This window comes from Enterobacter cloacae complex sp. I1M (assembly GCF_014982425.1).
In the GTDB taxonomy this organism is placed as follows: Bacteria; Pseudomonadota; Gammaproteobacteria; order Enterobacterales; family Enterobacteriaceae; genus Enterobacter; species Enterobacter intestinihominis.
On sequence record NZ_JADCLG010000029.1, the window covers coordinates 28,413 to 84,309 of the forward strand.

The 55,897-nt window shown below is 55.3% G+C and carries 58 protein-coding genes, 3 tRNA genes and 1 other annotated feature (1 of these 62 running past the window's edge); of the genes, 34 read left to right on the plus strand and 27 right to left on the minus strand.

Annotated elements, in window-relative coordinates; all coding sequences use genetic code 11:
- Positions 1-85 precede the first annotated feature (85 nt).
- From INF86_RS17180 to INF86_RS17220, 9 genes are all read right to left on the minus strand, one after another.
- Positions 86-595, minus strand: coding sequence for a GNAT family N-acetyltransferase (locus INF86_RS17180; protein WP_126490035.1), 510 nt, complete (start codon positions 593-595; stop codon positions 86-88).
- Positions 595-2,886 (minus strand): phosphatidylglycerol--membrane-oligosaccharide glycerophosphotransferase, encoded by a 2,292-nt coding sequence (opgB, locus tag INF86_RS17185; RefSeq protein WP_193543751.1) that lies wholly within the window; start codon positions 2,884-2,886, stop codon positions 595-597. Before opgB ends, INF86_RS17180 begins: the two co-directional genes overlap by 1 nt.
- Positions 2,887-3,157: 271 nt before the next feature.
- A complete protein-coding gene (locus INF86_RS17190) occupies positions 3,158-3,640 on the minus strand; it encodes a DUF2501 domain-containing protein (RefSeq protein ID WP_022646964.1) in 483 nt (160 codons plus the stop codon).
- An 84-nt stretch (positions 3,641-3,724) separates the two neighbouring features.
- The gene (gene dnaC, locus INF86_RS17195) at positions 3,725-4,462 is read right to left on the minus strand and encodes a DNA replication protein DnaC (RefSeq protein ID WP_003856580.1); all 738 of its coding nucleotides are present in this window, start codon (positions 4,460-4,462) and stop codon (positions 3,725-3,727) included.
- On the minus strand, positions 4,459-5,004 hold the full coding sequence (gene dnaT / locus INF86_RS17200; protein WP_023299265.1) for a primosomal protein DnaT: 546 nt from the start codon (positions 5,002-5,004) through the stop codon (positions 4,459-4,461). Before dnaT ends, dnaC begins: the two co-directional genes overlap by 4 nt.
- Positions 5,005-5,128: 124 nt before the next feature.
- Positions 5,129-5,557, minus strand: coding sequence for an organic hydroperoxide resistance protein (locus INF86_RS17205; protein WP_003856578.1), 429 nt, complete (start codon positions 5,555-5,557; stop codon positions 5,129-5,131).
- A gap of 84 nt (positions 5,558-5,641) precedes the next feature.
- Positions 5,642-6,094 carry a MarR family winged helix-turn-helix transcriptional regulator gene (locus INF86_RS17210; RefSeq protein ID WP_022646966.1) on the minus strand — a complete coding sequence of 151 codons (453 nt, stop codon included), beginning with the start codon at positions 6,092-6,094 and terminating at the stop codon, positions 5,642-5,644.
- A 44-nt stretch (positions 6,095-6,138) separates the two neighbouring features.
- Positions 6,139-6,612, minus strand: a complete 474-nt coding sequence (locus tag INF86_RS17215) for a threonine/serine exporter (protein ID WP_032621429.1) — start codon at positions 6,610-6,612, stop codon at positions 6,139-6,141.
- A complete protein-coding gene (locus INF86_RS17220) occupies positions 6,603-7,379 on the minus strand; it encodes a threonine/serine exporter ThrE family protein (protein ID WP_193543752.1) in 777 nt (258 codons plus the stop codon). The genes INF86_RS17215 and INF86_RS17220 overlap by 10 nt, the downstream gene beginning before the upstream one ends.
- 389 nt (positions 7,380-7,768) lie before the next feature.
- On the opposite strand from INF86_RS17220, the gene INF86_RS17225 reads away from it, so the two are divergent.
- Together INF86_RS17225 and bglJ are read left to right on the plus strand one after the other, a co-directional pair.
- On the plus strand, positions 7,769-8,506 hold the full coding sequence (locus INF86_RS17225) for a response regulator transcription factor (RefSeq protein WP_022646969.1): 738 nt from the start codon (positions 7,769-7,771) through the stop codon (positions 8,504-8,506).
- Positions 8,503-9,138, plus strand: coding sequence for a DNA-binding transcriptional activator BglJ (gene bglJ / locus INF86_RS17230; protein ID WP_063849736.1), 636 nt, complete (start codon positions 8,503-8,505; stop codon positions 9,136-9,138). The genes INF86_RS17225 and bglJ overlap by 4 nt, the downstream gene beginning before the upstream one ends.
- A 37-nt stretch (positions 9,139-9,175) precedes the next feature.
- On the opposite strand, the gene INF86_RS17235 is transcribed toward bglJ, so the two are convergent.
- Complete coding sequence (locus tag INF86_RS17235; protein WP_193543753.1) at positions 9,176-9,634, minus strand: YbaK/EbsC family protein; 459 nt, start codon at positions 9,632-9,634, stop codon at positions 9,176-9,178.
- Positions 9,635-9,962: 328 nt separating this feature from the next.
- Between INF86_RS17235 and INF86_RS17240 the strand changes: the two genes are divergently transcribed.
- Positions 9,963-11,309: a PTS cellobiose transporter subunit IIC gene (locus INF86_RS17240; protein WP_006810218.1), complete on the plus strand. Its 1,347-nt coding sequence runs from the start codon at positions 9,963-9,965 to the stop codon at positions 11,307-11,309.
- A gap of 77 nt (positions 11,310-11,386) precedes the next feature.
- Here the strand turns inward: INF86_RS17240 and fhuF are convergent, their stop codons facing one another.
- Together fhuF and INF86_RS17250 are read right to left on the minus strand one after the other, a co-directional pair.
- Positions 11,387-12,175: a siderophore-iron reductase FhuF gene (gene fhuF, locus INF86_RS17245; protein ID WP_022646974.1), complete on the minus strand. Its 789-nt coding sequence runs from the start codon at positions 12,173-12,175 to the stop codon at positions 11,387-11,389.
- Positions 12,176-12,270: 95 nt separating this feature from the next.
- Positions 12,271-13,335: a GGDEF domain-containing protein gene (locus INF86_RS17250; protein WP_063853311.1), complete on the minus strand. Its 1,065-nt coding sequence runs from the start codon at positions 13,333-13,335 to the stop codon at positions 12,271-12,273.
- Positions 13,336-13,551: 216 nt separating this feature from the next.
- Here INF86_RS17250 and INF86_RS17255 point away from each other — a divergent pair, with 216 nt between their 5' ends.
- Entirely contained in the window at positions 13,552-13,821 is a 270-nt protein-coding gene (locus INF86_RS17255; RefSeq protein WP_026080652.1) for a DUF1435 domain-containing protein, read from the plus strand.
- A 42-nt stretch (positions 13,822-13,863) separates the two neighbouring features.
- On the opposite strand, the gene INF86_RS17260 is transcribed toward INF86_RS17255, so the two are convergent.
- The 4 genes from INF86_RS17260 to rsmC form a co-directional block, all read right to left on the minus strand.
- A tRNA-Leu gene (locus INF86_RS17260) sits at positions 13,864-13,950 on the minus strand.
- Positions 13,951-13,982: 32 nt separating this feature from the next.
- Positions 13,983-14,068 (minus strand) — tRNA-Leu (locus tag INF86_RS17265).
- A gap of 28 nt (positions 14,069-14,096) precedes the next feature.
- Positions 14,097-14,183, minus strand: a tRNA-Leu gene (locus INF86_RS17270).
- Positions 14,184-14,327: 144 nt separating this feature from the next.
- Positions 14,328-15,356, minus strand: coding sequence for a 16S rRNA (guanine(1207)-N(2))-methyltransferase RsmC (gene rsmC / locus INF86_RS17275; RefSeq protein ID WP_032625390.1), 1,029 nt, complete (start codon positions 15,354-15,356; stop codon positions 14,328-14,330).
- A 102-nt stretch (positions 15,357-15,458) separates the two neighbouring features.
- On the opposite strand from rsmC, the gene INF86_RS17280 reads away from it, so the two are divergent.
- The 8 genes from INF86_RS17280 to INF86_RS17315 all read left to right on the plus strand — a co-directional run bounded on the left by INF86_RS17280 (position 15,459) and on the right by INF86_RS17315 (position 21,826).
- Positions 15,459-15,872 (plus strand): DNA polymerase III subunit psi, encoded by a 414-nt coding sequence (locus INF86_RS17280; protein ID WP_048965864.1) that lies wholly within the window; start codon positions 15,459-15,461, stop codon positions 15,870-15,872.
- Entirely contained in the window at positions 15,841-16,284 is a 444-nt protein-coding gene (gene rimI / locus INF86_RS17285; RefSeq protein WP_022646979.1) for a ribosomal protein S18-alanine N-acetyltransferase, read from the plus strand. Before INF86_RS17280 ends, rimI begins: the two co-directional genes overlap by 32 nt.
- A gap of 19 nt (positions 16,285-16,303) precedes the next feature.
- Positions 16,304-16,981 carry a pyrimidine 5'-nucleotidase gene (gene yjjG, locus INF86_RS17290; protein ID WP_022646980.1) on the plus strand — a complete coding sequence of 226 codons (678 nt, stop codon included), beginning with the start codon at positions 16,304-16,306 and terminating at the stop codon, positions 16,979-16,981.
- 92 nt (positions 16,982-17,073) lie between these two features.
- Complete coding sequence (gene prfC / locus INF86_RS17295; protein ID WP_022646981.1) at positions 17,074-18,663, plus strand: peptide chain release factor 3; 1,590 nt, start codon at positions 17,074-17,076, stop codon at positions 18,661-18,663.
- Positions 18,664-18,967: 304 nt separating this feature from the next.
- The gene (osmY, locus tag INF86_RS17300) at positions 18,968-19,585 is read left to right on the plus strand and encodes a molecular chaperone OsmY (protein ID WP_022646982.1); all 618 of its coding nucleotides are present in this window, start codon (positions 18,968-18,970) and stop codon (positions 19,583-19,585) included.
- A gap of 125 nt (positions 19,586-19,710) precedes the next feature.
- A complete protein-coding gene (locus INF86_RS17305; protein WP_003856556.1) occupies positions 19,711-19,872 on the plus strand; it encodes a DUF1328 domain-containing protein in 162 nt (53 codons plus the stop codon).
- Positions 19,873-19,994: 122 nt separating this feature from the next.
- Complete coding sequence (locus tag INF86_RS17310; RefSeq protein ID WP_023299272.1) at positions 19,995-21,047, plus strand: patatin family protein; 1,053 nt, start codon at positions 19,995-19,997, stop codon at positions 21,045-21,047.
- Complete coding sequence (locus INF86_RS17315) at positions 21,044-21,826, plus strand: TatD family hydrolase (protein WP_022646984.1); 783 nt, start codon at positions 21,044-21,046, stop codon at positions 21,824-21,826. The genes INF86_RS17310 and INF86_RS17315 overlap by 4 nt, the downstream gene beginning before the upstream one ends.
- Here INF86_RS17315 and INF86_RS17320 read toward each other — a convergent pair.
- Together INF86_RS17320 and INF86_RS17325 are read right to left on the minus strand one after the other, a co-directional pair.
- Entirely contained in the window at positions 21,821-22,681 is an 861-nt protein-coding gene (locus tag INF86_RS17320) for a YjjW family glycine radical enzyme activase (RefSeq protein ID WP_023299274.1), read from the minus strand. The two genes, INF86_RS17315 and INF86_RS17320, sit on opposite strands and share 6 nt — an antisense overlap.
- The gene (locus tag INF86_RS17325) at positions 22,656-24,191 is read right to left on the minus strand and encodes a YjjI family glycine radical enzyme (RefSeq protein WP_032625398.1); all 1,536 of its coding nucleotides are present in this window, start codon (positions 24,189-24,191) and stop codon (positions 22,656-22,658) included. The genes INF86_RS17320 and INF86_RS17325 overlap by 26 nt, the downstream gene beginning before the upstream one ends.
- A 263-nt stretch (positions 24,192-24,454) precedes the next feature.
- Between INF86_RS17325 and deoC the strand changes: the two genes are divergently transcribed.
- The 4 genes from deoC to deoD all read left to right on the plus strand — a co-directional run bounded on the left by deoC (position 24,455) and on the right by deoD (position 28,779).
- Entirely contained in the window at positions 24,455-25,234 is a 780-nt protein-coding gene (deoC, locus tag INF86_RS17330) for a deoxyribose-phosphate aldolase (protein ID WP_022646987.1), read from the plus strand.
- A gap of 100 nt (positions 25,235-25,334) precedes the next feature.
- Positions 25,335-26,657: a thymidine phosphorylase gene (deoA, locus tag INF86_RS17335; protein WP_023299277.1), complete on the plus strand. Its 1,323-nt coding sequence runs from the start codon at positions 25,335-25,337 to the stop codon at positions 26,655-26,657.
- A gap of 53 nt (positions 26,658-26,710) precedes the next feature.
- Complete coding sequence (deoB, locus tag INF86_RS17340; protein WP_022646989.1) at positions 26,711-27,934, plus strand: phosphopentomutase; 1,224 nt, start codon at positions 26,711-26,713, stop codon at positions 27,932-27,934.
- Positions 27,935-28,059: 125 nt separating this feature from the next.
- Positions 28,060-28,779, plus strand: coding sequence for a purine-nucleoside phosphorylase (deoD, locus tag INF86_RS17345; RefSeq protein WP_003856538.1), 720 nt, complete (start codon positions 28,060-28,062; stop codon positions 28,777-28,779).
- An 85-nt stretch (positions 28,780-28,864) separates the two neighbouring features.
- On the opposite strand, the gene lplA is transcribed toward deoD, so the two are convergent.
- Together lplA and INF86_RS17355 are read right to left on the minus strand one after the other, a co-directional pair.
- Entirely contained in the window at positions 28,865-29,881 is a 1,017-nt protein-coding gene (gene lplA / locus INF86_RS17350; RefSeq protein WP_046619846.1) for a lipoate--protein ligase LplA, read from the minus strand.
- Positions 29,882-29,920: 39 nt separating this feature from the next.
- On the minus strand, positions 29,921-30,565 hold the full coding sequence (locus INF86_RS17355) for a YtjB family periplasmic protein (RefSeq protein WP_015572615.1): 645 nt from the start codon (positions 30,563-30,565) through the stop codon (positions 29,921-29,923).
- A gap of 117 nt (positions 30,566-30,682) precedes the next feature.
- On the opposite strand from INF86_RS17355, the gene serB reads away from it, so the two are divergent.
- The 3 genes from serB to nadR all read left to right on the plus strand — a co-directional run bounded on the left by serB (position 30,683) and on the right by nadR (position 34,380).
- The gene (gene serB / locus INF86_RS17360) at positions 30,683-31,651 is read left to right on the plus strand and encodes a phosphoserine phosphatase (RefSeq protein ID WP_003856524.1); all 969 of its coding nucleotides are present in this window, start codon (positions 30,683-30,685) and stop codon (positions 31,649-31,651) included.
- A gap of 75 nt (positions 31,652-31,726) precedes the next feature.
- Positions 31,727-33,112, plus strand: a complete 1,386-nt coding sequence (radA, locus tag INF86_RS17365) for a DNA repair protein RadA (protein WP_003856523.1) — start codon at positions 31,727-31,729, stop codon at positions 33,110-33,112.
- A 35-nt stretch (positions 33,113-33,147) separates the two neighbouring features.
- On the plus strand, positions 33,148-34,380 hold the full coding sequence (gene nadR, locus INF86_RS17370) for a multifunctional transcriptional regulator/nicotinamide-nucleotide adenylyltransferase/ribosylnicotinamide kinase NadR (RefSeq protein WP_003856522.1): 1,233 nt from the start codon (positions 33,148-33,150) through the stop codon (positions 34,378-34,380).
- Positions 34,381-34,491: 111 nt separating this feature from the next.
- On the opposite strand, the gene INF86_RS17375 is transcribed toward nadR, so the two are convergent.
- Positions 34,492-35,493 carry a zinc-binding alcohol dehydrogenase family protein gene (locus tag INF86_RS17375; RefSeq protein ID WP_193543754.1) on the minus strand — a complete coding sequence of 334 codons (1,002 nt, stop codon included), beginning with the start codon at positions 35,491-35,493 and terminating at the stop codon, positions 34,492-34,494.
- A gap of 107 nt (positions 35,494-35,600) precedes the next feature.
- On the opposite strand from INF86_RS17375, the gene INF86_RS17380 reads away from it, so the two are divergent.
- A complete protein-coding gene (locus tag INF86_RS17380; RefSeq protein WP_022646992.1) occupies positions 35,601-36,500 on the plus strand; it encodes a LysR family transcriptional regulator in 900 nt (299 codons plus the stop codon).
- A 128-nt stretch (positions 36,501-36,628) separates the two neighbouring features.
- Here INF86_RS17380 and ettA read toward each other — a convergent pair whose 3' ends face one another.
- The gene (gene ettA / locus INF86_RS17385) at positions 36,629-38,296 is read right to left on the minus strand and encodes an energy-dependent translational throttle protein EttA (RefSeq protein ID WP_014882470.1); all 1,668 of its coding nucleotides are present in this window, start codon (positions 38,294-38,296) and stop codon (positions 36,629-36,631) included.
- Positions 38,297-38,522: 226 nt separating this feature from the next.
- Here ettA and sltY point away from each other — a divergent pair, with 226 nt between their 5' ends.
- Positions 38,523-40,460: a murein transglycosylase gene (gene sltY / locus INF86_RS17390; protein ID WP_193543755.1), complete on the plus strand. Its 1,938-nt coding sequence runs from the start codon at positions 38,523-38,525 to the stop codon at positions 40,458-40,460.
- Between the two features lie 55 nt (positions 40,461-40,515).
- The gene (gene trpR / locus INF86_RS17395; protein WP_003856511.1) at positions 40,516-40,845 is read left to right on the plus strand and encodes a trp operon repressor; all 330 of its coding nucleotides are present in this window, start codon (positions 40,516-40,518) and stop codon (positions 40,843-40,845) included.
- A 27-nt stretch (positions 40,846-40,872) separates the two neighbouring features.
- Here the strand turns inward: trpR and yjjX are convergent, their stop codons facing one another.
- The gene (gene yjjX / locus INF86_RS17400; protein WP_022646994.1) at positions 40,873-41,388 is read right to left on the minus strand and encodes an inosine/xanthosine triphosphatase; all 516 of its coding nucleotides are present in this window, start codon (positions 41,386-41,388) and stop codon (positions 40,873-40,875) included.
- Between the two features lie 48 nt (positions 41,389-41,436).
- Here yjjX and gpmB point away from each other — a divergent pair, with 48 nt between their 5' ends.
- Positions 41,437-42,084 (plus strand): 2,3-diphosphoglycerate-dependent phosphoglycerate mutase GpmB, encoded by a 648-nt coding sequence (gene gpmB, locus INF86_RS17405; protein ID WP_193543756.1) that lies wholly within the window; start codon positions 41,437-41,439, stop codon positions 42,082-42,084.
- On the opposite strand, the gene robA is transcribed toward gpmB, so the two are convergent.
- Positions 42,081-42,950 (minus strand): MDR efflux pump AcrAB transcriptional activator RobA, encoded by an 870-nt coding sequence (gene robA, locus INF86_RS17410; RefSeq protein WP_022646995.1) that lies wholly within the window; start codon positions 42,948-42,950, stop codon positions 42,081-42,083. The genes gpmB and robA overlap by 4 nt on opposite strands.
- 214 nt (positions 42,951-43,164) lie before the next feature.
- Between robA and creA the strand changes: the two genes are divergently transcribed.
- Entirely contained in the window at positions 43,165-43,635 is a 471-nt protein-coding gene (gene creA / locus INF86_RS17415) for a protein CreA (protein WP_003856503.1), read from the plus strand.
- 48 nt (positions 43,636-43,683) lie between these two features.
- Here creA and arcA read toward each other — a convergent pair whose 3' ends face one another.
- Entirely contained in the window at positions 43,684-44,400 is a 717-nt protein-coding gene (arcA, locus tag INF86_RS17420) for a two-component system response regulator ArcA (protein WP_003856501.1), read from the minus strand.
- A 95-nt stretch (positions 44,401-44,495) separates the two neighbouring features.
- Here arcA and yjjY point away from each other — a divergent pair, with 95 nt between their 5' ends.
- The 7 genes from yjjY (at position 44,496) to INF86_RS17455 (ending at position 51,302) form a co-directional block, all read left to right on the plus strand.
- A complete protein-coding gene (yjjY, locus tag INF86_RS17425; RefSeq protein ID WP_001541509.1) occupies positions 44,496-44,636 on the plus strand; it encodes a protein YjjY in 141 nt (46 codons plus the stop codon).
- 399 nt (positions 44,637-45,035) lie between these two features.
- The gene (locus INF86_RS17430; RefSeq protein ID WP_038415292.1) at positions 45,036-45,722 is read left to right on the plus strand and encodes a tRNA/rRNA methyltransferase; all 687 of its coding nucleotides are present in this window, start codon (positions 45,036-45,038) and stop codon (positions 45,720-45,722) included.
- 211 nt (positions 45,723-45,933) lie between these two features.
- Entirely contained in the window at positions 45,934-46,002 is a 69-nt protein-coding gene (thrL, locus tag INF86_RS17435; protein WP_015572623.1) for a thr operon leader peptide, read from the plus strand.
- Positions 45,941-46,058 (plus strand) — a sequence feature (Thr leader region). (Overlaps the previous gene by 62 nt.)
- 24 nt (positions 46,059-46,082) lie before the next feature.
- The gene (gene thrA, locus INF86_RS17440) at positions 46,083-48,545 is read left to right on the plus strand and encodes a bifunctional aspartate kinase/homoserine dehydrogenase I (protein WP_193543757.1); all 2,463 of its coding nucleotides are present in this window, start codon (positions 46,083-46,085) and stop codon (positions 48,543-48,545) included.
- 1 nt (position 48,546) lies between these two features.
- Positions 48,547-49,476: a homoserine kinase gene (gene thrB / locus INF86_RS17445; RefSeq protein ID WP_023299286.1), complete on the plus strand. Its 930-nt coding sequence runs from the start codon at positions 48,547-48,549 to the stop codon at positions 49,474-49,476.
- A 3-nt stretch (positions 49,477-49,479) separates the two neighbouring features.
- The gene (gene thrC / locus INF86_RS17450; RefSeq protein WP_048966497.1) at positions 49,480-50,766 is read left to right on the plus strand and encodes a threonine synthase; all 1,287 of its coding nucleotides are present in this window, start codon (positions 49,480-49,482) and stop codon (positions 50,764-50,766) included.
- Between the two features lie 248 nt (positions 50,767-51,014).
- Positions 51,015-51,302 (plus strand): DUF2502 domain-containing protein, encoded by a 288-nt coding sequence (locus tag INF86_RS17455; protein WP_022646999.1) that lies wholly within the window; start codon positions 51,015-51,017, stop codon positions 51,300-51,302.
- A gap of 31 nt (positions 51,303-51,333) precedes the next feature.
- On the opposite strand, the gene yaaA is transcribed toward INF86_RS17455, so the two are convergent.
- Together yaaA and INF86_RS17465 are read right to left on the minus strand one after the other, a co-directional pair.
- Positions 51,334-52,107 carry a peroxide stress protein YaaA gene (gene yaaA, locus INF86_RS17460; RefSeq protein WP_180256652.1) on the minus strand — a complete coding sequence of 258 codons (774 nt, stop codon included), beginning with the start codon at positions 52,105-52,107 and terminating at the stop codon, positions 51,334-51,336.
- Positions 52,108-52,173: 66 nt separating this feature from the next.
- Positions 52,174-53,607, minus strand: a complete 1,434-nt coding sequence (locus INF86_RS17465; RefSeq protein WP_193543758.1) for a sodium:alanine symporter family protein — start codon at positions 53,605-53,607, stop codon at positions 52,174-52,176.
- 262 nt (positions 53,608-53,869) lie between these two features.
- Between INF86_RS17465 and tal the strand changes: the two genes are divergently transcribed.
- From tal to INF86_RS17480, 3 genes are all read left to right on the plus strand, one after another.
- Entirely contained in the window at positions 53,870-54,823 is a 954-nt protein-coding gene (gene tal, locus INF86_RS17470; RefSeq protein WP_003856481.1) for a transaldolase, read from the plus strand.
- Positions 54,824-54,933: 110 nt separating this feature from the next.
- Positions 54,934-55,521, plus strand: coding sequence for a molybdopterin adenylyltransferase (mog, locus tag INF86_RS17475; protein WP_003856479.1), 588 nt, complete (start codon positions 54,934-54,936; stop codon positions 55,519-55,521).
- Between the two features lie 122 nt (positions 55,522-55,643).
- Positions 55,644-55,897: the start of an MFS transporter gene (locus INF86_RS17480; RefSeq protein WP_193543759.1), read on the plus strand. The gene runs 1,069 nt beyond the window's last position; only the first 254 of its 1,323 coding nucleotides appear in the window; the start codon lies at positions 55,644-55,646; the stop codon falls past the right edge of the window.

Consider the following 55,897-nt stretch of genomic DNA (forward strand, 5'->3'; position numbering starts at 1 on the left):
CGTTTCGCCGGGTGGCGGCTACGCCTTACCCGGCCTGCGGAATTGGGTTTTGTAGGCCCGGTAAGCGCAGCGCCACCGGGCGATTTTACAGAGGCAGGCGCATGGCGCAGCGGGAAGCATACGCTAAACCGTGCGCCGTCTCTTCTTCACGTTTCTGGCGCATTTCCGGCGTCAGCGTCGTCATCATTTCAAACCCTAATCGCCTGTAGTAGGGCGCGTTCCACGGGACATCACGAAACGTCGTTAACGTCAGCGAGGTTAGCCCCAGCGTGCGGGCATGCTCTGCGACACGGTTAATCAACCGGCGTCCGAGACCTCGTCCCTGCCAGTCCAGATGAACCGAAAGTTCCACAATAAACAGCGAAGATGGCTGGGCTTCGGCGAGAATAAAGCCCACGGGCCTGTCGTCAGCCAGCGCCAGCCAGCTTAATCCGCGTCCGGCGTAACCGAGGTGATCTTCAACGGAAATAACCTCGCTGTCTGCCAGCCAGGCCAGCTCAGGAACGTCGCGAAATCGCTGCCCCGCCGCGCGTTCAATGGCGGGCAGGGCAGCGACGTCGTCGATGCGCGTCGGGCGAAGGGTGAACGCCGTCATCAGCCAGCGCTGCTCACAATTTTAATCTCCACCATGCCGATTCCCAGCTTGCGCGGAGCGTGACCGAGAATATTCCCTTCGTTAGTGGACTGCGGCTCGGGCGGCACAATGACCAGCGTATTGCTGCGCGTGGGGTTATCGAAATGCAGCGTGCTGGTGGTGACATCATTGCTCAGCGTCAGCATCTGTTCTTTATCGCCGACGCGCACCGGCACAGGACGGTTTGCGTTGGGACCAAATGCCCTGGCGGTGATCACCAGATCGAATTTCTCCGGCAGCGGATGGGTATACTCAATTTTCACCTCATCACCTAACTGCGCGTTAGACCAGCGCCCCCACGATTCGGGACGTGAAATACCGCTGAACTGCTTCACCTCTTCAGGCGCGCCGGCAACGTTAAAGATAAAGCTGTCAGCTTTATAACGAATGTCGTTGTCGACGATTTTCAGCAGGTCTACGTTGCGCTGATAGCGTGCGGTATCAATAACCGTATCTTTAAACGCGGTTTTCCCCTGCCACTGTGGTTTATCAACGTGTTGCACGGTCTGCTCGCCACCGAGTTGCCCCTGTGAGACGCACCAGTCGGTGGACAGTGACAGCTCTTGTGACCAGAGCTGGCCCATTTTGTAGCATTTATCGACCCAGACGAAATTATCGCGCGGGGCGAATTCCGCCAGCTGGAAGCGCAGTGGCGCGGAGTATTCGCTTTCCGGTAGCGGCTCGACGCGGTTATCCGACACGCGCAGCAGCAGAGGCAGGCGGAAATGGCTGCCGGAGAACGCGATCATTTTTTTATCCTGATCGATGGTGAAGTCGTTTATCTCTTTCGGGAAGTTCCACAGGCGAATGATATCCGGCTTCCAGGCGAGGATTTTTTCCTTCATGTTGAGGAAGATTTCCGACAGGGACTGGCCCGACAACGTACTGCGGCCCAGGCCAATGAAGTTATCGCCACCCAGAATATCCAGCACGGTAGCGCCGTTATCCATCGAGTTACGTTTAGCGGCAATGATCTCCTGCTGCGGTTTATCGCCGCGCAGCACAAAGAACAGGTTGCTGCGATCCAGCTTATTCAGCTCATCCCAGGCGCTGTTTTTCATCGCCAGATGGTCAGATGAAACGACGATGACCGTATTTTTGAAATACGGCGACGCTTTGATTTTCTCGATTAACGCCGCGATATGTTCCTGGCTACAGGTCACAGCGCTGAACGACTTGTTGTTTTTACCGTCAATGTCGTAGCCCTGACGTTTACAGGTGCGTGAGACGAAACCATCCGGATGATGCGTGTCGACGGTCAACGCAAACAGCGAGAAGCGTTTACCGGCGCGGGAAAGCTCCTCGAATTTCTTCCAGGTTTCATCCAGAACGGTATCGTCGTAAAAGCCCCAGTCGTTGCGGTAGGCCGGATCGGCGACCGTGGTTTTCAGCTCTTCGGAACCATATAAGTGATCGAAACCGTGGGAGCTCAGGAACACATCTTTCCCGGCAAAGCGCAGGTTAGCGCCCTGCATAAAGTAGTTTTCATAGCCCGAGTTTTTCAGGATATCGCCGAGGCAAATGTTCTGCGGGAAGAAGCTCGACATCGAGGCGGAGGCGTTACCTTCAAACGGGGCGAACAGGGGAATGCCGCACTGGGATGCCACCATCCCGGCGATGGTGTAATCCGTGCCAGGCAGTTGCATGGTGTGGCTGAAGTCGAGGCCCTGGTTTTTCAGCGCGCCGAGCTCTGGCGTCAGGTTCGGGAAAGCATCGTTGTCAAACCAGGTGCGTTCCAGACTTTCGCCGTAGATATAGACCAGGTTGAGTTTAGGGTTATCGATTTTCTTCGAGGGTTCTTTGTAATAGGCCGCAAAGTCCGGATCGCCATCGCGCGACTGGGATTTTACCAGCTCGGTAATTTGATGGAATGCCGGGCTGGCATCCACGGAGGCCAGCGCCAGGCACAGCGCCAGCAGGCTGTAGCCATGATGATGCGGACGGTGACGGCGACGGCGCAGAACCCAGGCCAGCGCGGCGAAGATGCCCACCAGGGCGACCACCAGCCCCAGACCCGGAAGGATGTACTTACCCACACCTGCGCCGGTCAGACTGTTGGTCAATGTGTAGAGCACCGCGTCGTTAATACCGTCGCCGGTAAAGTAATCGCTGGCATATAACGTAATGTTTAAAACAATAAAAATACCGAGCACCACCAGGGTGGCTACAAACCACCAGGTGTGACGACCGGCTTTCCAGGCATAAACGCCGATGGAAGCCAGGAAAAGGACAAGGGACATTAACTCTGACAACAGCAGATCCTCATCATGCCGGACGCTTAGCCGGCTAATTGCTTATTTTTTGGGTAATACAATGTAATTGCGATGTCGCTTAGCTGCAATTTTAGTGTCACGAAAGTGTGCTGTTGTTAGGATTTGGTTTATAAAATCGGATTTTTGAATACAGTCGCATCGTGGCATACGGAGGCTGAGGTGGTGGCAGGGGGTAAAAAAACGCACTTCACGCCGCGGTATAAGACTAATGTAATAAACGCGGCGTGTTGTGGCAGAAAAAGGGGGACGATCAGGAGAGGAAATTAACGCCTTGTTTCAGCACCAGATCGCAGGCTTTCGTTTTCACCTGTTTCGCCAGAGATGAATTTCCAAGGGTGCTGAGGTTCAACTGCTGACCATTTTGCGCGTTCAGCAGGCCCTGAATACCGTCCATATAGTTGGTGTCCGCTTTCTGCTCCTGGGTGTCCAGACCCAGTTTACCCAACACCTGGTTTTTGATGTTTTCGGTATCGGTGACGGAAGCCAGTTTCTGCTTCGCGCAGTATTCCAGAATACCCGCGGCGTTGTTCATCGTTCCGGCACTCAGGCTTTGGGAGCTGTTGCCCAGCAGGCCGGTGAGGGACGAGGCTGACAGCCCGCCCTGGGACGTGCCGCTCTCTTTGGTTAACTCACTTGCTGCGCTGGAGAGCGACTCCTGCCATGATGCGGCCTGCGCTGCGCCAGTCACCAGCAGGGCGCCAGTAAGGATGCTGATAAGAAATTGTTTTTTCATAATGATTTACTCAACAAGGTCCGTTTTGGGCCAGAAGTGGGTTCAGTATATACCTCTGCTCTTCCGGCGCTCCCTGGAAATATCTTAATACTCTTTGCCGGTGACGCGGCTGCGGTAGCTGTCCCAGTCGAAGATGACGTACAGGCTGTTACCCAGCTTCATGCGATCCATCACCCGCTCGCCAAGAAGTCGGGTCATCTCGTCGATATTGTGGTTCGTCAACATACCGGTTGGGCGTTTTGACGACGAACGGCGATCGACAATCTGGTTGATGATCACTTTTTCGTAGCGGGACTCCGTCTGGACACCGATCTCGTCGATGACCAGCAAATCCACGTTACTTAAATCATTCAGCAACTGTTCTTCGCTGGTTTCGCGATTACTGAAGGTGTCTTTCATGGCGGACATAATATCGGCCACGGTGATAATCAGCACTGACTTCCCGCGCAGCAGCAGCTCGTTGCAGATAGCGGCGGCGAGGTGATTTTTCCCGGTGCCGGGTTTTCCGCTAAAGATGAAGCTGGCGATGTTGCCGTCAAATTCATCCACGTACTGGCGCGCCTGGTTAAGGGCATTCATCTGCCCCTGAGACTCGACCTTATAATTCTCGAAGGAGCAGTTCTGGTGCAGAGGGCGAATGCCCGAGCGGTTAAAGGTGCGCTGCATTTTCATCGCGCGGTTTTCGCGGGCGAGGGCAGCCGCGCGAATTTTACCCTGCTCTTTTTGCCATGCCAGCAGCTCTTCACCGGTGGTGAAGGCGGGCTTCACGTTGGCAGGCATCATCTTCTGCAAACGTTTCATCAGGTCGCCGACGTTTTTCATTTCGCACCTCGGAATCCATCAGGGATTTTTTTGTCCGGTTCTGAAAAAGCATTGATATCACGTTTTGGCTGGCCGTTGTTGCTGGCGCGGTTGATTTGCAGACTGCGCGCGAATTTTTGCTGCCACTGAACATGGTGGAAGACTTTTCCTTCAGCTTGCCAGTATGCGGTAAAGGCTGCCAGCTCTTCCGGTGTCGCGGGCTGCGAGAGGGCTATTCCCCATAAGGCCGCCTGCCGCTGAAAATCGGCGTCCGGCTGCCAACCGGCGTACATGGGAAATTTCCCCATTGGAACGGCCACCGGGGCGCTGGCGGGTTCGTCAAAAAACTGATTATCCAGCATGACATCGCTCGCCGGGCGCGACAGCTTCTCTTCAATTTCCAGAAGCTGCGCCAGACGCTCCGGCGTGACCGCATAAAACGCCGGGGCGTTGTCGGCAAATACCGCGAGCGTGCCGCCTTCGGCGTGCGTCAACACACCGCGAGGATCGCGCATAAAGGCATCAATGCCAGCAATGCTGGTGGTCAGAATTCTGGAGGACATAACACTTTCTCAACTGATTACTACGGGCGTGATTGAGGGTTATGGTAGCACAGAGAGAGGGGAGGAAAGGAGAGGATTTCCCCGGTGGCGTTACGCTTACCGGGGCTAAAATCACAGGGGCTGGTTACGCGATGATGTTCAGCGTCACGTCGATATTGCCGCGCGTCGCGTTAGAGTACGGACAGACGATGTGCGCCGCATCCACCAGTTTTTTGGCTTCCGCTGCGTCCATCCCTTCAACGTGGATGTTCAGCTTCGCTTCGATACCAAAACCGGTTGGCAGCGGGCCGATCCCTACTTCGCCTTCAATAAAGGCGTCTTTTGGCAGAGCGAATTTATCGCGTGCCGCAACGAACTTCATTGCGCCCAGGAAGCAGGCGGAATAGCCCGCAGCGAACAGCTGTTCAGGGTTGGTTACTTCACCCCCCATGCCGCCCATCTCTTTTGGCACACCCAGTTTGACATCCAGAACGCCATCGGAAGACGTGGCGCGGCCATCACGGCCTCCGGTTGCTTTGGCTTTGGCAGTGTAGACAACTTTTTCTAAAGACATGGCAGGTTCCTCATCTTACGTTTATATGCGCTATTAAATAGCGCACGATGTTTTAAGTTAAAATTAGACGCGTAAAGTACAGCCTTACGCGCGATGCAGCTGTTGGCGCAAACTTTCGAGCTGTTGCTTGAGCGCCAGCATGGTGTCGGTATCACACTGCGCTGCACAGCCCACGGCGTGGGGTATCGTTACAGCCTGCTGTTGCAGCGCCCGACCCGCGTCGCTCAGGGTGACGGCGACCTGACGCTCATCCTGACGGGAACGCTGGCGGAGGATCAATCCTGCGCTTTCCAGGCGTTTCAGCAGGGGAGTCAGCGTGGCGGAATCCAGGAACAGCCGCTCGCCAATGTCTGACACCGTAATATCATCCTGTTCCCACAGCACCAGCATCACCAGGTATTGCGGGTAGGTCAGGTTAAGCGGCGCCAGCAGTTGCCGGTACAGCTTGTTAAGCGCCAGATTTGCCGAATAGAGGGCAAAACAGAGCTGGTTATCCAGCAGAAGCGCGTTGGTGGTGTCGTTCGTTTTTGCGTCCATGAAATGAATATAGATAGTGCGCGATACAATTGCAAGCGATTTTATTATACGCGTGGACGTTTGCGGTAAAGCCATAAGCCGGGGATCGACAGGCCGATGGAGAGCGCACCCACGATCGACGAGGCTTTAAGGAAGTTGCTCAGGAGCAGGATCATCTGGGGTTCGCTGTAGCCAAAATGGCTGATTTTGACGGCGGAGATCATCGCCGTATAGGCTGAAATGCCCGGGAACATAGGAATCACTGCCGCCACGGTGAATACCTTCGGGTGCGCCAGATACCAGCGGGACCACTGAATACCGATGCTGCCAACCAGCATGGAGGCGATAAACGTCGACCATTCAATATTAAAGCCCGCTGTCATCATGATCATACGAGAGCCGTGGCCAATGGCACCCAGCAGCGCACACCAGGGTAATGCACGCTGTGGGACGTTAAACACCATCGCAAAACCAACGGCGGGAAGGGCAGACAAGAGCATGTCCTGTGCCAGTGCGAGCATAAAATCCATCACGCCCATCCGCGTAACCCCCAGAGTGTCATGGCCATTACCACCCCGATACAGGTCGCCAGCGTCAGCAGGCTGGCTATCGCCCAGCGCGCCAGACCGGTGTTGATATGGCCTTTGAACATATCAGCGACGGCATTAATTAAGGGAAAACCTGGCACCAGCAGCAATACGCTGGCGGCCATCGCAACAGTAGGCGTGCTGGCGAAGTAGGGCTGGCGCAAAAGCAGGCCGGATACGGTTGTCGCCACAAATGCCGTGATGCAGAAGTTAATTTGCGGATGTAGCTGTCTGTGCGTCAACAGCTGGCGGACATACATTGCGATGCTGCTGGCAAAGAAGGTCACGACAGCGCCGTCCCAGCCGCCCGCGTTGAGCTTGCAGAAGCAGGCGCAGGACACTCCCACCATCAGCACAACCAGCCAGCGCGGATACCGGAGGGGTTTGATTTGATTGAAACGTTTTTCTATCTCCCGGAGATCGAGCAGCTTGTGTTCAGCAAGGATCACGATGTGCTGCACTTCCGTCACGACGTGCATGTTAATGCCGCGGTCATGATTTTTACGGGTGGAGGTCAGGCACTGTCCGTCTTTAATGGTGGTCAGCACAATGGCATTTGACGAGATGGAACTCTCAACGCTGTCCATCCCCAGCGCCAGCCCAAGGCGTGTGGAGAGCTCTTCGACGAGGGCGCTTTCTGCGCCGTGCTGTAAGAGAAAAAGCCCGCACTGAATACATAGCCGCGTGGTGGCACGTTGCGTAGACCGATCTGCCTGCATGAAACGCCCTGAAGAGAAGAGAGATTGCTTACTTTTAACACAAAGTGCAGGGCCCTTTGCGCTGGGCCAGATCAACATTTGTGCGATCAGTGGCGCGATGGGGGCGGAGGAAAGACAACATTGTTATTTATTTAATGAATGTGAAATTAGGATTTATAAAAACAATATATTAAGTATTTCTAATTTCATATTTTCGATCTTTTCACGCAATTTGAATTAAATTTAAATGGTCTTTATGCGATATTAGGCCTGTATTGGGCGTTTCTTAACCCATGTGATATTTGTTCTTTTTTGCGAGTATTAACCCGTTTGTACTTCGGAATGCAAACGTGTTTAACCTTGCAGGGTTAGTTCGTTCTTAAATAAAGAATTCATGACAGGGAGGGTCTATGTTGCCATTGAATGGTAAACACGGAGTGGTGATCAGCAGAGTACCGGTTATGCAAAATGGGTTAGGTGGCGTCATGTCGCGTCATTTTCCCGATTTTGAGATAACGTACTGCCGTTCGATGCAGGAGTTGACGTTATTACAATTGCGTCGCGCTGGGGTCGTTATTGCCGATATTTCGGGTGAGTATCGTAATCCACGCGGCACGCTTGAGCAATATTATGGGTTAATGAATCAGTACCGGGATATTCACTGGATATTCCTCGTTTCGCGCCCCCTTTATCCACTTGCAGTAGAGCTTCTTATGCGTCCGGAAAGCACGCTGCTTTCGGATATGGAACCCATTGAAGGCGTAATTAACGCTATTCGCGCGGGGAGTGAACGTGCCGAGCGAATAAGCCAGACGTTATTGATACCGGAAAATCCTGATATTGAAGAGGAGAGTGAGCAAATGATTGCGCTTACCCACTCTGAACGCAAGGTGTTGCGTTTGTTAGGTAAAGGTTGGGGAATCAACCAAATAGCCACGCTACTTAATAAAAGTAATAAAACGATCAGTGCACAGAAAAACAGTGCAATGCGTCGCTTATCACTTCGCAGTAATGCCGATATGTACGCGTGGATAAGCAGTACCCAGGGAATGCGAGAACTCAGTTTAATGTCGGCTTATGGAGAGTTTGAGGAATGGAAAAGACCACTGCAACAAAACATATCGCCGTCATCGAAAGCTGCTCAATGAGCGCTATGGGGCTGAAGCATCTTTTTGCGATGCCCGCCCTAAGCCATTACCAGGTGCACCTGTTTGCCAGATTTGACAGCTTCAAAGCGGCGCTCTCGGAAATCTCATTCTTTGCCGTAATTTATTCATTGTCCGATGAGCGTGAGGAGCGGCGAAACTGTCTGGCCTGTTTGCGGGATCTCACCTTCACCCACAGCGACGTCAAGCGTATCGTGCTGGCCTCTGATGAAATGGAGGCGAGACTGGTCAGCCATCTTTCGCCTTCTCGCTTACATGGAATTATCAGTAAATCGGTTCCGCTGAAGCAGTTAATGGAGGGGCTGGAGACATTACTCAGCGAAACGCATCACGTGAACGACAACGTGTACAATCACTGGTGTGTGAGCCAGCATCGTATGCTAAGCCCAACTGAAAGGGCGATTCTGCGATATATGTCATCGGGTTTTTCGATCCCTGAAATTGCGGCACAGCTTGAACGCAATATCAAAACCATCCGGGCGCATAAGTTTAACGCAATGGTAAAATTGGGCGTCAATTCTGATGTGGGATTACTGGATGCGGCAGATATCCTGGCGCATCTCCCGGTCAGGGAAATACGCCGTTCCGCTCTCACCGTTCCTTCTTTCTCGTAGTGTTAAGTGATGCGCCAGAATTTTTCTGGCGCAACGTTCAAATACAGACATCAACCCATTTTGCTGCGGTCAGTTCCGCCATTCTGTCGGGCGATATACGCACCGCACTGTGGATGGCGCCCGCTGCGGGTAACACTTCGGTGTACTGTTTTAAAGTGATGTCACAGTAAACAGAGAGCGGATTTTCCAGTCCAAAAGGGCAGACGCCGCCAACAGGATGACCCGTCAGGGTTACTACCTCATCGCAGCTGAGCATTCGGGCTTTTGCGCCGAATGTCTCTTTGAGCTTTTTGTTATCCAGACGCGCATCGCCTTTTGCAACCACCAGAATCACATCATTTTTAATTTTCAGTGACAGCGTTTTGGCAATTTGGCCGGGTTCAACGTTGTGCGCGGCAGCAGCAAGGGCAACAGTCGCTGTGCTTTGGTTAAGCTCGATGATTTCTATATCCGGAGCGTGTTCGGCGAAAAACTGCTGTACAGACTGCAAACTCATTGATTCCTCCTGACAAATATCTTCCGTAATCTGTCATAAGAATTTAGTCGCTGTAAATATCCCTTAAGTAACAAATATCCGTCAGGGGCGATTTCTGGATCGCCTTCACATTCACAGAAACCGGTTACAGTAACCGGTTGCAGAGCGTGATGCAGAGATTAATACTGAGTTTGTAACTTCCCCTGTATCGAATAATAAGAGCTAATTATGAAACCATTCCGTTTGAGCAGTACCGCAGGTACACGATCCGGCAAGGTTGTGACGCTGATGTATGGAACAACGTGTGACGTGAGAACGTCCGAAACGAACGTCTGACAGGAGATCTGCTATGTCTGCCAACCATGCTGCATTTAATCTGATTTTCCGCTTCGTTGAAAATTATGTCAGCCCTATTGCCGGGCGCATCTCTTCCCAGCGTCACGTTATGGCGATTCGTGACGGGTTCATCTCGGCAATGCCGTTTATGATTGTCGGGTCGTTTTTATTAGTGTTCGCTTACCCACCTTTTTCGCCAGATACCACCTGGGGCTTTGCCCGCGCCTGGCTGGATATGGCGAAGCAGTTTGAAGGTCAAATTCTGACGCCGTTTGATATGACGATGGGGGTGATGTCCCTCTATATCTGTGCGGCTATCGCCTACAACCTGGGCAAACATTACGTTAAAACCCATCAGCTGGATCCGTTCATGTGCGCGATGCTGTCGCTGATGGCGTTCCTGCTGGTCGCCGCCCCTAAAACCAAAGGCGCCTTACCGGTTGATAGCCTTGGAGGCACCGGGATTTTCACCGCTATCCTGGTGGCGATTTACTGCGTTGAGATGATGCGTTTCCTGAAAGCACATAATATCGGGATCCGCCTGCCAGATCAGGTTCCGCCGATGATCAAAAACTCGTTTGACCTGCTGATCCCGGTGCTGGTGGTGGTGCTGACACTCTATCCGCTGAGTCTGTTGATCCAGTCGCAGTTCGGTATGCTGATCCCACAGGCCATCATGTCGATATTCAAACCGCTGGTCTCTGCGGCGGACTCGCTGCCAGCGATCCTGCTGGCGGTGCTGATTGGCCACCTGCTGTGGTTTGCCGGGATCCACGGCGCAGCGATTGTCTCGGGTATGCTGCAAATGTTCTGGCTGACGAACCTGGGGGCGAACCAGACCGCGCTGGCGGCGAGCCTGCCTTTACCACACATCTTTATGGAAGCCTTCTGGACGTTCTTTATTGTGATCGGTGGGTCAGGAGCGACGATGGGGCTGGTGTTCTGTTACCTGCGTAGCCGCTCCGCGCACCTGCGCTCCATTGGACGCCTGAGCGTGGTGCCAAGCATTTTCAATATCAATGAACCGGTGATTTTTGGTACGCCGATTGTGATGAACCCGGTGTTCTTTATTCCTTTCCTGCTGGCGCCGATGGTCAATGCCGTACTGGCATGGGCAGCGATGAAGTTTGATCTGATTGGCCGCGTGATTTCCGTTGTGCCGTGGACGGCACCGGCTCCGGTTGGTGCCGCCTGGGCGCTGGGCTGGGATTTCCGTGCAGCCATTCTGGTGCTGGTTTTGGCCTGCGTTTCCGCCATTATCTATTTCCCGTTCTTCAAGGTGTACGAGAAACAGTTGCTTCAGCAGGAAGCGGAAGAAGCACAGCGTAATGGGGAAGAGGAAAATCAGCAGGTCGCTTAGGTAAAAGCAAAACGGCAACGCAGGTTGCCGTTTTTAGTGTTTGTTCCCTCTCTCTGCGAGTTTCAGGCAGGGCCAGACTACTTAAGCGTGCAATCGCCGCACTGCTGGACATCCGGCAGACGGTAGCGCTGACAGCAGGTACGACGCACCAGAAGTCCCTCACGCGGAACCACGGTGCGGTAAAGAGGGTTATCCCGCCCATCCGACAGCTGTCTGGCAAAGAAACAGCTCTGACGCAGCGCATCCACTTTCTCGTCGCCGAGCAGCGGCTTCATCTCCGTTAAATACCAGTGGATAAGATACCCGGTATTACTCCAGATCAGTTTGCCGTTGATCTCCCCCGTCGCTTCCAGCGCATCAATGACCGGAACCAGCGCTCTTGTAATCAACCGTTCCATACGCGCCTGCGCTGACAGGTGACTCGCGCTCGGATCTTCGTGTACATCAATCCAGAAACAGGCGGCGCGTCCGGTCTCATGGAATTCGACGTGGAAATGTTCCGACGAGAGATCGAGCATCGTTTCCTGGGTCAACAGGGCCAGCATGACAGGCGGCACCATCAGCCCGATATACCATTGTGCCCAGAGGGAAAGCAGCGGTTTATTTTCCCGCGCCAGCGTCGGTTGGTTACGATAAATATGGTCGGAATAGGTTGCCAGCAGTGACCGCAGCTCGGCAGGTCGTTGCCACTGAGTCAGCGTCAGAGCATGATGCGGCGGTGCTTCATCCAGTTTGATGAAATCCAGCAGATGGGCGCGTGTTACGGCGATTTTTTCCCGAATGGCATCCGCAAGCGTCGTTTCTCCGGCGGAGAGTGGAGCTCGCCAGAGCAGTGGCTCAACGATGTGTGCGGTACGAGTCGCCATAGTGTGGATTACAAATCTAAATGATAATGATTGCCAATCCTAACTATAGATAAAACCGAGCGCAAGCGTTTTATCCTGGCGCTGTGAAGGCGGTTTCAGGCGATATGAAGCTCGTCGCTCAGCAGAATGCTGTTGCGTCCCATATGCTTGGCTTCATAGAGGGCTTTATCGGCTTTCGCCAGTGCGCCATCAACGTCTTCACCTTCGAACATGGCTATGCCAATGCTGATGGTCACGTTAGTGGCGACGCTTTCGTTAAACATGTGGGGGATTTTGAGATCGTAAACCTTCTGACGTATGCGTTCAGCTGTCTGGCGCGCTTGCTCCAGTGGGATGTTACTTAAAAGCACCATAAATTCTTCCCCGCCAAACCGGGCGACAACATCGCGTGAGCGCACGGCGTCGCGGATCGCAGCCGAGACCCTGATCAAGGCCTGATCGCCCATCATATGGCCGTAATGATCGTTGTAGGCTTTGAAATGGTCGATATCCATCAGCAGCACAAAGTGCTCGCCAGCGTCAGGCCTGGGGAGGTTCTCAAGCCGGCTTTGCAGCCCGCGACGGTTATATAGGCCGGTGAGCGGGTCCATCATGCTGAGATCGGTCAGGGTTTCACGCTCTTCGAGCAGTTCGGAAAGCAGCTCCTGGGCGAAACGGTCATTACGCCGCTGAAGAACATGATGGATACCAATGGCGACCACCGGCAGCGCGAAAAAATAGGCCATTCTCAGCCAGTTTTCGGACGGGCTAAGCCACAGGCAGGATATAAAAGCGGGAAATGAATGTAACGTAAAGGCTTTAATATTACTGGCGAAAGCCAGAGACCCTATAAAAAGCACTGTTAATAGCGCCATCATTAAATAGGTTGCGTGATCGTGCGTTATTAACAGAAATTTTGAGACGATCTGCCATGCCCATAAAAACCCAAAAATAGCTGAAACAGCAGGGATATTTATTTTTCGCGTGCTATTTTTCCAGTGCCAGATAAGTAAGCCAGTGCTGGCAGTCAATACGGCAAACAGGGGGAATGATAACACACGAACGGAATAGAGAGGGTTTGTTACCGAGAACAATGCTGATGCAGCGTTCAGAAATAAAAATAAACGTAAAGAAAGCTGATATTTCTTGTTGACTAAGGACAGCCAGGATTGTGATGTCATATGCGTGCGTTTTTATTAAAACTCAATTAAAACAATGAGCAAGGTGTTGTTATGTATTATTGGTCGCTACAAAATTGAATTTTTATTATCAGAAAAACGTTATCGGAAGTTAACAGGTGGGCAATTTATCACCTTACACATTCTCTGTCATTATGGGAAAGCAATTGCTGGCGTAATTTCTTACGTCGCATGCTGACAAGTGATAATTACTATCATATGATACTGGTTATCATTATCAGTGCGAGAGGTGAAACCATGTTGAGCAAAGCGCTGGGAAGTGGGTGGGGAATATTGCTGCCTGGTTCCATTATCGGTGGGCTGATGTTTGCCGATCTTCCCATTGATGTCTGGAAAGCAATGATTGTTTCGGGCTTGCTGGTGACATCCGCGATGATCTGGCACAAACAGTTACGGCATTACGTGCTGTTGCCATCATGCGTTGCGCTAATCAGTGGACTGCTGGTGATTCTGATGAGTTTGAAATAAAAGGGAAAAAAAAGAGGTACTGCTGAAGGGATGTAAGATAATTGGTGCGAGGGGGGGGACTTGAACCCCCACGTCCGTAAGGACACTAACACCTGAAGCTAGCGCGTCTACCAATTCCGCCACCTTCGCACAGTCATCTTACTGGTTTGATATCGCCTCGTTGGTGCGAGGGGGGGGACTCGAACCCCCACATCCTAAGGACACTAACACCTGAAGCTAGCGCGTCTACCAATTCCGCCACCTTCGCCCAGTGCGAGCAATATCAACGTGATTTATGGTGCGAGGGGGGGGACTTGAACCCCCACGTCCGTAAGGACACTAACACCTGAAGCTAGCGCGTCTACCAATTCCGCCACCTTCGCATACCATCGACACTGTAAAAGTATCGTAACCACGGAGGCGCATTCTAGATGTTTTCAGCTTTACGTCAACAGAAAATTGCGCACGTTGTTTTGATTGCTGCAAAAATGGGCGATGGCAGCGTCAGCCATCGCCGGGCAGGGGAATTACTTTTTCGCCTGGCGCGTCATCACGGTGCGATACACCTTAAAGCGGCCTGTCTGGGCGATTACTTCGTGGAAGCCGAAGGTTTCATCCAGCACTTTCGGATACGCCAGGAAGGCATTCGCCACAATACGTAGCTCACCGCCGCTGTTAAGGTGACGGGTTGCGCCACGGATCAGCGTTTGCGCCGCTTCAAGGCTGGTCTCCATCCCGTCGTGGAACGGCGGGTTAGAGATGATCATGTCAAAGCGACCGGTCACGTCGGAGAAGACGTTACTGGCAATCACTTCGCCTTCAATGCCGTTCGCAGCAAGCGTGGCGCGGCTGGCTTCTACCGCCGGGGCGCTCACGTCACACAGGGTTAAACGCACTTTTGGTGAGTGGCTGGCGAGAACCGTTGACAGCACGCCCGCGCCACAGCCGACATCCAGCACCTTGCCCTTGGTGTGCGGCGTCAGGGTGGAAAGCAGCAGCTTGCTGCCCGTATCAAGCGCGTCACGGCTAAACACACCCGGCAGGGTTTTAATGGTCAGGCCGTCAAGCTGGTACTCGTCCCAGAAGGTGTTGGCATCAAAAGTGGTCTGTTTTTCCAGACGGCCATGATACAGGCCGCAGCGTCGGGCGCTGTCGATTTTCGTCAACGGCGCGTAGCCTTCGAGCATCTGCTCTGCGCTTCGCACCCCGCTGCGGTTCTCACCGACGACAAAAATATCGCAGCCGACCGGCAGCAGAGAAAGCAGGTTCATCAGCTGGAACTGGGCTTCCGGTTTGTTCTTCGGCCAGTAGTAAATGAGCGTATCGCAGTCAGCAATATCGCTCTGCTCCGCCACCAGGCTAAAGCGTGCGCGCTCGCCCATCTGGCGGCTCAGCACCTGCCAGTGGTGGTAGTATTGGGTGTGGGCACGGCTTTCAGCACAGTCGAAACGTGCGGGCAGGTCATCCTGCATATCTCCGGCAAACAGAATACGGCTTTCTTCGAAATCATCACTGTGACGCAGCAAGACTTCACTTGCCGGGGTAAATGCAGACATGAATTGTTCCTCAATAAACTCAGGCGGGGATTATAGTAGGTAGATGGCGCAGTTTCGACACATTTGCTATATTTGCGCGCCTGAGAGACAGGAGTTTTCGCTATGACATCCCGACGAGACTGGCAGTTGCAGCAGCTGGGCATCACCCAGTGGGCTTTGCGTCGCCCGACGGCGTTGCGGGGCGAAATAGCCATCTCCATCCCTGCGCATGTCCGCCTGGTGATGGTGGCAGAAGTGCCGCCTGCCCTGAACGAACCCCTGATTGAGGATGTCCTTCGCACCCTGAAGGTGACAAACGATCAGGTATTACAGCTGGCGCCCGAAAGCGTCGCGATGCTTCCCCCTGACAGCCGCTGTAACAGCTGGCGAATCGGGGCGGTGGACGAGCTACCTCTTGAAGGAAGCCAGATCAGCTCGCCAGCGCTGGACGAACTGAAAGCCAACCCAAAAGCGCGTAGCGCGCTATGGCAACAAATTTGCGAATATGAACACGATTTCTTCCCTCACGACGGCTGACCTGGCCACCGCGTTCGCGATTGAAACACGCGCCCATGCCTTTCCGTGGAGCGAAAAGACGTTTGCCAGCAATCAGGGCGAACGCTATTTAAATCTCCGCCTGGACGTTGACGGTGCGATGGCCGCGTTCGCCATCACGCAGGTCGTTCTGGACGAGGCGACGCTGTTTAATATCGCGGTCGATCCCGCTTACCAGCGCCGCGGGCTGGGCAGGGATCTGCTTGAGCACCTCATTCGTGAGCTGGAAACCCGTGACGTTTTCACCCTGTGGCTGGAGGTGCGCGCGTCCAATGTCGCCGCCATCGCGCTCTATGAAAGCTTAGGCTTCAACGAGGCGACTATCCGCCGTAACTACTACCCCACCGCAGAGGGACGTGAAGACGCCATTATCATGGCTCTGCCGATTGGATAACGAAAATAAGGTTGTAACGATGAAATGGGACTGGATTTTCTTTGATGCCGACGAAACGCTGTTTACGTTTGACTCGTTCGGCGGCCTACAGCGGATGTTTCTCGACTATAGCGTGACGTTCACCGCGGAAGATTTTCAGGACTATCAGGCGGTGAACAAGCCGCTGTGGGTGGATTACCAGAACGGAGCCATCACCGCGTTACAGCTTCAGCATCAGCGTTTTGACGTCTGGGCTGAACGGTTAAACATCAGTCCTGGGGTGCTGAACGAGGCCTTCCTGAATGCGATGGCGGATATCTGCGCGCCGCTGCCCGGCGCCGTTTCTCTGCTGGATTCGCTGAAAGGGAAGGTGAAGCTTGGGATCATTACCAACGGCTTTACCGCGCTTCAGCAGATCCGCCTTGAACGCACTGGCTTGCGCGATCATTTCGACGCGCTGGTGATCTCCGAAGAGGTAGGCGTGCCGAAGCCGGATCCGCGTATTTTCGATTATGCGCTGGCGCAAGCGGGCAATCCTGACCGCGATCGCGTGCTGATGGTGGGGGATACGGCAGAATCTGATATTCTGGGAGGTATGAGATCGGGCCTGTCGACCGTCTGGCTGAATGCGCATGGCCGCACGCTGCCGGAAGGCATCGAGCCGACCTGGACCGTAACGTCATTGAACGAACTGGAGCAGCTCCTGTGTAAACAATGATTGCCTGCCCCCTGTTGATGGGTAAAATAGCCGCATTTTTCGTATTCCATGATGCGCGGCCTGCTGCCGCGCTTACCTAAGAAGAATTGATTATGACGTTGTCTCCTTATCTGCAAGAGGTGGCCAAACGCCGCACTTTTGCCATTATCTCGCACCCGGATGCCGGTAAAACGACCATCACCGAGAAGGTGCTGCTGTTCGGACAGGCGATCCAGACCGCGGGTACCGTTAAAGGCCGTGGCTCCAGCCAGCATGCTAAATCCGACTGGATGGAGATGGAAAAGCAGCGTGGTATTTCGATTACCACCTCCGTGATGCAGTTCCCGTATCATGACTGCCTGGTGAACCTGCTGGACACCCCGGGGCACGAAGACTTCTCCGAAGATACCTACCGTACCCTGACGGCCGTGGACTGCTGCCTGATGGTGATCGACGCCGCGAAAGGTGTTGAAGATCGTACCCGCAAGCTGATGGAAGTCACTCGTCTGCGCGATACGCCGATCCTTACCTTTATGAACAAACTCGACCGTGACATCCGTGATCCGATGGAGCTGATGGATGAAGTGGAAAACGAGCTGAAAATCGCCTGCGCGCCAATCACCTGGCCGATTGGCTGCGGCAAGCTGTTCAAAGGGGTTTACCACCTCTATAAAGACGAAACCTACCTGTATCAGACCGGTAAGGGCCACACTATTCAGGAAGTCCGTATCGTGAAAGGGCTGGACAACCCGGAGCTGGACGCCGCTGTCGGTGAAGAGCTGGCCGCGCAACTACGCGATGAGCTTGAGCTGGTCAAAGGCGCTTCTCACGAGTTCGACAGAGAGCTGTTCCTGAGCGGTGACATTACCCCGGTCTTCTTCGGTACCGCACTCGGCAACTTCGGCGTTGACCATATGCTCGACGGTCTGGTTGAGTGGGCCCCGCAGCCGATGCCGCGTAAAACCGACACCCGCGAAGTAGAAGCGAAGGAAGAGAAGTTCTCCGGCTTCGTCTTTAAAATTCAGGCCAACATGGACCCGAAACACCGTGACCGCGTCGCCTTTATGCGCGTGGTTTCCGGTAAGTACGAAAAGGGCATGAAGCTGCGTCAGGTGCGTATTGGTAAAGACGTAGTGATTTCCGACGCGCTGACCTTCATGGCGGGCGACCGTTCCCACGTGGAAGAAGCCTATCCGGGTGACATCATTGGTTTACACAACCACGGTACCATTCAGATCGGCGATACCTTCACGCAGGGCGAAATGATGAAGTTCACCGGTATCCCGAACTTCGCGCCGGAACTGTTCCGCCGCATTCGCCTGCGCGATCCGCTTAAGCAGAAGCAGCTGCTGAAAGGCCTGGTCCAGCTTTCGGAAGAGGGGGCTGTACAGGTGTTCCGCCCTATCGCCAACAACGATCTGATCGTGGGCGCGGTGGGTGTGCTCCAGTTTGACGTGGTAGTTGCCCGTCTTAAGAGCGAGTACAACGTGGAAGCGATTTACGAATCGGTGAACGTGGCGACCGCGCGCTGGGTTGAATGTTCAGACGTGAAGAAATTCGAAGAGTTTAAGCGTAAGAACGAAGTTCAGCTGGCGCTGGACGGTGGCGATAATCTGACCTATATCGCCCCGACTATGGTTAACCTGAACCTGACGCAGGAACGTTATCCCGACGTTCAGTTCCGAAAAACGCGCGAGCATTAATTCCCTCACAGAGCACGGCAGCCGCCGTGCTCTTCTTTAATTCCAGTGTTATTAAACCCTTGCGGAATGTTCTTAATTCAACGTAATTTTTCGCTATTCGTTCGTTTTTTCCCCAATTCTGAATGCACCCCTCTGATTGTGATCTATATTTAACTCAGTGTTTAGCACCGGGCGTGGATGAATTAACTGTTCAATGCATGTCCACTGGTTCTCCATTTCGCCCGTGTGTTAATTCGCAATATATAAAACCAAGATTTAGGGAAGTATGTCGCCCAAATAACGGGCAAAACACAGGAATAAATCGATGAATATGACAAGACTGAAGATTTCTAAAACTCTGCTGGCTGTAACGTTGGGTAGTGTCCTGGTAAGCGGTTCTGCTCTGGCGGAATCCAGCACCATGGATAAAGCGCAAAATACCGCTAATACCGCAGGGGAAAAAATCGATAGCTCTATGAATAAAGTCGGTAATTTCATGGATGACAGCTCTATCACAGCAAAAGTGAAAGCCGCACTGGTGGATCATGAATCCATTAAGAGCACCGATATTTCTGTTAAAACCGACAACAAGGTTGTCACTCTGAGCGGTTTCGTTGAAAGCCAGACCCAGGCTGAAGAGGCCGTTAAAGTAGCGAAAGGCGTTGAGGGCGTAAGCTCTGTAAGCGACAAACTGCACGTACGTGACAGCAAAGAATCGTCGGTGAAGGGCTATGCCGGAGATGCAGCAACTACCAGCGAAATCAAAGCTAAACTGTTAGCTGACGACATCGTGCCATCCCGTATGGTGAAAGTTGAAACCACCGATGGTGTGGTCCAGCTGTCCGGTACGGTTGAGAACCAGGCACAAAGCGATCGTGCCGAGTCAATTGCGAAAGCTATTGATGGTGTGAAAAGCGTCAAAAACGATCTGAAAACGAAGTAAAGCAGTACCACTCGCCCGTCTGGCTGAAAACCGCGGGCGAAATAAAAACGACTCTGGAAAAGCCGGTGAGTGACCTGAGCGCTCACGTTTAGCGGCCGACATTAACTATGGTAAAGGAGAGGCTTATGTTTCGTTGGGGCATTATATTTCTGGTTATCGCGTTAATTGCCGCCGCATTGGGCTTTGGTGGACTGGCGGGTACCGCGGCATGGGCAGCGAAAATTGTTTTCGTCGTCGGTATTATTCTGTTCCTGGTCAGCCTGTTTACGGGTCGACGTCGCCCGTAGCAAACGCAATAGTTATTAAACAAACTCAAGCCAGTCCTCGTGACTGGCTTTTTCTCGTTTGAGAACCATCGGGAATGTGCGTTACTGTGTCTCATCAAAATAATCAAAACAGGAAGGCAGAGGTGGGGCAACGAATTCCCGTGACGCTCGGCAATATTGCGCCGCTGACGTTAAAACCGTTTCATGCAGGCCAGCTTGCGCTGGTCTGTGAAGGGGGCGGGCAGCGCGGTATTTTTACCGCCGGCGTGCTCGACGAATTTATGCGCGCGCAATTCAACCCGTTCGATCTCTACTTCGGTACCTCTGCCGGGGCGCAGAACCTCTCCGCCTATGTCTGCAACCAGCCCGGCTATGCGCGCAAAGTGATTATGCGCTACACCACCTCCAAAGAATTCTTCAATCCGGTACGCTTCGTGCGCGGCGGGAACCTGATCGATCTCGACTGGTTACTGGATGCCACCTCCAGCCAGATGCCGCTGGCCATGGATACCGCGTCACGACTGTTCGATACCGGCAAAGCGTTCTGGATGTGCGCCAGCCGTGGCGATGACTATTCGCCGGGTTACTTTTCGCCGCAGAAAGAGAACTGGCTGGATATCATTCGCGCTTCCAGCGCGATCCCGGGTTTCTACCGTACCGGCGCGCTGCTGGAGGGGATAAACTATCTTGACGGCGGTATCAGCGACGCGGTGCCGGTACAGGAGGCCGCACGGCGCGGGGCGAAAACCATTGTGGTGATCCGCACGGTGCCTTCGCAGATGTATTACACCCCACAGTGGTTTAAGCGGATGGAACGCTGGCTGGGCGACAGCAGCCTGCAACCGCTGGTGAATATCGCGAAGCAGCATGAAACCACCTACGGCGCGATGCAGCGTTTTATTGAAAAACCACCGGGCAAGCTGCGCATCTTTGAAATTTACCCGCCGAAGCCGCTGCTGAGCATGGCGCTGGGCAGTCGGCTGCCTGCGTTGCGTATGGATTACAAAACGGGGCGGCTATGCGGGCGATACTTCCTGGCGACCGTCGGGAAAATGCTGGCCGAGCAACCGCCTCTTCATCGGCATAAAAGCATCATATTGCCACCCGCTAGTGTGGCCAATGACGCGGTGGCGATGCCGTTGGTGGACGCGCCGCAGGCCAACGACGGCATACTCGATAACGAGGACCTGGCGTGACGCACTCTTTTATCGATACCCATTGCCACTTTGATTTCCCGCCGTTTAGCGGGGAGGAAACATCAAGTATTGCGCGTGCGGCTGAGGCCGGTGTGAGAGCCATTATTGTGCCCGCTATTGAAGCGGCGAGATTCGAGAAAGTCCTGGCGCTTGCCCAGGGTCACGATGCGCTGTATGCCGCGCTGGGTCTGCATCCGATCGTGATTGAGCACCATCTTGATGACCATCTCGACAGGCTGGATGCCACGCTGCAAAACGCGGATACGAAGCTGGTTGCCATCGGTGAGATCGGCCTCGATCTCTATCGTGAAGATCCGCAGTTTGAGCGCCAGCAGACGATCCTGGATGCGCAGCTCCGGCTGGCAAAGCGCCACGATCTGCCGGTGATCCTCCACTCCAGGCGTACCCATGACAAACTGGCGATGCACCTGAAGCGCATCGACGTGCCGCGCAGGGGCGTGGTCCATGGTTTCGCTGGAAGCCTTCAGCAGGCGCAGCGTTTTATCGAGCTGGGCTATAAAATTGGTGTCGGTGGCACTATCACCTATCCGCGAGCCAGCAAAACCCGGGATGTGATGGCGCAACTCCCCCTGTCTTCGCTCCTGCTGGAAACGGATGCCCCTGACATGCCGCTGAATGGTTTTCAGGGCCAGCCCAACCGTCCGGAGCAGGCGGCGCGCGTTTTTGATGTGCTGTGCGAGCTGCGTCAGGAGCCTGAAGATGTGATTGCCAGCGCGCTGCTGGAAAATACCCGCGCGGTCTTCGGCATCACGCTATAGATAAAGGGCCGGGCGGATCACCGTGATCTGCTGCCTTTCCAGGGCCTGCGCCAGCGGCTCGATGTCCTCCGGCGCGGCGCTCCGCCATCGCGCCGCCTCCCCGTAAACCCCATGGGCATGAAACGCGTTGATCCGCACCGGAACGTTCCCCAACGCGTGGATAAAAGCGGTCAGCGATGACAGATGTTGCAGATAATCACACCGATCGGGGATCACCAGCAGGCGCAGCTCCGTCAGGCGATGACGATCGGCCAGCCAGCGGATGCTCTGCTTGATCAGCGTGTTTTCGCGCCCGGTCAGAAAACGGTGATGTTCATTGCCCCAGGCTTTCAGATCCACCATCGCGCCGTCAAACACCGGTAACAGCTTTTGCCAGCCGGTTTCGCTTAACAGGCCGTTGCTGTCCACCAGGCACGTCAGATGGCGCAGGGACGGATCGGCTTTGATCGCGGTGAACAGCGCAACCACAAACGGCAGCTGCGTGGTGGCCTCACCCCCGCTGACGGTCACGCCCTCAATAAACGGCGCGGACGTGCGGATCCGTGAGAGGATCTCCTCGACGCTGTATCGCTGCGCCATCGGCGTCGCCTGCTGCTGACACAGGTGCAGGCAGGTGTCGCACTGCTGACAGTGACTCTCCTGCCACCAGACGCGCCCGGCCTGAATCGTCAGCGCATCATGAGGACAGTGGGGAACACAGTCGCCGCAGTCGTTGCAGCGCCCGATGGTCCATGGGTTGTGGCAGGTTTTGCAGCGCAGGTTACAGCCCTGGAGGAACAGCGCCAGGCGGCTGCCCGGCCCGTCCACGCAGGAGAAGGGAATAACCTGACTAACTAAAGCGCATCTGCTGTTCATGGCTTATCACGCGTGGCTGACGTTCCAGAATACGGGTATTGCGCGCGGCCTCCTCGCCGAGCCAGGTGGTGTTGGTGCGCGAGCCGGCCTCCCGATATTTCTCCAGGTCGGAGAGCCGCACCATATACCCGGTGACGCGCACCAGGTCGTTTCCGGCCACATTCGCGGTGAACTCACGCATACCGGCGTTGAACGCTCCCAGGCACAGCTGCACCACCGCCTGAGGATTGCGTTTAACCGTCTCATCCAGGGTGAGAATATCGCTGATCCCCGAATGATAGTGTTTATGGTGCGGGGCTACGGCCAGCAGGTGGCTGATGGGATCTGGCTCGTCACCGTACGGCAGACGCGCCCCCGGCGTGGTGCCTGAATCAGAACTGATCCCTGACTGTGCGTGCAGCATCGCGCGGTGCTGCCAGCCGTGTTTCACCGGCGTGTTTTCTACGAACGCCGCCAGCTGTTCACTGATGCGGTAGCCCAGCGCATTGGCCTGCTCGTTTTTACCGTACCGTCCCGTAATGCCTGCTTTCTCGCACAGCACGTTTACCGCTTCGGCCAGACCGTACATGCCAAACATCGGTACAAAACGATCGGCATCAATCAGCCCCTCTTTCACCAGGAAGCTATTCTCAAAGAAGCCGGATTGTTCATATAAAAAATCGCAGCGCGCATTGATGATCGCGATTTGTTGCTGGCAGTAGTGGGGAAGGGTACGGGTGAAAAAGTCTTCCGGTGAGCGGCTGTGCTCCGCAATCGCTTTCAGGTTAAGGCGCACCAGCGTGCTGCCGCCGCCCGCCAGCGGCAGGGAGTTGTAACAGCTCACCACGCCATAGCGACCTTTTGTGAAAATTTTATCATTTACCGGGCCATTGGAAATATGCGGCTTACTACACTCACAAATGTTTTTCGCCACGCTCATCAGCAGATCGTCAGGGGTGACGTCCGGGTCGTAAATAAAGGTCAGGTTCGGCGCGACCTGCTTCAGCTCTGCGTCCGCTCGCAAAATGGCACGCGTGACGGGCGTATCCGCCGGGCCGATATTGGCATGCATAAAGGCATCGGGCAGGGTTCTGTCCAGGTAACGCCAGAAACGTTTTATTCGGCTATCGATTTCATCCTGTGTTAGAATTTTAACATATGGGTTGAGTATCTCATCGAGCTGACCCAGATAGACTGGCATTGATGTGACGGACGGAACATGGTGATAAAGGATAGTGAGCAGTGAGAGGGCATCATCCAGATCTTTCGCCCCTTCCAGCTCCAGCCATTCTGAGCCGTTAGCCAGAAATTTAGCGTAGTCCGGCAGCACGTAGCGCGGTTTGTAAGGTGCATGACCTTCGAACATGTCGCAGATGTATCCCTCGTCCAGCGCGGCGCGGGCCGCCTCTGGCAGAGCGGGATAGAGCAGATTGTTCTCCGCTTCCAGCGCCAGAAAATGACGTTTTTGTTCCGGGGTTAACACCGGGCTGGTCACAATGTGCTGGCATCGTTGTTGCAGGGCGTCGGGCATGTTCAACTTCCTTGAGGGTTCTGCGGATGGTGAACGAATTGTAAGAAGCCAGCCTGCCGGGGCTTTTGATCCGACAGGGGGTATCGCTGCTTTTGTCGGCGGTTGACGCATGAAAGTTTGAAGAAGATCTCATTACAGTAATGCAAATTTGCACACAGTTTTCATTAACTGTGATGAATGTCGAAGTGTGGATGCGGGTGAATGTTAGAATACTCACAGACCCGCAAGGTAAAATTTATACGGCACTGCCGTTGGAGAATGTTATGACCGATTTAACTGCAAGCAGCCTGCGCGCGTTGAAACTGATGGACCTGACCACCCTGAATGATGACGACACCAATGAAAAAGTCATCGCCCTGTGCCATCAGGCAAAAACGCCAGTGGGTAATACCGCCGCCGTCTGTATCTACCCGCGTTTTATCCCGATTGCCCGCAAAACGCTGAAAGAACAGGGCACGCCGGACGTGCGCATTGCGACCGTGACTAACTTCCCGCACGGTAATGACGACATCGAGATCGCGCTGGCGGAAACCCGCGCGGCGATTGCGTACGGCGCAGACGAAGTTGACGTGGTTTTCCCGTACCGCGCGCTGATCGCCGGCAACGAGCAGGTCGGTTTTGACCTGGTGAAAGCCTGTAAAGACGCATGTGCGGCGGCAAACGTGCTGCTTAAAGTGATCATCGAAACCGGCGAGCTGAAAGAAGAGGCGCTGATTCGTAAAGCGTCTGAAATCGCTATCAAAGCGGGCGCGGATTTCATTAAAACCTCTACCGGTAAAGTGCCGGTCAACGCGACTCCGGAAAGCGCGCGCATCATGATGGAAGTTATCCGTGATATGGGCGTGTCCAAAACCGTTGGCTTCAAACCGGCAGGCGGCGTGCGTACCGCAGAAGACGCGCAGCAGTTTCTGGCGATTGCCGACGAGCTGTTCGGCGCCGACTGGGCGGACTCCCGCCACTACCGCTTCGGCGCGTCCAGCCTGCTGGCCAGCCTGCTGAAAGCGCTGGGTCACGGTGACGGTAAGAGCGCAAGCAGCTACTAAGTTTGAATTGCCGGGTGGCGCTACGCTAACCCGGCCTACAGGATCGTAGGGCGGGTCAACATACCCGCCGCCATTCACCCGATTCCGCATGGAGGTTACCGTGTTTCTCGCACAAGAAATTATTCGTAAAAAACGTGATGGTCATGCATTAAGCGACGAAGAGATCCGCTTCTTTATCAACGGCATTCGTGATAACACCATCTCTGAAGGGCAGATTGCGGCTCTGGCGATGACCATTTTCTTCCACGATATGTCGATGCCTGAGCGCGTGTCCCTGACCATGGCGATGCGAGATTCAGGAACCGTTCTGGACTGGAAAAGCCTTAACCTCAACGGCCCGATTGTGGACAAACACTCCACCGGCGGTGTGGGCGACGTGACCTCCCTGATGCTTGGCCCGATGGTGGCAGCCTGCGGCGGTTACATCCCGATGATTTCCGGGCGCGGCCTGGGTCATACCGGCGGTACGCTCGACAAACTGGAAGCCATTCCGGGCTTCGATATCTTCCCGGATGACAACCGCTTCCGCGACATTATTAAAGACGTTGGCGTGGCGATTATCGGCCAGACCAGCTCTCTTGCGCCAGCAGACAAGCGTTTCTACGCGACGCGTGACATTACCGCGACCGTAGACTCCATCCCGCTGATCACCGCCTCTATCCTCGCCAAAAAGCTGGCGGAAGGGCTGGACGCGCTGGTGATGGATGTGAAAGTGGGCAGCGGCGCGTTTATGCCGACCTATGAACTCTCTGAGGCGCTGGCTGAAGCGATCGTTGGCGTTTCCAACGGCGCGGGCGTGCGCACCACCGCACTGCTGACGGACATGAACCAGGTGCTGGCGTCCAGCGCCGGTAACGCCGTTGAAGTCCGCGAGGCCGTGCAGTTCCTCACAGGCGAATACCGTAACCCGCGCCTGTTCGATGTCACCATGGCGCTGTGCGTTGAGATGCTCATCTCCGGCAAGCTGGCCAAAGACGACGCTGACGCGCGCGCGAAGCTTCAGGCGGTGCTGGACAACGGCAAAGCGGCGGAGATCTTTGGTCGGATGGTGGCGGCGCAGAAAGGCCCGACCGACTTCGTGGAAAACTACGCGAAATACCTGCCCACCGCGATGCTCAGCAAAGCGGTCTATGCGGACAGCGAAGGCTTTGTCTCGGCTATGGATACCCGCGCGCTCGGCATGGCGGTCGTGTCTATGGGCGGCGGTCGTCGTCAGGCATCGGACACCATTGATTACAGCGTCGGCTTTACCGATATGGCCCGTCTGGGCGACAGCGTTGACGGCCAACGTCCGCTGGCGGTGATCCACGCGAAAGACGAAGCCAGCTGGCAGGACGCGGCGAAAGCGGTGAAGGCGGCAATAACTCTTGACGATAAAGCACCGGAAACCACACCGACGGTCTATCGTCGTATCACTGAATAGCGGTATACTGATCTGATCGCATTTTTATGAAGCACTAAGTACGGAGAACAATTATGAAACGTGCATTTATTATGGTGCTGGACTCATTCGGCATCGGCGCAACCGAAGATGCAGAACGTTTTGGTGACGTGGGTTCCGATACCCTGGGTCACATCGCGGAAGCCTGTGCAAAAGGCGAAGCGGACAACGGTCGTAAAGGCCCTCTGAACCTGCCAAACCTGACCCGCCTCGGGCTGGTAAAAGCGCATGAAGGTTCTACCGGTAAAATCGCAGCCGGTATGGACGGAAACGCGGAAGTGGTGGGCGCCTACGCGTGGGCGCACGAGCTCTCTTCCGGTAAAGATACGCCGTCCGGTCACTGGGAAATCGCTGGCGTGCCGGTGCTGTTTGACTGGGGTTACTTCTCCGATCACGAGAACAGCTTCCCGCAGGAGCTGCTCGATAAGCTGGTGAAGCGCGCCAACCTGCCGGGCTACCTCGGCAACTGCCACTCTTCCGGTACCGTGATTCTGGATCAGCTCGGCGAAGAGCACATGAAAACCGGCAAACCGATTTTCTATACCTCTGCTGACTCTGTGTTCCAGATCGCCTGCCACGAAGAGACGTTTGGCCTGGATAAACTGTACGAGCTGTGCGAGATCGCCCGTGAAGAGCTGACCGAAGGCGGCTACAACATTGGCCGTGTTATCGCGCGTCCGTTTATCGGCGACAAAGCGGGTAACTTCCAGCGTACCGGCAACCGTCACGATCTGGCCGTGGAGCCACCGGCGCCGACCGTGCTGCAAAAACTCGTCGACGAGAAAGACGGCCAGGTCGTTTCCGTAGGTAAAATCGCGGACATCTACGCTAACTGCGGCATCACCAAAAAGGTCAAAGCGACCGGTCTGGATGCGCTGTTCGACGCCACCATCAAAGAGATGAAAGAAGCGGGCGACAAGACCATTGTCTTCACCAACTTCGTGGACTTCGACTCCTCCTGGGGTCACCGTCGCGACGTCGCCGGGTATGCTGCGGGTCTGGAGCTGTTTGACCGCCGTCTGCCAGAGTTGATGGAGCTGGTGGGGGAAGATGACATTCTGATCCTGACCGCTGACCATGGCTGTGACCCGACCTGGACCGGTACCGACCACACCCGTGAGCACATTCCGGTGCTGGTGTACGGCCCGAAAGTCAAACCGGGCTCGCTGGGTCATCGTGAAACCTTCGCGGACATCGGCCAGACGATTGCGAAATACTTTGGTACGTCTGACATGGAATATGGCAAGGCTATGTTCTAAACGGATTGGGTGAGGCCTGATGCCCTCGCCCCGACCCTCTCCCACAGGGAGAGGGAGAACAGAATGTAGGCCGGGTAAGGCGCAGCCGCCACCCGGCAAAAACAACAATGTAAAAGGAACTGAAGATGGCAACTCCTCACATTAATGCAGAAATGGGTGATTTCGCTGACGTCGTATTGATGCCGGGCGACCCGCTGCGCGCGAAACACATTGCAGAAACCTTCCTCGAAGACGTGCGTGAAGTGAACAACGTGCGTGGCATGCTGGGCTTCACCGGTACCTATAAAGGCCGCAAAATCTCCGTGATGGGTCACGGCATGGGTATCCCATCCTGCTCCATCTACACCAAAGAGCTGATCACCGATTTCGGTGTGAAGAAAATCATCCGTGTCGGCTCCTGCGGCGCGGTGCGCATGGACGTTAAGCTGCGTGACGTGGTGATCGGCATGGGCGCGTGCACCGACTCTAAAGTCAACCGCATTCGCTTTAAAGATCATGACTTTGCGGCCATCGCTGATTTTGACATGGTGCGTAACGCGGTTGACGCAGCAAAAGCGCTGGGCGTTGACGCGCGCGTGGGCAACCTGTTCTCTGCCGATCTGTTCTACTCGCCAGAAGGCGACATGTTCGACGTGATGGAAAAATACGGCATTCTGGGCGTGGAAATGGAAGCGGCCGGTATCTACGGCGTGGCGGCTGAATTCGGTGCGAAAGCGCTGACCATCTGCACCGTGTCTGACCATATCCGTACTCACGAGCAGACCACCGCTGCCGAGCGTCAGACCACCTTCAACGACATGATCAAAATCGCGCTGGAATCCGTTCTGCTGGGCGATAAAGAGTAAGAGCTGTTGTGCCGGGTGGCGGCCTCGCCTGACCCGGCCTACGGTTTTGTAGGCCCGCTAAGCGCAGCGCCAGCGGGCTTTTTTACTAGCGCACGGCCTGAGCAATCCACGCCGATACATCCCGCAGCTCTTTTTCCTGCTCCGGAAAATCCCCAATCAATGCATCACACTCCTGCTGCAACATATCCGCCCGATACAGACAGCCCTGTAAACGTGCGGCCAGCGCCTCCAGCGGTGCAGGATTGAGACTATCCGTAAAGACCTGCGTGCGGGTAATATGGCCCTTCTCCACGTCAAAGTGCAGCTCAACGCCGCCCCATGTAAATCGCTCATCCAGCAGGTGTGAAAACGCCGGTGCCTGACCGAAGTTCCACTCCCAGCTGCTCTGGCGCGCAAAGGTTTCCGCGAAGTTGGGCAGGTCCGGTGTTTTGTCAGGGGAGATCACTTCAGCTTCTACCCGCTCACCGTAATGTTCGAAGAAGGCTTCACGGATCGCATCGCAAATGCGTTCATGAGTAATCCCCGGCAGCAGATCCACCAGATTCGCCACGCGACCGCGCACGGAGGTAATGCCTTTCGCCTGGAGCTTTTTCTTGTCCGGGTTCAGATAGTTTGCCAGACGGCTCAGATCGGCATTCAGCAATAATGTGCCGTGGTGGAATCCGCGATCCATCGTTTCGCGGTAGGCTGAGCCTGACACTTTCCGGTCCCCTTCAGGTGTTTTCACTACCAGATCGTTACGACCCGAGGCTTCAGCCGTCACGCCGAGCGAATTGAGCGCGTTGAGCACAATGGAGGTCGAGATGGTTTTGTCGTATTCCGGCTTGCCCGCCATAAAGGTAAAGCAGGTGTTGCCGAGATCGTGGAACACCGCACCGCCGCCGCTGCTGCGGCGCGCCAGGCGGACGTTGTCCTCTTCCATACGGCGGGTGTTACACTCTTTCCACGGATTTTGCGCGCGGCCAATAACGACCGTATCAGCGTTGCGCCAGAGAAACAGGACGCGCTGGGTGGCGGGCATCTGGCGGAAGATGCACTCTTCCACCGCGAGATTAAACCAGGGATCGTAAGAGTCAGAGATAAGCAGGCGTAACGTCGACATGGCAGAGTTCCTTTTCCGAATCATCCGCCTACTTTATCACTATTCTTTCTTCTCGCTCTCTTCCTCTTCGGGAACTGACTTGCTGGCGGTTAACAGGAACGGCGACTGCTGCCAGCGGGTGCGCTTGCCTTGCAGCAGCGTGCGCGCCAGTACCACGCCAATCGCCAGCGAGAGCAGCAGCATCAGGCGCAAAATATTGGTGGTGTTATCCACCTGTTTGGCTTCGGTTGGCAGGGTGTGGGTGTCGAGTGTCAGACGTAAATAGCCGAGTGGGCCATTCTTGCCCTGAATGGGTTCAACGATTTGTTGATTGAAATAACCGCCAGCTTTTTTGCCGTCCAGCGCCAGCCTGTCGCGCACGTCGACATGCTCACCCGCGCGGGCAATCAGGTCGCCCTGTTCATCGTACACGCCCGCATCCAGAATGCGGCTGTTTTCCGTAAGCTGGCGCAATACCTGCGCTATCCGCTTGTCATCCGGTGTTTCGGTGCGCATAGACGGCGCAACGTTGAGCGTCACCTGGCGCGCCAGCGTACGGGCCAGTTCTTCAAACTGCGGGTTACGCTGTCGTTGGTGATTCTGGCTAAACCAGGATGCCCCCTGCATAAGCGCCACTAATAGTGCGAGACAGATCAGGACAATCACGGCGCGATGAAGCCGGAATTTCAGTTTTGCGCGAGCCATATTCCACCTGCTTAAAATTTACGGCTTAATGTTGCCAGAAGTGATGGTTACAGGGTAGCCTCATGCGTTATTTTCCCTCTGGAACCTTCCGGCGCGAACGAAATTACAGGAGCTTCAATGCCGAACATTACCTGGTGCGACCTGCCAACGGATGTCTCTTTATGGCCAGGATTGCCGCTCTCTTTAAGTGGCGATGAGGTGATGCCTCTCGATTACCACGCTGGCCGTAGCGGCTGGCTGCTGTACGGACGCGGCCTGGATAAGCAACGCCTCACCCAGTATCAAACTAAACTGGGCGCAGCGATGGTCATCGTTGCGGCCTGGTGCGTGGAAGATTATCAGGTTATTCGCCTGGCGGGTTCCCTGACGCAGCGCGCCACGCGTCTGGCGCACGATGCCGGGCTGGACGTAGCCCCGCTCGGCAAAATTCCGCACCTGAAAACGCCTGGCCTGCTGGTGATGGACATGGACTCCACCGCCATTCAGATCGAGTGTATTGACGAGATTGCTAAACTGGCGGGCAGCGGCGAGCTGGTGGCGGAAGTCACCGAGCGCGCGATGCGCGGCGAGCTGGATTTCACCGCCAGCCTGAGACAGCGCGTGGCGACCCTGAAGGGGGCCGATGCTAACATTTTGCGTCAGGTGCGCGATGAACTGCCCCTGATGCCAGGACTGACGCAGCTGGTGCTCAAGCTGGAGACGCTCGGCTGGAAAGTGGCGATTGCCTCCGGTGGGTTCACCTTCTTTGCCGATTACCTGCGTGACAAGCTGCGTCTGACCACCGTGGTGGCAAACGAGCTGGAGATCATGGACGGCAAACTCACCGGACAAGTGATTGGCGACATCGTGGATGCGCAGTACAAAGCCAATACGCTGACGCGTCTGGCGGAGAAATATGCCATTCCGGTCGAGCAGACCGTAGCCATCGGCGATGGCGCGAACGATCTGCCGATGATCAAAGTTGCCGGACTGGGTATTGCCTACCACGCCAAGCCGAAAGTGAATGAAAAGACGGAAGTCACTATCCGTCATGCTGACCTGATGGGCGTGTTCTGCATTCTCTCCGGCAGCATTAATCAAAAATAGCGGCCTGCTTTTGTAGGCCGGGTAAGCGTCAGCGCTATCCGGCGCGCAGACCGCACAGAAATAACGAGGTAAACCGTGGCGAAAGCTCCAAAACGCGCATTTGTCTGTAATGAATGTGGTGCGGATTATCCGCGCTGGCAGGGGCAATGCAGCGCCTGTCATGCCTGGAACACCATCACCGAAGTGCGTGGTGTGGCGGCTTCGCCGAGCGTGGCCCGCAATGAACGGCTGAGCGGCTATGCGGGCAATGCAGGCGTGTCGAAGGTACAAAAACTTTCGGATATCAGCCTTGAGGCGCTGCCGCGCTTCTCAACCGGATTCAAAGAATTTGACCGCGTACTCGGCGGTGGCGTAGTGCCGGGCAGCGCCATTCTGATCGGCGGTAACCCGGGCGCGGGTAAATCGACCCTGCTGCTGCAAACGCTCTGCAAGCTCGCCGAACAGATGAAAACCCTGTACGTCACGGGCGAAGAGTCACTCCAGCAGGTGGCGATGCGCGCGCACCGCCTCGGTCTGCCGACCGGCAATCTGAATATGCTCTCGGAAACCAGCATCGAGCAGATCTGCATGATCGCCGAAGAAGAGCAGCCGAAGCTCATGGTGATCGACTCCATCCAGGTGATGCACATGGCGGACATTCAGTCGTCACCGGGGAGCGTGGCGCAGGTGCGTGAAACGGCTGCGTACTTAACGCGCTTTGCCAAAACGCGCGGCGTAGCGATAGTGATGGTGGGCCACGTCACCAAAGACGGCTCGCTGGCCGGCCCGAAAGTGCTTGAGCACTGTATCGACTGCTCGGTGATGCTCGACGGCGATGCGGATTCCCGTTTTCGTACCCTGCGCAGCCATAAAAACCGCTTCGGCGCGGTGAATGAACTGGGCGTGTTTGCCATGACCGAGCAGGGGCTACGCGAAGTCAGCAACCCGTCGGCCATCTTCCTGAGCCGTGGCGACGAAATTACGTCCGGTAGTTCGGTGATGGTGCTGTGGGAGGGGACGCGTCCGCTGCTGGTTGAAATTCAGGCGCTGGTGGATCACTCGATGATGGGTAATCCGCGGCGCGTGGCGGTCGGTCTGGAACAGAACCGCCTGGCGATCCTGCTGGCGGTGTTGCACCGTCACGGCGGCCTGCAAATGGCGGATCAGGACGTGTTCGTCAACGTGGTTGGTGGGGTGAAGGTTACGGAAACCAGCGCGGATCTGGCGCTGTTGCTGGCGATGGTCTCCAGCCTGCGTGACAGACCGTTGCCGCAGGATCTGGTGGTATTTGGCGAAGTAGGGCTGGCGGGCGAAATTCGCCCGGTGCCGAGCGGTCAGGAGCGTATCTCCGAAGCGGCAAAACATGGCTTCCGCCGCGCAATTGTTCCGGCCGCCAACGTGCCGAAAAAAATCCCGGAAGGGATGCAGGTTTTTGGCGTTAAAAAACTCGCAGATGCGTTAAATGTCTTTGACGACTTATAATTACGTATTCGATTTTGCAGGAGGCACCGTAATTTATGTCATCATTTGACTACATCAAGACCGCTATCCGCCAGAAGGGTTGCACATTACAGCAGGTAGCGGACGCCAGCGGCATGACCAAGGGCTACCTGAGCCAACTGCTGAACGCCAAAATCAAAAGCCCCAGCGCGCAGAAGCTGGAAGCGCTGCACCGTTTTCTGGGGCTTGAATTTCCGCGGATGCAAAAGAACATTGGCGTGGTGTTCGGTAAGTTCTACCCGCTGCATACCGGCCACATCTATCTGATCCAGCGCGCCTGTAGCCAGGTCGACGAGCTGCATATCATCATGGGTTATGATGAAACCCGCGATCGCCAGCTGTTTGAAGACAGCGCCATGTCGCAGCAGCCCACCGTGCCGGACCGCCTGCGCTGGCTGCTTCAGACCTTTAAGTATCAGAAAAATATTCGTATTCATGCCTTTAACGAAGAGGGCATGGAGCCGTACCCGCACGGCTGGGACGTGTGGAGTAACGGCATCAAAGCGTTTATGGAAGAGAAGGGCATTGCGCCTAACTGGATCTACACCTCTGAAGAGTCCGACGCGCCGCAGTTCCGCGAGCATCTGGGCATCGAAACCGTGCTGATCGATCCTAAACGCACCTTTATGAACATCAGCGGGGCGCAGATCCGCGAGAACCCGTTCCGCTACTGGGACTACATTCCGACCGAGGTGAAGCCGTTCTTCGTGCGTACGGTGGCGATCCTCGGCGGCGAGTCGAGCGGGAAATCGACGCTGGTGAATAAGCTGGCGAATATCTTCAATACCACCAGTGCGTGGGAGTATGGCCGCGATTACGTCTTCTCACACCTCGGTGGTGACGAGATGGCATTACAGTATTCCGACTACGATAAAATCGCGCTCGGTCATGCCCAATACATTGATTTCGCGGTGAAATACGCCAATAAAGTCGCCTTTATTGATACCGATTTCGTCACCACGCAGGCGTTCTGTAAAAAGTACGAAGGACGTGAGCACCCGTTTGTGCAGGCGCTGATTGATGAATACCGCTTTGATCTGGTTATCCTGCTGGAAAACAACACCCCATGGGTAGCCGACGGCATGCGCAGCCTGGGCAGCTCGGTAGACAGGCGTGAGTTCCAGACCATGCTGGTGGAGATGCTTAACGAGAACAACGTTGAGTTTGTGCATGTGGAAGAGTCGGATTACGACACCCGTTTCCTGCGCTGCGTCGAGCTGGTGAAAGAGATGATGGGTGAGCAGGGGTAAAAGATTTACCCCTCACCCTAACCCTCTCCCCAAAGGGGAGAGGGGATCGCACGGAGCTGTCTTTACCCTCTCCCCCGTGGGGAGAGGGCAGGGTGAGGGGGAACAAACCACTCAGAACTCAACCACCACTTTCCCACGCATATGCCCCTCCAGCACCATGCGGTGCGCTTCGGTAATGCTTTCCACGCTCAGCCCGTGCAGCGTTTCGCTGAGCGAGCTTTCCACCACGCCGTTATCCACCAGCTTCGCCACCTCATTTAAAATCTCGCCCTGGCGCGCCATATCCGCGGTCTGGTACATGCTGCGGGTGTACATAAATTCCCAGTGCAGGGCGGCAGATTTGGACTTCAGCTTGTCCTGGTTTAGCGGATGCGCATTTTCAACGATGGAACAAATGTGTCCCTGAGGGGCAATCAGATCGCTGACCGCATCCCAGTGCCCGTCGGTGTCGTTGAGGATAAAAATGTAATCCACAAAGGTGAGCCCCTGTTTCGCCAGTTCACCCTTCAGGTCGCGGTAATCTACGACAACGTCAGCCCCGCGATCGCGACACCATCGGGCGGAATCTTCTCGTGAGGCGGTTGCGACGATCTTCACCTTACTGTTGTGCTTCGCAAACGGGATCGCCAGCGATCCGACTCCACCCGCGCCGCCAATTATCAGCAGCGTTTTATCTGCGTCGGCATCCTGAATCTTCAGCCGTTCAAACAGGCCTTCCCACGCGGTGAGCGCCGTCAGCGGCAGTGCTGCCGCAGAGGCCCAGCCAAGGTTTGCAGGCTTGTGCCCGACAATGCGCGCATCGATAAGCTGGTGCGTGGTATTGCTGCCCGGTCGGGTGATATCCCCCGCGTACCATACTTCGTCACCCGGTTTAAATCCGGTGACGCCAGCCCCGACGGCTTTGACGATCCCGCTGGCATCCCACCCGAGAATGCGCGGCTCCTTCAGCACGCTTTTAGCAATGCCTGCATGTACCTTGGTGTCCACCGGGTTTACGGAGACGGCTTTCACCTCCACCAGCAGATCGTACTCGCCGGGCTGCGGCATCGGCGGGGTAATTTCAACGAAGGTGGAGGGATTTTCTGGGTTAACGGCAATGGCTTTAACAGACATGATGTTCTCCTCAATGAATGCGTTGTGTTGAGGCTAGTCTATTAAGTGGTCAGTTGCATGATAAGATGGACAATCAAGAACTCAGCGTTCGTACAGGGTGAACAATCATGTTTAAACAGCTACAGGATATGGCGCTGTTTGCGCTGGTGGCTGAGATGGGAAGCTTTACTGCGGCGGCCCAGAAGGCTGAACTGCCGAAATCCAGCGTCAGCCAGCGCATTAGCCAGCTGGAGCAGCAGGTGGGGATCCGCCTGCTTAACCGCACGACGCGCAGAATAAGCCTGACGTTTGCGGGCGAGCACTATCTGGTGCACTGCCGCGAGATGCTGGCGGCCAGCGAGCGCGCGGAGTATGCCATTCAGCGCCTGCGAGAAAACCCCAGCGGACGGCTGAGGATCACCTGTCCGGCAGGGATTGGCGCGACGCTGCTGGCGCATATGAATGCCGAGTTCCAGCTTCGCTACCCTGACGTGTCGCTGGATGTATCAATCTCAGACGATGTGGTGGATCTGGTCGAGTCGGGCTTTGACGTGGCGCTGCGCACCGGCAAACCGCAGGATTCTTCCCTGATTGGTCGCATGATTGGGCACTGTCCGCGCTACATGCTGGCCTCGCCTGACTATCTGGCGCGTCGGGCGCCGTTAATCCATCCCCGACAGCTGGTGGATCACCGCTGCATTACGCACCGGGCATGGTCGGAGTGGCTTCTGCGAAGCGAGAGTGAGGATTACCGCTACCTGCCGGATAACGCCCACATGACGGATAACCTGGTGTACGCCCGAGAATGCGCCATTGCCGGGGCGGGGATCACGCTGTTACCCGCATTCCTGCTGGAAGATAAAATTGAAAAGGGCGCGCTGGTAAAGGTGCTACCGGAGTGGCGCGTTGAGGGGAACGATCTCTGGCTGGCCTATCCGAGCCGTAAGCTCAATTCGCCTGCGCTGATGAGCTATATCGACTTTGCGATGCAGTTTGATGAGGTGAAGCGGTATTACGTGGGCAAATAAAAAAGCCGGGTGGCGGCTTCGCCTTACCCGGCCTACACACTGTGCGGCCTGATGCCCTCACCCAGGCCCTCTCCCACGCGGAGAGGGAACAAACATAAAAAACGGCAACCGAAGTTGCCGTTTTGCTTTTATTTCGCAATACGCTTGTACTTAATACGCTTCGGCTCCAGCGCGTCTGCGCCCAGCGTGCGTTTCTTGTACTCTTCGTATTCGGTGAAGTTACCTTCGAAGAACTCCACTTTACCTTCGTCCTGGTAGTCCAGAATGTGGGTCGCGATACGGTCAAGGAACCAGCGGTCGTGCGAGATAACCATGGCGCAGCCCGGGAATTCCAGCAGGGCGTTTTCCAGCGCGCGCAGGGTTTCGATGTCCAGGTCGTTGGTAGGTTCGTCGAGCAGCAGAACGTTGCCGCCAACCTGAAGCAGCTTCGCCAGGTGCAGACGACCACGCTCACCGCCAGACAGCTCGCCCACGCGTTTGCCCTGGTCGGTGCCCTTGAAGTTAAAGCGGCCAACATAGGCGCGGCTTGGCATCTCGGTGTTGCCGATACGCATGATATCCAGACCGCCGGAGACTTCTTCCCACACGGTTTTGCTGTTGTCCATCGCGTCACGGAACTGGTCAACGGAGGCCAGCTTCACGGTCTCACCCAGGGTGATAGAGCCGCTGTCAGGCTGTTCCTGACCGGACATCATGCGGAACAGGGTGGATTTACCCGCGCCGTTCGGACCGATGATGCCGACGATAGCGCCTTTCGGTACGGAGAAGGTCAGATCGTCGATCAGCAGGCGGTCGCCGTATGACTTACGCAGGTTGGTCACTTCAACCACTTTATCCCCCAGACGTGCTCCAGGCGGGATAAACAGTTCGTTGGTTTCGTTACGCTTCTGGTATTCGGTGTTGTTCAGCTCTTCGAAGCGTGCCAGACGGGCTTTGCCCTTGGACTGACGGCCTTTCGCGCCCTGACGCACCCACTCCAGCTCTTTCTCAATAGATTTACGGCGCGCCGCTTCCTGAGACGCTTCCTGCGCCAGACGCTGATCTTTCTGCTCCAGCCAGGAAGAGTAGTTGCCTTCCCACGGAATCCCTTCACCGCGGTCCAGCTCCAGGATCCAGCCCGCCACGTTGTCGAGGAAGTAGCGGTCGTGGGTAATTGCCACCACGGTGCCTTCGAAGTCGTGCAGGAAGCGTTCCAGCCACGCCACGGATTCCGCATCCAGGTGGTTGGTCGGTTCGTCGAGCAGCAGCATGTCTGGTTTTTCCAGCAGCAGGCGGCACAGCGCCACGCGGCGGCGTTCACCACCGGAGAGATTCGCGATTTTCGCATCCCAGTCCGGCAGACGCAGGGCATCTGCCGCGCGCTCCAGCTGCACGTTCAGGTTGTGACCGTCGTGCGCCTGGATAATCTCTTCAAATTTGCCTTGCTGAGCGGCCAGTTTGTCGAAGTCCGCATCCGGCTCGGCGTATTTGGCATACACTTCATCCAGACCTTTCAGGGCGTTAACCACTTCGGATACCGCTTCTTCAACGGATTCACGCACGGTGTGTTCCGGGTTCAGCTGAGGTTCCTGCGGCAGGTAGCCGATCTTGATGCCAGGCTGCGGACGGGCTTCACCTTCGATGTCTGTATCGATGCCGGCCATGATGCGCAGCAGGGTGGACTTACCGGCACCGTTGAGACCCAGAACACCGATTTTTGCGCCCGGGAAAAAGCTCAGCGAGATATTTTTAAGAATATGACGTTTCGGCGGGACAACTTTGCCGACACGATGCATGGTATAAACGAATTGAGCCACGTTGGACTTCGCCTCTTTTATCGTGATGAGAATGAATTTCAGCCTCGAAGTGTAGCCTTTTTCACGCCCTAATCCCAGCCAGGAACGTCGGGAGTGTTAAAACGCGCAAGAAAGGTAAAAAAGTGTCCATGACGTGGCGCGTTGTGGGATGCCTGGTTAGCATAAGTTGAGGTAACTTTCACGTGGCAAGACGCTGCAACTGACGAAAAACAATGAGGAAGAGCTTGTGGAAAAAGCCAAACGGGTGGTCTGGCGTCTGCTGGCTGCCAGCGTATGCGTAATGGCGGTAAGCCAGGCGGTGCATGCCGATTCACTGGATGAACAACGTAACCGCTATGCCCAGATTAAGCAGGCATGGGACAACAAGCAGATGGATACCGTGCAGGCGCTGATGCCGACGCTGAAGGATTATCCGCTGTATCCGTATCTGGAGTATCGTCAGATCACTGATGATCTCATGAATCAACCGACCGTCACCGTAAATAACTTCATTCAGGCGAACCCGACACTGCCGCCTGCGCGTACCCTGAAGTCCCGGTTTGTGAACGAGCTGGCCCGTCGCGAAGACTGGCGCGGCCTGCTGGCTTTCAGCCCGGATAAGCCGGGCGCGACGGAAGCGCAGTGTAATTACTATTATGCGAAATGGGCGACCGGTCAGCAGGAGGAAGCCTGGACCGGCGCGAAAGAGCTGTGGTTGACGGGCAAAAGCCAGCCAAACGCCTGTGACCCGCTGTTCAGCGCCTGGCGCGCCTCGGGCAAGCAGGATCCGCTCTCTTACCTGGAACGTATTCGCCTGGCGATGAAGGCCGGAAACACCCGGCTGGTTACCGTGCTGGCGGGCCAGATGCCCGCGGATTATCAGACCATTGCCTCTGCCGTTATCAGTCTGGCAAACGATCCCAATACCGTGCTGACGTTTGCGCGTACCACCGGCGCGACCGATTTTACCCGCCAGATGGCGGCGGTGGCCTTTGCCAGCGTGGCGCGTGAGGATGTGGAAAACGCCCGGCTGATGATCCCGCAGCTGGTGCAGGCCCAGCAGCTTAATGACGATCAAACCCAGGAACTGCGCGATATTGTGGCATGGCGACTGATGGGAACAGATGTCACCGACGAACAGGCGCGCTGGCGTGACGACGCGGTAATGCGTTCAAACTCTGTCTCGCTGGTGGAGCGTCGCGTGCGCATGGCGCTGGGAACGGGCGATCGTCGTGGCCTCAATACCTGGCTGGCGCGCCTGCCGATGGATGCTAAAGAGAAAGATGAATGGCGTTACTGGCAGGCGGACCTGTTGCTGGAGCGTGGTCGTGAAGACGAAGCCAAAGCGATCCTCCACTCCCTGATGCAGCAGCGCGGCTTCTACCCGATGGCGGCGGCGCAGCGTTTGGGCGAGGAGTACACCCTGAAGATCGACAAAGCGCCAGCCAACGCGAACCCGGCGCTGACGCAGGGTCCGGAAATGGCGCGCGTGCGCGAGCTGATGTACTGGAATCTGGATAATACCGCGCGCAGCGAATGGGCCAACCTGGTCACCAGCCGTACCACCGACGAGAAGGCGCAGCTTGCCCGCTATGCGTTTGATAATCGCTGGTGGGATCTGAGCGTGCAGGCGACGATCGCCAGCAAGCTGTGGGATCATCTCGAAGAGCGTTTCCCGCTGGCTTATAAGGATCTGTTCGATCGCTACACCAGCGGCAAAGATATTCCGCAAAGCTACGCGATGGCCATTGCCCGTCAGGAAAGCGCCTGGAACCCGAAAGTGCGTTCACCGGTGGGGGCCAGCGGCCTGATGCAGATTATGCCGGGCACCGCGACGCACACGGTGAAGATGTTTAATATTCCAGGCTACAGCAGCCCGTCCCAGCTGCTGGATCCGGAGACCAACATCAACATCGGTACCAGCTACTTGCAGTACGTCTATCAGCAGTTCGGTAATAACCGCATCTTCGCGTCAGCGGCGTACAACGCCGGGCCAGGCCGCGTGCGGACATGGCTTGGTAACAGCGCAGGGCGACTCGACGCCGTGGCGTTCGTCGAGAGCATTCCGTTCTCGGAAACGCGCGGATATGTGAAGAACGTGCTGGCGTATGACGCCTACTATCGGCACTTCATGGGGGAGAAAGATGCCCTGATGAGCGATGCCGAGTGGCAGAGACGTTACTGATCGGCGCGGGTTGTGTTATGCTGTACTCGCTAATGAGTACAAGAGGCAGCATAACATGACCCAGCATTCCCCGTATTCCTCGGCCATGGCCGAACAGCGTCATCAGGAGTGGCTTCGTTTTGTGGAGTTGCTCCGCCAGTCTTACGACAAAGATCTGCATTTACCCTTGCTACAGCTGATGCTGACGCCAGACGAGCGTGAAGCGCTGGGTACACGGGTACGCATTATTGAGGAACTGCTGCGTGGCGAAATGAGCCAGCGTGAACTGAAAAACGAGCTGGGCGCGGGCATCGCGACGATTACCCGGGGTTCAAACAGCCTGAAGTCGGCGCCGGTTGAACTGCGTCAGTGGCTGGAAGCGGTATTGCTTAAAAACGCCGGATGACGGCTTCGCCTAATCCGGCCTACAAACTTAACGATAAATCGCGTTATGGAACGGACTTAACGCCAGAATAACGGCCTGGTGGTAAACGCTCGAACGGGTGAGCTTGCCCGCGGTAAAGACGCCAATCGCCCCCTCTTTACGACCAATCTCATCAATGCCGGTGTAGTGCGACATTACCGGCCCCAGCGCCTCACCCGCGCGGACTTTCTCCAGTATGACCTCCGGCAGCGGCAGCGTGGCTGAACGCGCTTCGCCGCGCTGCTCGCGGCTTTCGATGACAACCCAGCTGAAGGTCGCCCCTTCGTCGATACCTGCTTCAATCGCGACCCAGAAGTCAGCATCTGGCGCGGCGGCTTTTGCATTCGCCACGCGATTTCGTGCGCCAGCGCGTGTTTCCTCGCTGCCAAACGGCTGTTCCGGCACACCGCTCTCGACGCCGACGGCGTCAATATGGCAGGATCCTTCGCCGAAGATCTCTTCAAATGCCCTTAGAATTGCCTGAATTTTGGCAGGATTGGTGGTAGCAGAGACAACATGGTGCATAATTAAGCTCGATTTAAAAAATTCATCGCAGTATAACGGAAAAAAAGCATGTTACAGGTATACCTTGTTCGCCACGGTGAAACGCAGTGGAACGCCGAGCGACGTATTCAAGGCCAGTCAGACAGTCCTCTCACCGACAAAGGTGTGCAGCAAGCGTGGCAGGTGGCGGAGCGCGCCAGAACGCTGGGTATCACTCACGTCATCTCCAGTGATTTAGGCCGCACGCAGCAGACGGCACGCATCATCGCTGATGCCTGTGGCTGCGACGTGACCCTTGAACCGCGCCTGCGCGAGCTGGATATGGGCGTGCTGGAAAAACGCCCTATCGATACGCTGACGGAAACCGAAGAAGGCTGGCGTCGCACGCTGGTGAACGGCACTGAAGATGGTCGCATCCCTGAGGGGGAATCCATGCAGGAGCTGAGCGTGCGCATGCATGCCGCGCTGGCCGAGTGCTTGAAATTCCCGGCAGGTAGCCGACCGCTGCTGGTGAGCCACGGTATCGCGCTGGGTTGCCTGGTGAGTACCATTCTGGGGCTGCCGGCTTACGCCGAGCGCCGTTTGCGTCTGCGCAACTGTTCCATTTCCCGTATCGACTATCAGGAAAGTGCCTGGCTGGCATCGGGGTGGGTGGTTGAGATGGCAGGGGACATTTCGCATCTTGATGCCCCTGCACTGGATGAGTTGCAGCGTTAACGACGTACCGGAATCAGGAATTCCATCCGCAGATTGATAGGGCCTTCTTCCGGTTTTGCATCTTGCGCCGGATAGTAGCGCTCAATGTCCTGACCTTTACGGCGATTCAGATTCAGCATCGGCATGCAGGTCCCGTAAACGGTCAGGATGAACTCCTGAACGCCCGTTCCTAACCCTTCGTATGAGAACATCACATACTCGCCGCCTTCCAGCACGACAGGCTTCGAGCCATGAATGTAACCGTTCGCCATGTCAGGCGTCAGCGCCGTGGTATAGAACACTTCCTGCTCGTCGTCTTTTTCCTGGCTTGGATACGTTTCGTTCAGGCCATACAGAATCGGCGGGATCGCCGGAGCGTGGCTTAAAAATTCGCGCCAGAACTGAACGCGCATCTGATGGCGGAACTCGGAGATCTGCTCCAGGGAACAGGAGTAGCTCTGCGTGGTGCCGACCAGGTGCGTTTCCGGCAGGGTGATGATTTCATATTTTGGCATCGCAAACTCGCCCAGACGCAGCGGCGGACGCATACCAAAGGAGCTCCAGTCCGGCGAGCGGCGATAAAGCGCTGGCGTTAACGAGAACTGTTTTTTAAAGGCGCGAGTGAAGGTTTGCTGTGAATCGAAGCGATATTGCAGGGCAATATCCAGGATTGGTCGCGCGGTCAGGCGCAACGCGACAGCAGACTTTGATAAACGACGTGCGCGAATATAGGCACCGATAGCATGACCGGTGACATCCTTGAACATCCTTTGCAGATGCCACTTGGAATAGCCTGCTTTTGCCGCCACATTATCCAGTGACAAAGGCTGGTCGAGATGACCTTCCAGCCAGGTGAGCAGGTCGCGAATAATTCCAGCCTGATCCATATACTATCCTCATCCTTAAAACTGCCGCAGGTGCCTGTTTACAGGTTAGCGGATAATAGCATTTTTTGACGTTTTAGCATTCAGTGTTTTTTTTGCGCATAAATGCTTTTTGTGGTGATTTAAGTGCGGATATATTCTAATCCTGTGATCTTGCTACATTTTTATCTAACCTGTTGAATAATCGCTCAGCGTAATTTTTATGAATGGTAACAATATGAAATACAAGGTTTTAGTCTTTGCAGCACTGGCGCTGATGGCAGGGCGCGTGGCACAGGCGGAGCAAATTGGCTCCGTGGACACCGTGTTTAAAATGTTTGGGCCGGACCACAAAATTGTGGTGGAGGCCTTTGACGATCCGGACGTTAAAAACGTCACCTGCTATGTCAGCCGGGCGAAGACCGGCGGGATTAAAGGCGGCCTGGGGCTGGCTGAAGACACGTCTGACGCGGCCATCTCCTGTCAGCAGGTTGGTCCGGTGGAATTGAGTGACAAAATTAAAAACGGCAAAGCGCAGGGCGACGTTGTATTCCAGAAACGGACCTCGCTGGTGTTCAAAAAGCTACAGGTGGTCCGTTTTTATGACGCGAAGCGCAACACACTGGCTTATCTGGCTTATTCCGACAAAGTCGTGGAAGGCTCACCGAAAAACGCGATTAGCGCGGTGCCGATTATGCCGTGGCATTGATAAAAAAAACGGCGCAAAAGCGCCGTTTTTTACTGCGTGACGGGAGGATTACTCCTGGAGGTCACCGCAGAAACGATAGCCTTCACCATGGATCGTGGCGATGATTTCCGGCGTATCAGGCGTAGATTCGAAATGTTTACGAATACGACGGATGGTTACGTCAACGGTACGATCGTGTGGCTTCAACTCACGACCGGTCATTTTCTTCAGCAGTTCTGCACGGGACTGGATCTTACCCGGGTTTTCGCAGAAGTGCAGCATCGCGCGGAATTCACTGCGCGGCAGTTTGTACTGCTCACCGTTCGGGCTAATCAGCGAACGGCTATTGATATCAAGTTCCCAGCCGTTGAATTTGTAGCTGTCGACGCTACGACGCTCTTCACTGACCGTACCCAGATTCATGGTGCGGGACAGCAGGTTGCGTGCACGAATGGTTAACTCGCGAGGGTTGAACGGCTTGGTGATGTAGTCATCCGCGCCGATTTCCAGACCAAGAATTTTATCAACCTCGTTGTCACGGCCTGTCAGGAACATCAACGCGACGTTCGCCTGTTCACGCAGTTCGCGCGCCAGAAGAAGCCCGTTTTTGCCCGGCAGATTGATATCCATAATCACCAGGTTGATATCATTTTCAGAAAGGATCTGATGCATCTCTGCGCCATCGGTCGCTTCAAAGACATCGTAGCCTTCTGCTTCGAAAATGCTCTTTAACGTGTTGCGTGTTACCAACTCGTCTTCAACGATAAGAATGTGCGGGGTCTGCATGTTTGCTACCTAAATTGCCAACTAAATCGAAACAGGAAGTACAAAAGTCCCTGACCTGCCTGATGCATGTCGCAAATTAACATGATCGGCTTAACGTGACTAAAGTACGTAATTGCGTTCTTGATGCACTTTCCATCAACGTCAACAACATCATTAGCTTGGTCGTGGGTACTTTCCCTTTGGACCCGACAGTGTCAAAAACGGCTGTCATCCTAACCATTTTAACAGCAACATAACAGGCTAAGTGACACCGGACACCCAATAAAACTACGCTTCGTTGACATATATCAAGTTCAATTGTAGCACGTTAACAGTTTGATGAAATCATCGTAGCTGAATGCTAGCCTTTGTCACAATTTTTCAATAAACCAACTAGTTGCGGACATTGATTGATAAACGGTACGAATCCAATCGGAAAAGAGTATTCATAAGGTCATTATCATTACAAAACATAAGGATAATGGACTTCTGTTAACATTCTAACTGATTGTTCAGCCACAAAATAGTTTAGCTTTTTTTAATTGTTATGAAACGCTATTTCGGTGATTTGTGTTGCAAAATTGTAAATTCGTGCTGCGTAATATGTTGAAGTGAATCACATTTTTACCTGCTAACTGATTAAAAAGAGAGCATAAATGCATCTGTCGATTGTGCTGGTGGCACCAGCAAGAGCTGAAAATATTGGCGCTGCGGCGCGTGCCATGAAGACCATGGGTTTTACCGATTTGCGTATCGTAGACAGCGCGGCGCATCTGGAGCCTGCTGCGCGATGGGTGGCGCACGGTTCGGGTGATATTCTCGATAATATAACCACTTACGCTACGCTCGCTGAGGCGCTGCACGATATTTCGTTTACCGTCGCGACGACCGCGCGCAGCCGGGCGAAGTTTCATTATTACGCCACGCCTGCTGAACTGGTGCCACTACTGGAAGAAAAAAGCCAGTGGCTGGAGAAAGCCGCGCTGGTGTTTGGGCGAGAAGATTCCGGGCTAACTAACGAAGAACTGGAACTGGCTGACGTCCTGACGGGCGCGCCGATGGTGGCGGATTATCCGTCACTCAATCTGGGGCAGGCGGTGATGGTGTACTGCTATCAATTAGCATCCTTAATACAAATTTCTCAGCCGCCAGCGTCAGTAACGGATGAAAACCAGCTGGCGGCGCTGCGTATTCGTGCAGATAAGCTTCTCGAGCAACTGGGCGTCGCTGACGATCAAAAAATGGTGGACTGGTTACAGCAGCGCCTGGGGCGTCTTGAACAGCGCGACACGGCAATGCTGCACCGATTGCTTCATGATATTGAAAAAAAATTAGCCGAGTAAAATAGTGTCATAGGTTTTTATTATGGCCGATCCTGCTGATGTCTGGGGTTGCATCTGGGGTATTCCGATGAAAATAAATCTGCACGCAGCGGGACGTGAGAATGTCCCGAATTGTGATCAAATTAAAAATTCATTGACTTAAGGTGTCCGATCCTTTAACCCTAAAAGAATAGAGCACAGACAGATAATAATGACAGAGTACACAACATCCATGAAACGCATCAGCATCACCACCATTACTACAACCATCATCATTACCACAGGTAACGATGCGGGCTGACGCGTACAGGAAAAACAGAAAAAAGCCCGCACCTGAACAGTGCGGGCTTTTTTTTCGGCTAAAGGAAATGAGGTAGAACCATGCGAGTGTTGAAGTTCGGCGGTACATCAGTGGCAAATGCAGAGCGTTTTCTGCGTGTTGCCCATATCCTGGAAAGTAACGCCAGGCAGGGGCAGGTTGCTACCGTGCTCTCTGCCCCGGCAAAAATCACGAACCACCTGGTGGCGATGATTGAAAAAACCATCGGTGGCCAGGATGCACTTCCGAACATCAGCGACGCCGAACGTATCTTCGCTGAACTGCTTCAGGGGCTGGCAGACGCCCAGCCTGGCTTCCCGCTGGCGCAGCTGAAAAGCACCGTGGAACTCGAATTTGCCCAGATTAAACACGTCCTTCACGGTATCAGCCTGCTGGGTCAATGCCCGGACAGCATCAACGCGGCGCTGATTTGCCGGGGTGAAAAACTCTCTATCGCCATCATGGCGGGCGTGCTGGAAGCGCGCGGTCACCACGTGACGGTCATCGATCCGGTTGAAAAACTGCTGGCTGTGGGACACTACCTTGAATCCACCGTCGACATTGCCGAGTCGACACGCCGCATTGCGGCGAGCAAAATCCCGTCTGACCACATGATCCTGATGGCAGGCTTCACCGCCGGTAACGAGAAGGGCGAACTGGTGGTGCTGGGGCGTAACGGCTCTGACTACTCCGCTGCCGTGCTGGCGGCCTGTTTACGTGCAGACTGTTGTGAGATCTGGACTGACGTTGATGGTGTATATACCTGTGACCCGCGCCAGGTGCCGGACGCCAGGCTGTTGAAGTCGATGTCGTACCAGGAAGCGATGGAGCTTTCCTACTTCGGCGCCAAAGTGCTTCACCCACGTACCATCTCCCCGATTGCCCAGTTCCAGATCCCTTGCCTGATTAAAAACACCGGTAATCCGCAGGCGCCGGGTACGCTGATTGGCGCCAGCGCTGATGAAGATGACCTGCCGGTAAAAGGCATTTCGAACCTTAATAACATGGCGATGTTCAGCGTCTCTGGCCCGGGTATGAAAGGTATGGTTGGCATGGCGGCACGCGTATTTGCGGCCATGTCCCGTAACGGGATCTCCGTGGTGCTGATCACGCAGTCTTCTTCTGAATACAGCATCAGCTTCTGCGTCCCGCAGGGCGATTGCCTGCGCGCCCGTCGCGCGCTGGAAGAAGAGTTCTACCTGGAGCTGAAAGAAGAGCTGCTTGAGCCGCTCTCGATTCAGGAGCGTCTGGCCGTGATCTCCGTGGTAGGCGACGGCATGCGCACCCTGCGCGGAATCTCCGCCAAATTCTTTGCCGCCCTGGCGCGGGCCAATATCAATATCGTGGCGATTGCCCAGGGCTCATCAGAGCGTTCAATTTCCGTTGTCGTGGATAACGATGACGCCACTACCGGCGTGCGCGTGGTGCATCAGATGCTGTTCAACACCGACCAGGTGATTGAGCTGTTCCTGGTGGGCGTCGGCGGCGTCGGCGGCGCGCTGCTGGAGCAGGTAAAGCGCCAGCAGGAGTGGCTTAAGAAGAAACATATCGATTTGCGCGTCTGCGGAATTGCGAACTCGAAAGCGTTGCTGACTAACGTCCACGGTCTGAACCTGGAAAACTGGCAGGCGGAACTGGAAGAGGCGAAAGAGCCGTTCAACCTGGGTCGTCTGATCCGTCTGGTGAAAGAGTATCACCTGCTTAACCCGGTGATCGTCGACTGTACCTCCAGCCAGGCTGTGGCCGATCAGTACGCGGATTTCCTGCGCGAAGGTTTCCATGTGGTGACGCCGAACAAAAAGGCCAACACCTCGTCGATGGATTACTATCACCAGCTGCGTCTGGCGGCGAGCAAGTCGCGCCGCAAGTTTCTGTATGACACCAACGTGGGCGCAGGCCTGCCGGTCATCGAGAACCTGCAAAACCTGCTGAACGCGGGCGACGAACTACAGCGTTTCTCCGGCATCCTCTCCGGCTCCCTGTCGTTTATCTTCGGCAAGCTGGACGAAGGGATGAGCCTGTCGGAAGCCACCCGCGCCGCGCGCGAGCTGGGCTACACCGAGCCGGATCCGCGCGACGACCTCTCCGGTATGGATGTGGCGCGTAAGCTGCTGATCCTGGTGCGCGAAACCGGCCGCGAGCTGGAGCTTTCGGATATCGTGATTGAGCCGGTGCTGCCAGCAGAATTTGATGACAGCGGCGACGTCAGCGCTTTTATGGCCAGGTTGCCGCAGCTTGACGACGCCTTTGCCGCCCGCGTTGCGAAAGCCCGTGATGAAGGTAAGGTATTGCGCTATGTTGGCAATATTGAAGAAGACGGCGTCTGCCGCGTGAAGATTGCCGAAGTGGATGGCAACGATCCGCTGTACAAGGTGAAAAACGGCGAGAACGCCCTGGCGTTCTACAGCCATTATTATCAGCCACTGCCGCTGGTACTTCGCGGCTATGGCGCAGGGAATGATGTGACGGCGGCGGGCGTGTTTGCCGATCTGCTGCGTACCCTGTCATGGAAGTTAGGAGTTTAAGATGGTTAAAGTATATGCCCCGGCTTCCAGCGCCAATATGAGCGTCGGATTTGACGTGCTGGGCGCGGCGGTTACGCCGGTGGATGGTTCGCTGCTGGGCGATACGGTAACGGTTGAGGCGGCAGAGCGCTTCAGCCTGAATAACGTCGGCCGTTTTGCCAGCAAGCTGCCGCCTGAACCGCGTGAGAATATCGTTTATCAGTGCTGGGAACGCTTCTGTCAGGAGATTGGTAAAAACGTGCCGGTCGCCATGACGCTGGAAAAGAGCATGCCGATTGGTTCGGGACTCGGCTCCAGCGCCTGCTCGGTGGTCGCCGCGCTGGTGGCGATGAATGAGCACTGCGGCAAGCCGCTGAACAACAGCCGCTTGCTGGCGCTGATGGGCGAGCTGGAAGGGCGCATCTCCGGCAGCATTCATTATGATAACGTGGCGCCGTGCTTCCTTGGCGGCATGCAGCTGATGATTGAAGAAAATGGCATCATCAGCCAGCAGGTGCCAGGGTTTGATGAGTGGCTGTGGGTGCTTGCCTATCCGGGCATTAAGGTTTCTACCGCCGAAGCGCGTGCGATCCTGCCGGCGCAGTATCGTCGTCAGGACTGTATCGCCCACGGGCGTCATCTGGCGGGCTTTATTCATGCCTGCTATACCCGACAGCCGCAGCTGGCGGCGAAACTGATGAAAGACGTTATTGCCGAGCCGTATCGCACGAAGCTGCTGCCGGGCTTTAACGAAGCGCGACAGGCATCCATGGATATCGGCGCACAGGCGTGCGGCATCTCCGGCTCCGGCCCGACGCTGTTCGCCTTATGCGACAAGCCAGACACCGCGCAGCGCGTGGCGGACTGGCTCTCTAAACACTACCTGCAAAATCAGGAAGGCTTTGTTCATATTTGCCGTCTGGACACGGCTGGCGCACGAGTACTGGGATAACGAATGAAACTCTACAACCTTAAAGATCATAACGAGCAGGTCAGCTTTTCGCAGGCGGTAACGCAGGGTTTGGGCAAAAATCAGGGGCTATTTTTCCCCCACGACCTGCCGGAATTTCAACTGACTGAAATCGATGAACTGCTTAAGCAGGACTTTGTCACCCGCAGCACCAAAATTCTGTCTGCGTTTATTGGTGACGAAATCCCGCAGGAGCTGCTCGAAGAGCGCGTGCGCGCGGCGTTTGCTTTCCCGGCCCCGGTGAAGCAGGTGGAGCCTGACGTTGGCTGTCTGGAGCTGTTCCACGGCCCGACGCTGGCGTTCAAAGATTTCGGCGGTCGCTTCATGGCGCAGATGCTGACCCACATCAGCGGCGACAAACCGGTGACCATCCTGACCGCGACCTCAGGTGATACCGGTGCGGCGGTGGCTCATGCGTTCTACGGCCTGAAAAACGTCCGCGTGGTGATCCTCTATCCGAAAGGCAAAATCAGCCCGCTTCAGGAAAAACTGTTCTGCACTCTTGGGGGCAACATTGAAACCGTGGCGATCGACGGCGATTTCGATGCCTGCCAGGCGCTGGTGAAGCAGGCCTTTGATGACGAAGAGCTGAAGGCGGCGCTGGGGCTGAACTCTGCCAACTCCATCAACATCAGCCGTCTGCTGGCGCAGATCTGCTACTACTTCGAAGCGGTGGCCCAGCTGCCGCAGGACGCGCGCAATCAGCTGGTAGTTTCCGTGCCAAGCGGGAACTTCGGCGATCTAACGGCGGGCCTGCTGGCGAAATCACTCGGCCTGCCGGTGAAGCGCTTTATCGCCGCTACCAACGCCAACGACACCGTGCCGCGTTTCCTGAAGGACGGAAAATGGGCGCCGAACGCGACGCAGGCCACGCTCTCCAATGCGATGGATGTGTCACAGCCTAACAACTGGCCGCGTGTGGAAGAGCTGTTCCGCCGTAAGGTCTGGCGTCTGGGCGACCTGGGCTACGCAGCGGTGACGGACGAAACCACGAAAGCCACCATGCGCGAGCTGAAAGCGGTGGGCTATACCTCTGAGCCGCACGCGGCGATTGCCTATCGTGCCCTGCGCGATCAGCTTCAACCGGGTGAGTATGGCCTGTTCCTCGGTACCGCCCATCCGGCCAAGTTCAAAGAGAGCGTGGAAGCGATCCTGGGTGAAACGCTGCCGCTGCCAAAAGAGCTGGCCGAGCGCGCCGACCTGCCGTTGCTGTCCCATGAGCTGCCCGCAGACTTTGCCGCACTGCGTAAGCTGATGATGACCCGAGCGTGAGTTTATTGCCCGGTGGCGGCTACGCCTTACCGGGCCTGGAACATTTCAGAAAGTAGGCCGGGTAAGGCGAAGCCGCCACCCGGCTTTTTTATGGAGAAAATAAGGAGAAAAACAGCAGGAAAAAAGCAGAAATTCCCAATAAATGCGGTCACTTAGGGTTTAGGATTGCAGAGAATAACATCCACCGTTCCCATCACGTACTCTCCTTACATCGGCCCACGTTGGGCAAGAAGAATAAGGAGTCACCTATGTCTACACTGAAACCTGCACTTATCGCGCTTTCACTGATGCTGGTCGCTCCCATGGCGGTGCAGGCAGCTGAGATCACCCTCGTCCCTGCGGTAAAACTGCAAATTGGCGATCGGGATAATAACGGACACTACTGGGATGGCGGCCGCTGGCGCGACCATGACTGGTGGAAAGCGCACTATGACTGGCGCGATAACCACTGGCGTCCGCACGATGAACATCGCGATCGTCACGATCATCACCGTCATGACGATCATCGCCCGGGGCCGGACCGGAAGCACCATTAATACAAACCCCGCCAGCTGGCGGGGTTGTCTTTTATTGCTCGTGACGCTTAAACACCAGCTCGTTTTTTCCTGACGATGCCTCGTCGAAGAAATACCCTTCACTGTTAAAGCCAGTGAGCTGCTCTGGCTTCGTCAGGCGGTTTTGAATGATGAAGCGGCTCATCAGACCGCGCGCTTTTTTGGCGTAGAAGCTGATCACTTTAAATTTGCCGTTTTTCTCGTCGAGGAACACCGGCTTGATAATGTCCGCATCCAGCTTTTTCGGCTTCACCGATTTGAAGTACTCATCGGAGGCCAGGTTGATCACCACGTTGTTCCCCTGGGCTTGCAGCGCCGCGTTAAGCTTATCGGTAATGACATCGCCCCAGAACTGGTACAGATCTTTGCCTTTGGCATTTTCCAGGCGGATACCCATCTCCAGACGATACGGCTGCATCAGATCCAGCGGGCGCAGCACCCCGTACAAGCCGGATAACATGCGCAGATGCTGCTGGGCAAAATCGAAATCGGCTTCGCTAAACGTTTCTGCTTGCAGGCCAGTGTAGACGTCACCTTTGAAGGCCAACAGCGCCTGGCGGGCGTTAGCGGGCGTGAAGTCAGGCTGCCACTCGTGAAAACGGGTGGCGTTCAGGTCGGCGAGTTTATCACTGATGCTCATCAGCGAAGCGATTTGCGGAGCCGAAAGCTTACGCGCCTCGTGGATCAGCTGTTGCGAGTAGTCCAGCAATTCCGGCTGGGTATAACGCTCAGTGGCGAGCGGGCTTTGGTAGTCGAGCGTTTTGGCAGGTGAAATCAGAATCAGCATATCCAGTCCTTGCAGGAAATTTAGAGCGACTTTAACAAAAAATCGCCCTGAATTGATCGATAGCTGTTATTGCCGCGGCAAATCATCCCAGGTGCCAGGGGCAATTTGTGATTCGATTTCGGGATAGCGTGAGGCGTCAAAAACGGGCTGTACGCCGAGCTTGCGCTGACGCAGATAATCGCGCGCGATCAGCGCCACAACCGGTGAAAGAAGCAAAATTGCCGTCAAATTGGTGATGGCCATCAGCGCCATAATGACATCCGCCAGTTGCCAGATCATCGGCATGCTGAGCAGGCAACCGACAAATACCATCGCCAGCACACCCGCGCGAAGGATGTTGCGGGCCAGACGCGAGTCAACTTTCAGGAAAATAAGGTTGTTCTCGGCATAGATATAGTTCACCACAATAGAACTGAAGGCAAAAAGCCCCACGACAAGGGCGACAAGGCCTGCGCCCCAACCGCCGACGAGGGAGACCAGCGCCTGTTGTACCCAGTGAATGCCTGCTGTACTGCCGGATGGATGTTCAACGGCGCCGGACAGCAACATTATCATCGCACTGGCGGAGCAGATAACAATGGTGTCTGTGAAGACGCCAATCATCTGTACAATGCCCTGCGCGGCGGGATGCGGGGGCCAGGATGCGGCCGCTGCGGCGGCATTCGGCGTGGAGCCCATTCCCGCCTCGTTGGAGAACATGCCTCGCTGAAAACCCGCAGTGAGAGCCTGGCTAAGGGTGTAACCCAGCGCGCCGGAAGCCGCTTCGCGCCAGCCGAACGCGTTTTGGAAAATGGTGACGATGACGTTCGGCACTTCGTCGATATGTATCGCGCATACCAACAGGCTGGTTGACACCCACAGCAGCGCCATCAGCGGAACCAGCCACTGCATCAGGCGGGCAACCCCTCTCAGCCCGGTCACAATGGTCAGCAGGGTGAGAAGGGCAAGCGCGCTGCCCGTCAGCCACTCCGGACAATTAAAGGCAAAGCGCAGCGCGTGGGCGACGGAATTTGCCTGAACGGTATTGAAAATAAGACCATAGGCTATTAGTAAAAAGATTGAGAACAGGACGCCCATCCAGCGCATTCCCAGTCCGCGAGCCATATACCAGGCGGGACCGCCGCGAAACTGACCGTTGCCGTCTTTTTCTTTGTAGAGCTGCGCAAGCGAGCATTCAGCAAAGGAGGTGGCCATACCGATAATCGCCGTCACCCACATCCAGAATACCGCGCCCGGACCGCCCGCGTCGATTGCCAGCGCGACACCGGCCAGGTTACCGCTGCCGACGCGCGCGGCCAGGCTGGTACAGAGCGCCTGAAACGAGGTCAGGCCGCCCGGCTGTGGTGTGACGCTGTTTTTCAGACTTCTGCCAAATTTGCGAATATAGCGAAACTGAATCAGTCCGCTGCGCCACGTAAACCAGATACCTGCTCCTGAAAGCAGGTATATCATGATAGAACCCCAGAGGACTTCGTTAATAAAGAAAAAGAAATCAGGCACTAACGTCCCTCTTGTTGATGCCAACGTGAATATGTAAGCGCTACCACTGATTGTGCATGCTGTTACTTAGCAGCCTGTTAATATTCTGAGTTTATCATACTCTGCCTAAGCGCACTGTCTGCGGTTGCGCTGCCTCTCACTCGTGTTATCATCAGGGCAGACCGGTTACATCCCCCTAACAAGTAAACCTGTCATTTTTCCGCTGCTGGCAGGCTGTCGGTAGTGTGAATTATCCAGGGAACGTTAAAAGAGAAACACTATCATGACGGATAAATTGACCTCCCTTCGTCAGTTCACCACTGTCGTCGCTGACACCGGAGATATTGCGGCAATGAAGCTGTACCAGCCGCAGGATGCTACAACCAACCCTTCTCTGATCCTTAACGCCGCGCAGATCCCTGAGTATCGCAAACTGATCGACGAGGCGGTGACCTGGGCAAAAGCACAGAGCAATGACCGCGCGCAGCAGGTTGTGGATGCGACTGACAAACTGGCAGTAAACATCGGTCTGGAAATCCTGAAGCTCGTTCCTGGCCGTATCTCTACTGAAGTTGATGCTCGCCTGTCCTACGACACCGAAGCGTCTATTGCCAAAGCAAAACGCCTGATCAAACTGTACAACGATGCGGGCATCAGCAACGACCGAATCCTGATCAAACTGGCCTCTACCTGGCAGGGCATTCGCGCCGCTGAACAGCTGGAAAAAGAAGGGATCAACTGTAACCTGACTCTGCTGTTCTCCTTCGCACAGGCGCGTGCATGTGCCGAAGCTGGCGTATACCTGATTTCTCCGTTTGTGGGCCGTATTCTGGACTGGTACAAAGCCAACACCGACAAGAAAGAGTATGCGGCGTCTGAAGATCCAGGCGTGATTTCCGTGACGGAAATCTACGAATACTACAAACAGCACGGCTATGAGACCGTTGTTATGGGCGCAAGCTTCCGTAACGTCGGTGAAATCATTGAGCTGGCTGGCTGTGACCGCCTGACCATCGCCCCTGCGCTGCTGAAAGAGTTGGCAGAAAGCGAAGGAGCTATCGAGCGTAAACTGTCCTACACCGGTGAAGTGAAAGCGCGCCCAGAGCGCATCACCGAGTCCGAGTTCCTGTGGCAGCACAACCAGGATCCAATGGCCGTAGATAAACTGGCGGACGGTATCCGTAAGTTTGCTATCGACCAGGAAAAACTGGAAAAAATGATCGGCGACCTGCTGTAATCATTCTGCGTGACCGGGTTCCCGGTCACGCCTCTTTCCCCCGCCTCTGTCTGAATTTTCTCTCTGCGTGTATCATTCCCTTTAATCAGTACTTTTTGAATGGAATGGATATGAATACCTTACGCATCGGCTTAGTGTCGATTTCTGACCGCGCCTCCAGCGGTGTTTATCAGGATAAAGGCATCCCTGCTCTGGAAGCGTGGCTGGGCAGCGCGCTCACTACCCCGTTTGAGATCCAGACTCGCCTGATCCCGGACGAGCAGCCGATCATCGAGCAGACCCTGTGTGAGCTGGTGGATGAGATGAGCTGCCACCTTGTGCTGACGACGGGCGGAACCGGCCCCGCGCGCCGCGATGTAACGCCGGACGCGACGCTGGCTATCGCCGATCGTGAAATGCCGGGCTTCGGTGAACAGATGCGCCAGATCAGTCTACACTTTGTCCCGACGGCCATTCTTTCCCGTCAGGTCGGGGTGATCCGCAAACAGGCGCTGATCCTGAACCTGCCGGGGCAGCCGAAGTCGATAAAAGAAACGCTGGAAGGAGTAAAAGCCGAAGACGGGAGCGTTATCGTCCACGGTATCTTTGCAAGTGTACCGTATTGTATACAACTGCTTGACGGTCCGTACGTGGAAACTGACGGCAATGTGGTAGCAGCATTTCGCCCTAAAAGCGCTCGCCGCGAAACAATCTCCTGAAAATGCTTTAAATGTGACATTAGCGCCAGCCGCAGTAGCGTGTAAATGGATTTACGATATGGTAATTTTTTCTTTACGATTGCTGTAAAAAATAATCCACAACACATGCACAATGGTTCGCTATGTCACATAACACCCGACCTCTGAATCGACAGGACTACAAAACCCTCACGCTCGCTGCTCTGGGCGGCGCGCTGGAGTTTTACGACTTCATCATCTTTGTCTTCTTCGCCGCCGTCGTGGGGGCGCTGTTTTTCCCGGCGGATATTCCTGAATGGCTGCGTCAGGTGCAAACCTTCGGCATTTTCGCTGCCGGGTATCTGGCGCGTCCGCTGGGCGGCATTGTTATGGCGCACTTTGGCGATCTGGTTGGGCG

Excerpts from the sequence above, each read along its gene's own strand:
- thrA (WP_193543757.1), top strand. The coding sequence starts at position 46,083 with ATGCGAGTGTTGAAGTTCGGCGGTACATCAGTGGCAAATGCAGAGCGT.
- INF86_RS17235 (WP_193543753.1), bottom strand. The coding sequence starts at position 9,634 with ATGAGTTTGCAGTCTGTACAGCAGTTTTTCGCCGAACACGCTCCGGAT.
- INF86_RS17215 (WP_032621429.1), bottom strand. The coding sequence starts at position 6,612 with ATGGGCGTGATGGATTTTATGCTCGCACTGGCACAGGACATGCTCTTG.
- yjjX (WP_022646994.1), bottom strand. The coding sequence starts at position 41,388 with ATGCACCATGTTGTCTCTGCTACCACCAATCCTGCCAAAATTCAGGCA.
- thrB (WP_023299286.1), top strand. The coding sequence starts at position 48,547 with ATGGTTAAAGTATATGCCCCGGCTTCCAGCGCCAATATGAGCGTCGGA.
- INF86_RS17240 (WP_006810218.1), top strand. The coding sequence starts at position 9,963 with ATGTCTGCCAACCATGCTGCATTTAATCTGATTTTCCGCTTCGTTGAA.
- osmY (WP_022646982.1), top strand. The coding sequence starts at position 18,968 with ATGAATATGACAAGACTGAAGATTTCTAAAACTCTGCTGGCTGTAACG.
- INF86_RS17180 (WP_126490035.1), bottom strand. The coding sequence starts at position 595 with ATGACGGCGTTCACCCTTCGCCCGACGCGCATCGACGACGTCGCTGCC.
- INF86_RS17225 (WP_022646969.1), top strand. The coding sequence starts at position 7,769 with ATGTTGCCATTGAATGGTAAACACGGAGTGGTGATCAGCAGAGTACCG.
- yaaA (WP_180256652.1), bottom strand. The coding sequence starts at position 52,107 with ATGCTGATTCTGATTTCACCTGCCAAAACGCTCGACTACCAAAGCCCG.
- INF86_RS17325 (WP_032625398.1), bottom strand. The coding sequence starts at position 24,191 with ATGCCCGACGCCCTGCAACAACGATGCCAGCACATTGTGACCAGCCCG.
- INF86_RS17305 (WP_003856556.1), top strand. The coding sequence starts at position 19,711 with ATGTTTCGTTGGGGCATTATATTTCTGGTTATCGCGTTAATTGCCGCC.
- yjjG (WP_022646980.1), top strand. The coding sequence starts at position 16,304 with ATGAAATGGGACTGGATTTTCTTTGATGCCGACGAAACGCTGTTTACG.
- INF86_RS17430 (WP_038415292.1), top strand. The coding sequence starts at position 45,036 with ATGCATCTGTCGATTGTGCTGGTGGCACCAGCAAGAGCTGAAAATATT.
- INF86_RS17210 (WP_022646966.1), bottom strand. The coding sequence starts at position 6,094 with ATGGACGCAAAAACGAACGACACCACCAACGCGCTTCTGCTGGATAAC.
- trpR (WP_003856511.1), top strand. The coding sequence starts at position 40,516 with ATGACCCAGCATTCCCCGTATTCCTCGGCCATGGCCGAACAGCGTCAT.
- lplA (WP_046619846.1), bottom strand. The coding sequence starts at position 29,881 with ATGTCGACGTTACGCCTGCTTATCTCTGACTCTTACGATCCCTGGTTT.
- INF86_RS17355 (WP_015572615.1), bottom strand. The coding sequence starts at position 30,565 with ATGGCTCGCGCAAAACTGAAATTCCGGCTTCATCGCGCCGTGATTGTC.
- nadR (WP_003856522.1), top strand. The coding sequence starts at position 33,148 with ATGTCATCATTTGACTACATCAAGACCGCTATCCGCCAGAAGGGTTGC.
- serB (WP_003856524.1), top strand. The coding sequence starts at position 30,683 with ATGCCGAACATTACCTGGTGCGACCTGCCAACGGATGTCTCTTTATGG.
- INF86_RS17380 (WP_022646992.1), top strand. The coding sequence starts at position 35,601 with ATGTTTAAACAGCTACAGGATATGGCGCTGTTTGCGCTGGTGGCTGAG.
- INF86_RS17205 (WP_003856578.1), bottom strand. The coding sequence starts at position 5,557 with ATGTCTTTAGAAAAAGTTGTCTACACTGCCAAAGCCAAAGCAACCGGA.
- INF86_RS17455 (WP_022646999.1), top strand. The coding sequence starts at position 51,015 with ATGTCTACACTGAAACCTGCACTTATCGCGCTTTCACTGATGCTGGTC.
- INF86_RS17320 (WP_023299274.1), bottom strand. The coding sequence starts at position 22,681 with ATGAACAGCAGATGCGCTTTAGTTAGTCAGGTTATTCCCTTCTCCTGC.
- prfC (WP_022646981.1), top strand. The coding sequence starts at position 17,074 with ATGACGTTGTCTCCTTATCTGCAAGAGGTGGCCAAACGCCGCACTTTT.
- bglJ (WP_063849736.1), top strand. The coding sequence starts at position 8,503 with ATGAGCGCTATGGGGCTGAAGCATCTTTTTGCGATGCCCGCCCTAAGC.
- rimI (WP_022646979.1), top strand. The coding sequence starts at position 15,841 with ATGAACACGATTTCTTCCCTCACGACGGCTGACCTGGCCACCGCGTTC.
- gpmB (WP_193543756.1), top strand. The coding sequence starts at position 41,437 with ATGTTACAGGTATACCTTGTTCGCCACGGTGAAACGCAGTGGAACGCC.
- INF86_RS17280 (WP_048965864.1), top strand. The coding sequence starts at position 15,459 with ATGACATCCCGACGAGACTGGCAGTTGCAGCAGCTGGGCATCACCCAG.
- deoC (WP_022646987.1), top strand. The coding sequence starts at position 24,455 with ATGACCGATTTAACTGCAAGCAGCCTGCGCGCGTTGAAACTGATGGAC.
- robA (WP_022646995.1), bottom strand. The coding sequence starts at position 42,950 with ATGGATCAGGCTGGAATTATTCGCGACCTGCTCACCTGGCTGGAAGGT.
- INF86_RS17250 (WP_063853311.1), bottom strand. The coding sequence starts at position 13,335 with ATGACATCACAATCCTGGCTGTCCTTAGTCAACAAGAAATATCAGCTT.
- thrC (WP_048966497.1), top strand. The coding sequence starts at position 49,480 with ATGAAACTCTACAACCTTAAAGATCATAACGAGCAGGTCAGCTTTTCG.
- dnaC (WP_003856580.1), bottom strand. The coding sequence starts at position 4,462 with ATGAAAAACGTCGGCGACCTGATGAAACGTTTGCAGAAGATGATGCCT.
- INF86_RS17190 (WP_022646964.1), bottom strand. The coding sequence starts at position 3,640 with ATGAAAAAACAATTTCTTATCAGCATCCTTACTGGCGCCCTGCTGGTG.
- fhuF (WP_022646974.1), bottom strand. The coding sequence starts at position 12,175 with ATGGCGACTCGTACCGCACACATCGTTGAGCCACTGCTCTGGCGAGCT.
- creA (WP_003856503.1), top strand. The coding sequence starts at position 43,165 with ATGAAATACAAGGTTTTAGTCTTTGCAGCACTGGCGCTGATGGCAGGG.
- arcA (WP_003856501.1), bottom strand. The coding sequence starts at position 44,400 with ATGCAGACCCCGCACATTCTTATCGTTGAAGACGAGTTGGTAACACGC.
- rsmC (WP_032625390.1), bottom strand. The coding sequence starts at position 15,356 with ATGTCTGCATTTACCCCGGCAAGTGAAGTCTTGCTGCGTCACAGTGAT.
- mog (WP_003856479.1), top strand. The coding sequence starts at position 54,934 with ATGAATACCTTACGCATCGGCTTAGTGTCGATTTCTGACCGCGCCTCC.
- deoB (WP_022646989.1), top strand. The coding sequence starts at position 26,711 with ATGAAACGTGCATTTATTATGGTGCTGGACTCATTCGGCATCGGCGCA.
- dnaT (WP_023299265.1), bottom strand. The coding sequence starts at position 5,004 with ATGTCCTCCAGAATTCTGACCACCAGCATTGCTGGCATTGATGCCTTT.
- INF86_RS17375 (WP_193543754.1), bottom strand. The coding sequence starts at position 35,493 with ATGTCTGTTAAAGCCATTGCCGTTAACCCAGAAAATCCCTCCACCTTC.
- INF86_RS17220 (WP_193543752.1), bottom strand. The coding sequence starts at position 7,379 with ATGCAGGCAGATCGGTCTACGCAACGTGCCACCACGCGGCTATGTATT.
- deoD (WP_003856538.1), top strand. The coding sequence starts at position 28,060 with ATGGCAACTCCTCACATTAATGCAGAAATGGGTGATTTCGCTGACGTC.
- INF86_RS17255 (WP_026080652.1), top strand. The coding sequence starts at position 13,552 with ATGATACTGGTTATCATTATCAGTGCGAGAGGTGAAACCATGTTGAGC.
- tal (WP_003856481.1), top strand. The coding sequence starts at position 53,870 with ATGACGGATAAATTGACCTCCCTTCGTCAGTTCACCACTGTCGTCGCT.